The sequence below is a fragment of the Nocardiopsis ganjiahuensis DSM 45031 genome, assembly GCF_000341085.1.
GTDB lineage: Bacteria > Actinomycetota > Actinomycetes > Streptosporangiales > Streptosporangiaceae > Nocardiopsis > Nocardiopsis ganjiahuensis.
Genome location: NZ_ANBA01000001.1, coordinates 57672 through 115342 on the forward strand (window position 1 = coordinate 57672; position 57671 = coordinate 115342).

General features: G+C 71.3%; 44 protein-coding genes and 2 tRNA genes (2 of these 46 cut by a window edge). 13 read left to right on the forward strand and 33 right to left on the reverse strand.

All coding sequences use genetic code 11. The annotated features are described in order from the left end of the window. The 5 genes from clpX to D458_RS0100270 form a co-directional block, all read right to left on the reverse strand. On the reverse strand, nucleotides 1-276 hold the beginning of the coding sequence (clpX, locus tag D458_RS0100250) for an ATP-dependent Clp protease ATP-binding subunit ClpX (protein WP_017584720.1). It extends 1008 nt beyond the left edge of the window; the window shows 276 of its 1284 coding nt (coding positions 1-276); it begins with the start codon at nucleotides 274-276; its stop codon lies off the left edge, out of view. Between the two features lie 282 nt (nucleotides 277-558). After that, the gene (locus tag D458_RS0100255; RefSeq protein WP_017584721.1) at nucleotides 559-1215 is read right to left on the reverse strand and encodes an ATP-dependent Clp protease proteolytic subunit; all 657 of its coding nucleotides are present in this window, start codon (nucleotides 1213-1215) and stop codon (nucleotides 559-561) included. Nucleotides 1216-1273: 58 nt separating this feature from the next. Further along, a complete protein-coding gene (locus D458_RS0100260; RefSeq protein ID WP_083936196.1) occupies nucleotides 1274-1891 on the reverse strand; it encodes a ClpP family protease in 618 nt (205 codons plus the stop codon). A gap of 260 nt (nucleotides 1892-2151) precedes the next feature. Further along, nucleotides 2152-3612, reverse strand: coding sequence for a trigger factor (tig, locus tag D458_RS0100265; protein WP_017584723.1), 1461 nt, complete (start codon nucleotides 3610-3612; stop codon nucleotides 2152-2154). Nucleotides 3613-3839: 227 nt separating this feature from the next. Beyond that, nucleotides 3840-3914: transfer RNA gene (locus tag D458_RS0100270), tRNA-Pro, on the reverse strand. A gap of 118 nt (nucleotides 3915-4032) precedes the next feature. On the opposite strand from D458_RS0100270, the gene D458_RS0100275 reads away from it, so the two are divergent. The 3 genes from D458_RS0100275 (at nucleotide 4033) to D458_RS0100285 (ending at nucleotide 7262) form a co-directional block, all read left to right on the forward strand. Beyond that, a tRNA-Gly gene (locus D458_RS0100275) sits at nucleotides 4033-4106 on the forward strand. Between the two features lie 661 nt (nucleotides 4107-4767). Continuing rightward, nucleotides 4768-5271: an adenylyltransferase/cytidyltransferase family protein gene (locus D458_RS0100280; protein WP_017584724.1), complete on the forward strand. Its 504-nt coding sequence runs from the start codon at nucleotides 4768-4770 to the stop codon at nucleotides 5269-5271. Between the two features lie 128 nt (nucleotides 5272-5399). Next, entirely contained in the window at nucleotides 5400-7262 is a 1863-nt protein-coding gene (locus tag D458_RS0100285) for an ABC transporter ATP-binding protein (protein ID WP_026118852.1), read from the forward strand. Between the two features lie 99 nt (nucleotides 7263-7361). Here D458_RS0100285 and D458_RS0100290 read toward each other — a convergent pair whose 3' ends face one another. From D458_RS0100290 to D458_RS0100340, 11 genes are all read right to left on the reverse strand, one after another. Further along, nucleotides 7362-8171 carry an AfsR/SARP family transcriptional regulator gene (locus tag D458_RS0100290; protein ID WP_017584726.1) on the reverse strand — a complete coding sequence of 270 codons (810 nt, stop codon included), beginning with the start codon at nucleotides 8169-8171 and terminating at the stop codon, nucleotides 7362-7364. Between the two features lie 65 nt (nucleotides 8172-8236). Next, complete coding sequence (locus D458_RS0100295; RefSeq protein ID WP_152521020.1) at nucleotides 8237-8812, reverse strand: (2Fe-2S) ferredoxin domain-containing protein; 576 nt, start codon at nucleotides 8810-8812, stop codon at nucleotides 8237-8239. Nucleotides 8813-8895: 83 nt separating this feature from the next. After that, nucleotides 8896-9792, reverse strand: coding sequence for a M23 family metallopeptidase (locus tag D458_RS0100300; protein WP_017584728.1), 897 nt, complete (start codon nucleotides 9790-9792; stop codon nucleotides 8896-8898). A gap of 43 nt (nucleotides 9793-9835) precedes the next feature. Next, a complete protein-coding gene (locus D458_RS0100305) occupies nucleotides 9836-10045 on the reverse strand; it encodes an antitoxin (protein ID WP_017584729.1) in 210 nt (69 codons plus the stop codon). A gap of 78 nt (nucleotides 10046-10123) precedes the next feature. Next, nucleotides 10124-11464 carry a magnesium transporter gene (gene mgtE / locus D458_RS0100310; RefSeq protein WP_017584730.1) on the reverse strand — a complete coding sequence of 447 codons (1341 nt, stop codon included), beginning with the start codon at nucleotides 11462-11464 and terminating at the stop codon, nucleotides 10124-10126. A gap of 274 nt (nucleotides 11465-11738) precedes the next feature. After that, a complete protein-coding gene (locus tag D458_RS0100315) occupies nucleotides 11739-12842 on the reverse strand; it encodes a PP2C family protein-serine/threonine phosphatase (RefSeq protein ID WP_017584731.1) in 1104 nt (367 codons plus the stop codon). 482 nt (nucleotides 12843-13324) lie between these two features. Beyond that, complete coding sequence (locus D458_RS0100320; RefSeq protein ID WP_017584732.1) at nucleotides 13325-13792, reverse strand: ribose-5-phosphate isomerase; 468 nt, start codon at nucleotides 13790-13792, stop codon at nucleotides 13325-13327. A gap of 123 nt (nucleotides 13793-13915) precedes the next feature. Beyond that, nucleotides 13916-14062 carry a hypothetical protein gene (locus tag D458_RS36870; protein ID WP_017584733.1) on the reverse strand — a complete coding sequence of 49 codons (147 nt, stop codon included), beginning with the start codon at nucleotides 14060-14062 and terminating at the stop codon, nucleotides 13916-13918. A gap of 126 nt (nucleotides 14063-14188) precedes the next feature. Continuing rightward, nucleotides 14189-15610 (reverse strand): aldehyde dehydrogenase family protein, encoded by a 1422-nt coding sequence (locus D458_RS0100330; protein WP_017584734.1) that lies wholly within the window; start codon nucleotides 15608-15610, stop codon nucleotides 14189-14191. A 136-nt stretch (nucleotides 15611-15746) separates the two neighbouring features. Then, on the reverse strand, nucleotides 15747-15902 hold the full coding sequence (locus D458_RS36875) for a hypothetical protein (protein WP_017545179.1): 156 nt from the start codon (nucleotides 15900-15902) through the stop codon (nucleotides 15747-15749). Nucleotides 15903-15928: 26 nt separating this feature from the next. Beyond that, nucleotides 15929-16564: a mycothiol-dependent nitroreductase Rv2466c family protein gene (locus D458_RS0100340; RefSeq protein ID WP_017584735.1), complete on the reverse strand. Its 636-nt coding sequence runs from the start codon at nucleotides 16562-16564 to the stop codon at nucleotides 15929-15931. A gap of 291 nt (nucleotides 16565-16855) precedes the next feature. Between D458_RS0100340 and pepN the strand changes: the two genes are divergently transcribed. After that, complete coding sequence (gene pepN, locus D458_RS0100345) at nucleotides 16856-19399, forward strand: aminopeptidase N (RefSeq protein WP_017584736.1); 2544 nt, start codon at nucleotides 16856-16858, stop codon at nucleotides 19397-19399. A 195-nt stretch (nucleotides 19400-19594) separates the two neighbouring features. Here the strand turns inward: pepN and malQ are convergent, their stop codons facing one another. Next, a complete protein-coding gene (malQ, locus tag D458_RS0100350) occupies nucleotides 19595-21628 on the reverse strand; it encodes a 4-alpha-glucanotransferase (RefSeq protein WP_017584737.1) in 2034 nt (677 codons plus the stop codon). A 199-nt stretch (nucleotides 21629-21827) separates the two neighbouring features. Between malQ and D458_RS0100355 the strand changes: the two genes are divergently transcribed. Further along, nucleotides 21828-23177: an MFS transporter gene (locus D458_RS0100355; RefSeq protein WP_017584738.1), complete on the forward strand. Its 1350-nt coding sequence runs from the start codon at nucleotides 21828-21830 to the stop codon at nucleotides 23175-23177. Here D458_RS0100355 and D458_RS0100360 read toward each other — a convergent pair. Beyond that, nucleotides 23074-24513 (reverse strand): amidase, encoded by a 1440-nt coding sequence (locus D458_RS0100360; protein WP_026118854.1) that lies wholly within the window; start codon nucleotides 24511-24513, stop codon nucleotides 23074-23076. The genes D458_RS0100355 and D458_RS0100360 overlap by 104 nt on opposite strands. A gap of 211 nt (nucleotides 24514-24724) precedes the next feature. On the opposite strand from D458_RS0100360, the gene D458_RS0100365 reads away from it, so the two are divergent. Beyond that, nucleotides 24725-25510, forward strand: coding sequence for a nuclease-related domain-containing protein (locus D458_RS0100365; RefSeq protein WP_017584740.1), 786 nt, complete (start codon nucleotides 24725-24727; stop codon nucleotides 25508-25510). A gap of 229 nt (nucleotides 25511-25739) precedes the next feature. Continuing rightward, nucleotides 25740-27602 (forward strand): dihydroxy-acid dehydratase, encoded by a 1863-nt coding sequence (gene ilvD / locus D458_RS0100370; RefSeq protein ID WP_083936197.1) that lies wholly within the window; start codon nucleotides 25740-25742, stop codon nucleotides 27600-27602. Between the two features lie 24 nt (nucleotides 27603-27626). Here ilvD and D458_RS0100375 read toward each other — a convergent pair whose 3' ends face one another. Continuing rightward, nucleotides 27627-27833, reverse strand: coding sequence for an FmdB family zinc ribbon protein (locus D458_RS0100375; RefSeq protein WP_017584742.1), 207 nt, complete (start codon nucleotides 27831-27833; stop codon nucleotides 27627-27629). A 167-nt stretch (nucleotides 27834-28000) separates the two neighbouring features. Further along, nucleotides 28001-28501: an HNH endonuclease gene (locus tag D458_RS0100380; RefSeq protein WP_017584743.1), complete on the reverse strand. Its 501-nt coding sequence runs from the start codon at nucleotides 28499-28501 to the stop codon at nucleotides 28001-28003. Nucleotides 28502-28879: 378 nt separating this feature from the next. Here D458_RS0100380 and D458_RS0100385 point away from each other — a divergent pair, with 378 nt between their 5' ends. Together D458_RS0100385 and D458_RS0100390 are read left to right on the forward strand one after the other, a co-directional pair. Beyond that, on the forward strand, nucleotides 28880-30973 hold the full coding sequence (locus D458_RS0100385) for a prolyl oligopeptidase family serine peptidase (protein ID WP_017584744.1): 2094 nt from the start codon (nucleotides 28880-28882) through the stop codon (nucleotides 30971-30973). A gap of 210 nt (nucleotides 30974-31183) precedes the next feature. Then, nucleotides 31184-31621 (forward strand): thioesterase family protein, encoded by a 438-nt coding sequence (locus D458_RS0100390; RefSeq protein WP_017584745.1) that lies wholly within the window; start codon nucleotides 31184-31186, stop codon nucleotides 31619-31621. A 72-nt stretch (nucleotides 31622-31693) separates the two neighbouring features. Here the strand turns inward: D458_RS0100390 and D458_RS0100395 are convergent, their stop codons facing one another. The 9 genes from D458_RS0100395 to cobT form a co-directional block, all read right to left on the reverse strand. Continuing rightward, nucleotides 31694-32245: a globin gene (locus tag D458_RS0100395; protein WP_239647855.1), complete on the reverse strand. Its 552-nt coding sequence runs from the start codon at nucleotides 32243-32245 to the stop codon at nucleotides 31694-31696. Nucleotides 32246-32455: 210 nt separating this feature from the next. Next, on the reverse strand, nucleotides 32456-33220 hold the full coding sequence (locus D458_RS0100400) for an arginase family protein (protein ID WP_239647856.1): 765 nt from the start codon (nucleotides 33218-33220) through the stop codon (nucleotides 32456-32458). Between the two features lie 169 nt (nucleotides 33221-33389). Then, nucleotides 33390-35054, reverse strand: a complete 1665-nt coding sequence (ettA, locus tag D458_RS0100405) for an energy-dependent translational throttle protein EttA (protein ID WP_017584748.1) — start codon at nucleotides 35052-35054, stop codon at nucleotides 33390-33392. Between the two features lie 240 nt (nucleotides 35055-35294). Then, nucleotides 35295-36575, reverse strand: coding sequence for a DUF4192 domain-containing protein (locus tag D458_RS0100410; RefSeq protein ID WP_017584749.1), 1281 nt, complete (start codon nucleotides 36573-36575; stop codon nucleotides 35295-35297). 109 nt (nucleotides 36576-36684) lie between these two features. Beyond that, complete coding sequence (locus tag D458_RS0100415; protein ID WP_017584750.1) at nucleotides 36685-38040, reverse strand: sensor domain-containing diguanylate cyclase; 1356 nt, start codon at nucleotides 38038-38040, stop codon at nucleotides 36685-36687. Nucleotides 38041-38711: 671 nt separating this feature from the next. Next, nucleotides 38712-41588: a GTPase gene (locus tag D458_RS0100420; protein ID WP_017584751.1), complete on the reverse strand. Its 2877-nt coding sequence runs from the start codon at nucleotides 41586-41588 to the stop codon at nucleotides 38712-38714. After that, a complete protein-coding gene (locus D458_RS0100425; protein ID WP_017584752.1) occupies nucleotides 41585-43477 on the reverse strand; it encodes a dynamin family protein in 1893 nt (630 codons plus the stop codon). Before D458_RS0100425 ends, D458_RS0100420 begins: the two co-directional genes overlap by 4 nt. 72 nt (nucleotides 43478-43549) lie before the next feature. After that, the gene (cobA, locus tag D458_RS0100430; RefSeq protein WP_040702019.1) at nucleotides 43550-44830 is read right to left on the reverse strand and encodes a uroporphyrinogen-III C-methyltransferase; all 1281 of its coding nucleotides are present in this window, start codon (nucleotides 44828-44830) and stop codon (nucleotides 43550-43552) included. A gap of 415 nt (nucleotides 44831-45245) precedes the next feature. Then, nucleotides 45246-47792 (reverse strand): nicotinate-nucleotide--dimethylbenzimidazole phosphoribosyltransferase, encoded by a 2547-nt coding sequence (gene cobT / locus D458_RS0100435; protein ID WP_026118856.1) that lies wholly within the window; start codon nucleotides 47790-47792, stop codon nucleotides 45246-45248. Between the two features lie 600 nt (nucleotides 47793-48392). On the opposite strand from cobT, the gene D458_RS0100440 reads away from it, so the two are divergent. Then, nucleotides 48393-49538 (forward strand): peptidoglycan recognition protein family protein, encoded by a 1146-nt coding sequence (locus D458_RS0100440; protein WP_017584754.1) that lies wholly within the window; start codon nucleotides 48393-48395, stop codon nucleotides 49536-49538. Between the two features lie 321 nt (nucleotides 49539-49859). Then, nucleotides 49860-50435, forward strand: a complete 576-nt coding sequence (locus D458_RS0100445; protein ID WP_017584755.1) for a GNAT family N-acetyltransferase — start codon at nucleotides 49860-49862, stop codon at nucleotides 50433-50435. A gap of 32 nt (nucleotides 50436-50467) precedes the next feature. Here D458_RS0100445 and D458_RS0100450 read toward each other — a convergent pair whose 3' ends face one another. After that, nucleotides 50468-50755, reverse strand: a complete 288-nt coding sequence (locus D458_RS0100450; RefSeq protein ID WP_017584756.1) for a DUF6504 family protein — start codon at nucleotides 50753-50755, stop codon at nucleotides 50468-50470. 525 nt (nucleotides 50756-51280) lie between these two features. Here D458_RS0100450 and D458_RS0100455 point away from each other — a divergent pair. Both D458_RS0100455 and D458_RS0100460 read left to right on the forward strand, forming a co-directional pair. Then, nucleotides 51281-53554, forward strand: coding sequence for a serine/threonine-protein kinase (locus D458_RS0100455; RefSeq protein WP_017584757.1), 2274 nt, complete (start codon nucleotides 51281-51283; stop codon nucleotides 53552-53554). Nucleotides 53555-53614: 60 nt separating this feature from the next. Beyond that, nucleotides 53615-54580 (forward strand): quinone oxidoreductase family protein, encoded by a 966-nt coding sequence (locus D458_RS0100460; RefSeq protein WP_017584758.1) that lies wholly within the window; start codon nucleotides 53615-53617, stop codon nucleotides 54578-54580. Between the two features lie 249 nt (nucleotides 54581-54829). Here the strand turns inward: D458_RS0100460 and D458_RS0100465 are convergent, their stop codons facing one another. The 3 genes from D458_RS0100465 to D458_RS0100475 form a co-directional block, all read right to left on the reverse strand. After that, entirely contained in the window at nucleotides 54830-55921 is a 1092-nt protein-coding gene (locus D458_RS0100465) for an SPFH domain-containing protein (RefSeq protein WP_026118857.1), read from the reverse strand. Nucleotides 55922-56004: 83 nt separating this feature from the next. After that, a complete protein-coding gene (locus tag D458_RS0100470; RefSeq protein WP_017584760.1) occupies nucleotides 56005-56478 on the reverse strand; it encodes an NfeD family protein in 474 nt (157 codons plus the stop codon). A gap of 221 nt (nucleotides 56479-56699) precedes the next feature. Further along, nucleotides 56700-57671 carry the end of a penicillin acylase family protein gene (locus D458_RS0100475; protein WP_017584761.1) on the reverse strand. 1911 nt of this gene lie beyond the right edge of the window, so 972 of the gene's 2883 nt are visible here — the last part of the coding sequence; its start codon lies beyond the right edge, outside the window — the gene reads right to left on this strand; it ends in the stop codon at nucleotides 56700-56702.

The following is a 57671-nucleotide window of genomic DNA, read 5'->3' on the forward strand; positions in this document are numbered from 1 at the left end:
GTGGTTGTACACCGCCACCGAGAGGGCCTTCTTCGCCTGTTCCTGCCCGATCACGTAGGAGTCGAGGAAGTCGAAGATCTCCCGGGGCTTGGGGAGGGAGTCCCACGTGAGCTCAGTGGCGTCAGCGAGTTCCTCTTCGATGATCTCGTTGCACAGATCGATGCACTCATCGCAGATATACACGCCGGGGCCAGCGATGAGCTTCTTCACCTGCTTTTGGCTCTTACCGCAGAATGAGCACTTCAGCAGGTCCCCGCCGTCGCCGATGCGTGCCACCCAGCCACTCCTCAAAACTAAGGCCGCCCCGTTCACGGCGTGCGCGGCGCCGAACGGACGGAAGGTTTCCGGCTCCCGTGTTCCGTTCACGACCGGCCAGCCATGAACGGGGCGATCTGTGTGTCGCTCTCCGCCAGACTAAGCGAAAAACCGGACCGGCTTCACCACCGGGCTGTCCCAGGCGGGTCAGAAACCGGTCCGGCAGGTACTTCTGGTGACCTGGTTCCTCCGGCGCGGAACGTCTTCGCGTGGGCGAGGAACGCCCGGCCGGAGGACAGTGCCCTACTTCAGGGAAGCCTTGCGGTAGGGCAGCACGAAGTCGATGAGACCGTACTCGACGGCCTCCTCCGCGGTGAGGATCTTGTCCCGCTCGATGTCCTTCGAGACCTGCTCCCGGGACCGGCCCGTGTGCTTGGCCAGAGTGGTCTCCAGCTGCGTACGGATACGGGTGATCTCGTTGGCCTGGATCTCGATGTCACTGGCCTGACCGTGCATACCCTCGGTCGCGGGCTGGTGGATCATCATCCGGGCGTTGGGCAGGGCACCGCGCTTACCCGCGGTGCCACCCGCCAGCAGGATCGCGGCGGCCGACGCGGCCTGTCCGATGCACACCGTCTGGATGTCGGGGCGCACGAACTGCATGGTGTCGTAGATCGCCATCAGCGAGGTGAAGGACCCGCCGGGCGAGTTGATGTACATCTGGATGTCGCGCTCGGAGTCGAGCTGCTCGAGCGTGATGAGCTGGGCCATCAGGTCGTTGGCCGAAGTGTCGTCGATCTGGACGCCGACGAAGATGATCCGCTCTTCGAAGAGCTTGTTGTACGGATTCATCTCCTTGACGCCGTACGACGTACGCTCCACGTAGGACGGCAGGACGTAGCGGCTCTGAGGAGCCATCGAGGCCGCGCCGCCGATGAGACTGGGGTTGAACTCGGTCATTTCACGCCTTCCACGCACTGCGCCGATTCATGGACTGGGCCAGGTCAGCACCAAACTGTCAGCTGGTCACGTCGAGGGTGCCCTCGAGCACCTCGTCGATGAAGCCGTACTCCTTGGCAGCCTGTGCCGTGAACCAGCGGTCCCGGTCGGCGTCCTTCTCGATCTGTTCGACCGACTGCCCGGTGTGCTCGGAGATCTTCTGGATGAACATCTTCTTCACGTAGAGCAGCTGGTCAGCCAGGATCCGGATGTCGGAGGCGGTGCCTCCGATGCCACCGGAGGGCTGGTGCATCATGACGCGGGTGTGCGGCAGCGCGTAACGCTTGCCGGGAGCACCGGCGCACAGGAGCATCTGGCCCATCGAGGCGGCCATGCCGATACCCACGGTGCGAACGTCGTTGGGGATGTACTGCATGACGTCGTAGATCGCCATGCCCGCCGTTACGGAACCACCCGGCGAGTTGATGTACATGGTGATGTCCCGCTGGCGGTCCTCGGCGGACAGCAGCAGGAGTTCGCCAACCAGGCGGTTGGCGATGTCATCGTCGACCTGCTGGCCGAGGAATACGATTCGCTGGCGCAACAGGCGCTGAGGCGTCTGCTCAATAAAAGGGGAAAGCTGCGGATCCGACGTACGAGCGTCGAATCGCGTGGACTCATCAAAGGTCGGCGGCACTCTCGTCACCTGCTCCGGAATCGAAACGGTTGCGATACAGCGACACTAACGCCGACAGACGCCAGGCTCGTCCGGATACCGCCCCTGTTCGCTTTGAGCGCAGGGTGTGAGGGGTCGGGGACACGCCCGTTCTCCTACCAGCGAACACACGGCGGGCCCCGGCCGACCCGGTGGGGGTCGGCCAGGGCCCGTGTGCGAGCTGTACGGCCTCGGGAGGCTGTGCGACCTGAGGGCGCTGTGCAGCTGCTGACTACTGGGGACTACTTGGAGTCGGCCTTGTCGGCGTCCTCGTCGTCCTGCTTCTCCTCGTCGGCCTCAACGGCTTCCTCGGCCTTGTCGGCCTCGGCGACCTCGGCGGAGGCAGCGGCGGCGGCCTTGACGGCCTCGGCCAGCGCGTCCTCGTCAGAGGCCTCGACGATGTCCTGCTCGACGGCGTTGCCGTCCTCGTCGGTCACCTTGGCGCCGGCCAGGACCAGGTCCATGGCCTTGCCGCGGACGACCTCGGTGAAGGCGACGCGGATCTGGTTCGACTCGACCAGGTGCTGGGCCAGCTGGTCCGGGCTCACGCCCATGCGCTGGGCCTGCTCGAACACGTACTGGCTGAGCTCGCCCTGGTCGGCGCTCAGGTCCTCCTGGAGGGCCAGCTGGTCGAGGATGAAACCAGCCTTGACCGCCGAGTTGGCGCCGGTCTTCAGCTCCTCCTCGAACTCCTCCTCGGTCTTCTCCTGCGACTCGAGGTAGGCCTCCTTGGTCAGACCGCTCTGGGCGAGCTGCTGCTCGAGGCTCTGACGACGGCGGGTGATCTCCTCGTCGACGACCGCGTCGGGCAGCGGGATCTCGACGGACTCGATCAGCTTCTCCAGCGCCTTGTCACGGGCGGCGGACAGCTGCTGCATCCGACGGACGTCGGCCATGCGCTTGCGCACGTCCTCACGCAGCTCGTCGATGGTGTCGAACTCCGAGGCCAGCTGGGCGAACTCGTCGTCCAGCTCCGGCAGCTCCTTCACCTTCACCGAGTGCACGGTGACGGTGACGTCCGCCTCCTTGCCCTCGTGGTCACCACCGACGAGGGTGGTCTTGAAGGTGGCCTCGCCACCGGCCTCCATGCCGCGCAGGGTCTCGTCGAGGCCCTCCAGCATGGTGTTGGTGCCGACCTCGTAGGAGTAGCCGCTGACGGCGACGTCCTCGAGCTTCTCACCATCGATGGCCGCGACCAGGTCGATGGAGAGGTGGTCACCGTCCTCGACGGGGCGGTCGGCGCCAACAAGGGTGGAGAAGCGCTCGCGCAGGGTGCCGATCTGCTCGTCGATCTGCTCGTCGGTGACGGTCGCGTTGTCGACGGTCACCTCGATGCCCTTGTAGTCCTTCACCTCGAACTTGGGCCGGATGTCGACCTCGGCGGTGAAGGCGAGCTCGTCGTTGTCCTCCAGCTTGGTGACCTCGACGTCGGGCTGGCCGAGCGCGAAGATCTCCTCCTTCTGGATGGCTTCGTTGTAGAGCTCCGGGACGGCGTGGTTGACCGCTTCACTGATCACCGCGCCGCGTCCGACGTAGCGGTCGATCAGCCGCGCCGGCGCCTTGCCCGGGCGGAAGCCCTTGATCCGAACCTGCTTCGCGAGCGACTTGTAGGTCACGTCGAAAGCGTGCTCGAGCTCCTCGAAGGGCACCTCGATGGTCAGCTTGACCCGGGTCGGGCTGAGCTCCTCGACATCGGTCTTCACGGGGCGGTACTCCTAGGTTTGCCGGCTGGTGTCCGCGTCGGCCCGCAGGCGCACCACACAAACGGCGAATGCACGCGCGCACCCCGGTCAGTGAGGACCACGTTCTACTGGGGTGCCCTGCGACGGGCTGGGACTTACAGTTTCCTGCTGATCGCACCAAGTCTAGGGCAGATAGACAGGGGGCCACGGCGCACGGCCCGAAGGCCGCACCACCATGGATGGTTTCGTCGGGGTGGCGGGATTCGAACCCGCGGCCTCATGCTCCCAAAGCATGCGCGCTAACCAAGCTGCGCTACACCCCGCTTACCCGGCGCGGACACACGTTCCCGAAAACGGGTGTGCGACCAACGCCCCAGAGACTGTACTCTTGTCTCCGACGGCTCCACGAGTCTAGAGGAAACTCAAGGGCTCCGATGCCACGCGGGCGTAGTTCAATGGTAGAACCCCAGCCTTCCAAGCTGGTCATGCGAGTTCGATTCTCGTCGCCCGCTCCACTCGGAACGAGCCGTGTGTGCTCCGCACACCGGCTCGTTCCGCTGTTTCCCCCCCGGGGGACGACCCCCTGAAAACCCCCGCTCCACTCGGAACGAGCTGCGCGTACTCCACACACCGGCTCGTTCCGCTGTTTCCCCCCCGGGGGACGACCCCCTGAAAACCCCCGCTCCACTCGGAACGAGCTGCGCGTACTCCACACACCGGCTCGTTCCGCTGTTTCCCCCCCGGGGGACGACCCCCTGAAAACCCCCGCTCCACTCGGAACGAGCTGCGCGTACTCCACACACCGGCTCGTTCCGCTGTTTCCCCCCCGGGGGACGACCCCCTGAAAACCCCCGCTCCACTCGGGAAACGACCCCCGCTCCACTCGGAACGGGTCCAGGAACCCCCGACCCACTCAGAACGAGCTGTGTGCCATCCGACACCGGCTCGTTTCGTCGTTTCCGGGGCCGGGAGCCCGAGAGGCAAGAGCCGGCACCCCTCGGCCGTCCGCGGGATCCGCCTCTCGCGGTGACGTAACACACACTGTTAGAACACCATTCGGTTCAGTGCCCCCAAGAGGCGGAATACCCGACTCCAAGGGGTACGTTGACCTTTCGGGCGGACCCGTCAGCGCAACGGGGTGCGGGCGCCCCTCGGGTTCGGCGAAACGGGGGCCAGATGACGGACACGGACGGCACGGACGAGATGGCGAAACCGCTCGGTGCGCTCTGGTTCCAACGACCGGAGGCGCTGGAGCGACCGGTCGTGGTGACCGGTGTCTTCGACGTCCTGCACGTCGGACACGTGCGCTTCCTGCGTTCCATCGCCGAACGCGGTCTCCCGCTGGTGGTCGGCATCGAGTCCGACGAGCGGGTGCGCGCCTGGAAGGGTCCCGGACGTCCGGTCAACCCCGCCGAGGAACGGGCCGAGACCATCGCCGCGCTCTCCTGCGTGACCGGTTCCTTCGTCATCGAGGGACCGCCCTCGGTCGCCGACTGGGCGGCCTACGCGGACCTGCTCCGCCCGCTCGCCCCCGCGGCTCTGGCCTTCACCGCCGGGGACCGCTACACGCAGGCCAAGATCCGCGGCGCGGAGGCCCTCCGCGCCCAGGCCTGGGAGCTCCCCTTCACCCCCGGGCGGTCCACGACCGCGGCACTCGGCCGCCTCGCGCATTCCCTGTAGACCGAAGAAGCCCTCAGAGCTTTCTCACACGGCCTCCCCGCAGCCGCGCCCCGACCACCGGGAAGCTGCGCGTCCACCCCGGTGTTGATCCATGGATGGCGACGTGGTGAACGGAATCGAGGCTGCCGATGATGTCAGGGAGGCCCTCCTACAGGGCATTGGTCAACGACGGAAGCGCGCGGGGGCAGGAGCTGCCCCCGGGGATCACCGGGCGCGTCATGTCCTACGCGACACCGCACTGGCGATCCATCCTGTTCTTCCTGGCGGTGACCGCGGTGGGAGCGGCCATCGTCGTGGCCAACCCCCTGCTGCTGCGGGCCATCATCGACCGGGGCATCATCCCGGGGAACACCTCGCTGGTGGTCTGGTTGGCGGTCGCCGCCGGGGTGCTGGCCCTCCTGGAGGGCGTCATCACCCTGACCGGCCGGTGGCTGTCCTCCCGGATCGGTGAGGGTGTCATCTACCTGCTGCGCACCCAGGTGTTCACACACGTGCAGCAGATGCCGATCTCCTTCTTCACCCGCACCCAGACGGGCTCCCTGATCAGCCGTCTGAACACGGACGTGGTCGGCGCCCAGCGCGCCATCACCTCGGTGCTCCAGTCGGTGGTGTCCAACCTGATCAGCGTCGTGGCGGTGGTCATCACGATGCTCGCGCTGTCCTGGCAGGTGACCCTGCTGTCCCTGGCCCTGGTACCGCTGTTCATCGTCCCCGCGAAGCTGTTGGGCCGCAAGCTCGCGAACATCTCCCGCGAGGCCATGGACAACAACGCCTCGATGAGCTCGCTGATGACCGAGCGGTTCAACGTCGGCGGGGCCATGCTGGTCAAGCTGTACGGACGTCCCGACGAGGAGTCCCGCGGCTTCTCCGACAAGGCGGCGCGCGTGCGCGACCTGGGGGTCCGCCAGTCCGTGATCGGCGGCCTGCTGTTCACGCTGCTGGGCACCATCACCGCGCTGGCCATGGCGATGGTCTACGGCGTGGGCGGTGTGCTGGCGGCGGACGGCGCCTTCGAGGTCGGCACGCTGGTCGCCCTGACCACCCTGCTGGCCCGGCTGTACGGCCCGGTCACCACCCTGTCCAACGTGCACGTGGAGATCATGACGGCGCTGGTGTCCTTCGACCGCGTCTTCGAGGTGCTGGACCTGGAGCCGCAGATCAAGGAGAGCCCGGACGCGGAGCCGCTACCGAAGGGCCCGCTGAGCGTGGAGTTCGACCGGGTGTCCTTCCGCTACCCGGGCGCCGCGGAGACCTCGGTGGCGTCCCTGGAGCTGACTCCGCAGTCGGAGATCTCCGAGGACACCCAGGTGCTGAGCGAGGTGTCCTTCCGTGCCGGCCCCGGCCGGATGGTGGCCCTGGTGGGCCCCTCGGGCGCGGGCAAGTCCACTCTCACCCACCTGGTGTCGCGGCTCTACGACCCCACCGAGGGCGCGGTACGCATCGGCGGCCTGGACCTGCGGGAGGCCACCGGCGACTCGCTGCGCGAGGCCGTGGGCGTGGTGACCCAGGACGCACAGCTCTTCCACGACACGGTGGGCGCCAACCTGCGTTACGCCAAACCGGACGCGACCGACGCGGAGCTGGAGGAGGTGCTGCGGATGGCCCGGCTCGGCCCGCTCCTGGCGCAGCTCCCGAACGGCCTCGACACGATGGTCGGGGACCGCGGATACCGCCTGTCCGGCGGGGAGAAGCAGCGGCTGGCCATCGCCCGGCTGCTGTTGAAGGCTCCGTCGGTCGTGGTCCTGGACGAGGCCACCGCGCACCTGGACTCCGAGTCCGAGGCGGCGGTGCAGGAGGCCCTGGCCGTGGCGCTGGAGGGCCGGACCTCACTGGTGATCGCGCACCGGCTGGCCACCGTCCGGGAGGCCGATCAGATCCTGGTGCTGGAGGACGGACGCATCCTGGAGCGCGGCACCCACGAGCAGCTGCTCAACGCGGGCGGCCTGTACACCGCGCTGTACCGCACCCAGTTCGCGCCGCAGTCCCGCTGACGCGTACGGCAGCGGGCCCAGCGGGCCCGCCCGGGCGCAGGAAGGGCCGGGCCCGACGAGGGCCGCCACCACCCCCGGAGTCCGGAGGCGGGGCGGCCCTCAGCCGCGTCCGGTCCCCTCTGCTCCGGGGCCGCGGCGTTCCTCGTGCCAGGGGGGTGCCACGGGCGTTCCGTCCCCGTCCAGCAGCCGCCGGCGGAGTTCTCTCATCCGTGGTCCGGGAACGGTTCCCAGCTGCGTGGAGAGCAGTCTCCGGTACTCCTCGTGCGCGGCCAGCGCCTCGGCCTGCCGACCCTCCTCCGCCAGGGTGCGCACGAGGAGTTCACGCAGGCGTTCACGCAGCGGGTGGTCGGCGACGAGCTCCGCCAGTTCGACCAGGAGGGCCTTGGGGTCCTCCCAGCCGTCAGAGCTCAGCTCGGCGGCGAGGAGGTCCTCGCGCACCCCCAGCCGGAGCTGCTCCAGGCGGGTGACGGCGGAGACGGCGAAGGGCAGGTGGGCGGTGTCGGCGAGCGGTGCGCCCCGCCACAGGTCCAGCGCGGCCCGGAACCGTTCCGCGGCGTCCTCGGGTCGCCCGTCCCGCAGGACCCGCCGCCCCTGGACGGCGAGCCGCTCGAAGAGGGCCGCGTCCACCGCCTCGGGCGGGAGCGCGAGCCGGTAGCCCTCGGGTTCGGAACGCAGCGCGTGGGGTTCGGGGAGCGCGTGCCGCAGCCGCGTGGCCAGTGAGTGCAGAGCCGTGCCGGGGTGCGCCGGTCCGCCCTCCGGCCAGAGCGCCTCGCTCAGAGCCGCCGGCGGGACCACTCCCCCGACCGCCAGGGCCAACCGGGTGAGCAGGACCCGCAGCCGGATGCCGCCGATCCCGATCTCCTGCCCGTCCGCGACCACCCGCAACGGGCCGAGCACACCGATGCGCATCGGTCCATTGTCCCGCCTGCCGTCCCCCGGCGACAAGCCGTCCCGGTGAGCGGGCGGCCCCGGACCTAGGACTTGTCCTTCCGGGACTTCTTCGACTTCTTCCCCTCGGCCCCGCTCTTCTTGCTGCTGCCCTTCTTGCCGCCGTCCTTCTTCGCGTCGTCCTTCGCGGCCTTGTTCTTCACGGGCCCGTCCAGCGGTCCGGTCCCGGCCGGTGCCGCCTCGGCCGCCTTCTTCCGGGCCTTCTTCCGGTCCTTCTTGGCCTGCTTCGCCAGCTTCTCCTTGGCCTCCTTCCGCTCCTTCTTCGCGGACTTGGAGTGCTTCGGCTTCTTGCGCTTCTTCGGTTTCTTGGCGTCCTTGGAGGTCACGTGGTCCTCGAGCACGGCAGGGAGCGGGACGATCCCGGGACCGCCCTCGAAGATCCAGTCGTCCACGGCGTCCAGGAGCTTGTCCTCGGTCATCCGCCCCAGCCAGACGGGGCGCCCGCCGGCGGCTCGGCCCTCCTGGGAGGGTTGGACCACGACGACGTTGGCCTGGAAGCAGATGCCCAGGCACTTGCTGGTGCGGACCGGGACGCGGCGGGCGGAGTGGTCGTCGATGGCGCTGAGACGGGCGAGTTGGGCCTTGTGGTCGACTCCGGGCACCTTCTTCTTGGTCCCGCAGCAGCAGCCCCGGCAGACCGTGAGCTTGCAGGGCGCACCGTCGATCGTGTTCACCGGCCCCCTCCTTAGGTTCGCCTTACCTCACTGCCAGGGTAATCTCCCGCCGAACCGATCTGACCGGCGGGGACGTCACAGAGGTCCGCCACCTCGGCGCCGCCCGCCACCTCCACCGGCCGCCAGGTCTCGGGCAGCCCTTCGTCCTCCGGGGCCCCGGCCCGCCAGCCGCTCCCCCAGACCATGGGCAGCCCGGCGGCGAAGAGCGGATGGCCCAGGTCCATCAGCTGCATCCGGACCTGCGGTTCGGTACAGGCCCCCGAACTCCCGCAGGCGGCGATCCGCCGGCCGGCCACCACACGGTCCCCGGGCGCCACCGTGACCGATCCCCGGCGCAGGTGGCCGAGGAGCACGTGGGCGCCGCCGATGTCGATGACCACGTGGTTGCCCATCAGCCCCGAGGGGCCCTGTAGTTCGCGGAGGGTGTTCTCCACGACCGTGCCGAGCAGCCAGGGCCAGGAGTTGCGGCTGCGGTGGTCCCGCCGGCGGTCGTGCACCCGGACCACGGTGCCGTCGGCCGGGGCGTACACGGGGGCGCCGAAGGCCGGGAAGTCCTCCGGAGGGCGGCTGAGCGGGCGCCAGGCGATGTCGGGACGGGTGCCGTCCTCGGCGACCAGCCCGAGCGCGTAGGTCTGCCCGTAGGCGTGGGTGCCCTGGCTCGGCACGTTGTCCACGGGGCTGGTCAGCGCCATCCAGCGGCCGCGGACCGGCGGCGCCAGGACCCGCGGGGTACAGCGCGGGGTGCCCAGGCGCAGGTGCACCGCGAGGGCCGCCACCAACAGCCCCACCCCGACCCACCAGGACAGGCCGAGGTAGCCGGCCATGAGGGCGGCCATCGCCAGCCACATGAGGGGCATGCGGAGCCTGGCGAGCAGGAGGGGGAGACGACGCGGAGCGGATGAGGGCATCCGCCATTGTGTCCCGGCCCTCACCCGCTCCGTACTCCGGGGCCTACTCGCCCTTGCTCTTCTTGTTCTCCTGGGCGCGCTTGCGCAGGTAGTCGGTCGCGGCTCCGGCGCCCTTGTCGATCTTGTCGTCGTGGGATCCGCCGGTGGCCTTCTTCGCTGCCGCGGCGGCCTTCCCGACCACCCCCTCGGCCTTGTCGGCGTGGTCGTTGACGGCCTTCTTGAGCCGGTTGAACGTATCTCCGGTACCGGACATGAAATCCCCCTAGATGCGCCCTGCCTCCTGACCCGATACCCGCTTCGACCGGAGTTCATGCGGTGCGCCGCCGGCGGGTCACAACCCCAGCACGAGGCGGGCCACCGAGAAGTAGATGAGCAGACCGGTGGCGTCCACGAGGGTCGCGACCATCGGGGAGGAGACCACGGCCGGGTCGACTCCCACCTTGCGTGCCAACAGGGGCATCGCGGAACCGATGATCGCCGCCCAGGTACAGATGGCGATCACCGACAGGGCGACCACCGCCGCGATGTCGAACCCGACCAGCAGTGAGCCGATGGCCAGGGCTATGCCCGCGAGCATCACGCCCAGGAGCAGGCCGACCCGGCTCTCCTTCCAGATCACCGCGGGCAGGTCGCGTACCCGCACCTCACCGACGGCGAGGGCGCGCACGATCGCCGTCGCCGACTGCGCGCCGACGTTACCGCCGGTGCCGATCAGCATCGGGACGAACATCGCCAGCGCCGTGACCTCCTCCAGGGTGGCCTCGTAGACCTGCATGACGTTGACCGTCAGGGTCGCGGCGACGATGAGCAGCATCAGCCACACCGAGCGGGCGCCGACCAGGCGCAGCACCCCGACGGACACGTAGTGGTCGTCGATGGGGCTGGCACCGGACTGGCGGGCCATGTCCTCGGAGTCGGCCGCCTCGATGACCTCCAGGGCATCGTCGAAGGTGAACAGGCCGACGAACCGGTCCTCGGAGTCCACCACGGGCAGGGAGACCAGGTTGGCCTCCTGGATGAGCCGGGCGGCGTCCTCGACCGGTTCGCTGACCCCCACGCGGGGGGCGAACACGTCCACCAGGTCCTTGAGGATCCGGTCGTCGTCGCTGACCACGAGGTCGCTCAGGGTGATGGTGCCGACCAGGCGGCGGCCGTCGCTGACCACCGGCAGGGTGTAGATCGTCTCGGCGTCGGCTCCTTTGGCACGCACCACCTCCAGGGCGCGGCCGACGGTGAGGTCCCGGTGCAGGATGACGGTCTCCGGTGTCATGTACCGGCCGACCGAGTCCTCCGGGTAGCCCAGGAGCGCGGCGGTCATCTTGCGCTCGGCGGGGCTCAGTCCGGCCAGGGCCCGGGTGGCGATCTTGGCCGGGGCCTCCCCGATGAGGCGGGCCCGGTCGTCCGGGTCCATCTCCTCGAGGATGTCGTGGAAGTCGGTGCCGCGCAGTCCGAGGAGGACGGCCTGTTGCTGGCCGGGGTCGAGCTCCTCGAAGACCTCCAGCTCACGGTCCTTGTCCAGGAGCCGGAAGGGGATGATCGCGTCGCGACTGGACATACGGGCGAGTTCGTCCGCGATCTCGTGGGGCCTATGTTCGGCCAACCAGAGCCTGATCCCGGTCAGGTCGTTGTTCTCGACCAGATCTGTGAGTTCTTCAGCGCGCTCGCCGTCCATGCGAAGCACCCCCTTGCGTCTCCATCGCCCGGCGGGCACGCCCGCGGGGCCGCGAAATCTGGGAAGTCCGGTTCCTTTCAGCAGGACCGGGTCCGGCCCCTCGTCACTGGTGTGGTGGGCCGTGCGGCGTCGGCGCCCGGGGGCGGAGAGGGCGGGCACGGCGGTCCGGGGACGGGTACGAACAGCCTCGTACCGGGGTCGGGGAACATGTTGACCCTACCGTCAGGAGCGACGGGGACGGCTCATCCCCTGCCGGTGGCGGAGCCGGTCCGGGTCAGGTGCGCCAGAGCACCACGAGTGCGCAGTCGTCGTTCTTGTCCTTGCTGAGCGTGTCCACGACCTCACTCGCCCCGGTGGCGAAACCCTGGGTGACCAGCGTGTCGGCGGCACCCAGGAGGCGGTCGATCCCCGCGTCCAGGTCCTCTCCGGGGGTCTCGATGAGGCCGTCGGTGCACAGCATGATCGCGTCGCCGGGTCGGAGCTTGCCCTCGACTGAGGTGTAGGTCATCTCGGGGATGACGCCCAGGACCACGCCCTTGGCCTCCGTGGTGCTCCACACCCCGCTGCCGCTGTCGTAGTGCAGTGCGGGCGGGTGCCCGGCGGAGGCGACCTGGTACTCGCCGGTGTCGGTGTCCAGGCTCAGGTGGACGGCGGTCACGAAGCCCTCGCCGCCGCTGTTGCGCATCAGGTAGTCGTTGCAGTGGGCGAGGAAGTCGCGGGCGGGCACCGCCCCGATCAGCCCGCTGAAGGCGCCGGAGAGCATCAGGGCGCGGGTTCCGGCGTCCACGCCCTTGCCGGAGACGTCGACGACGGCGATGTCGAGCCGGTTCTCCCTGCGGATGGAGACGACGAAGTCACCGCCGAAGGAGGAGCCGCCGGCCTGGCGCAGGACCGCGGTGCGCCCCCATCCCGAGGGGACCTCGGGGAGCTTTCCCTGGTCGCGCAGGCGGTCGCGCAGATCCAACAGCATCATCTCGCCGCTCAGGCCCTGCACACCGAGGCGTTCGCGCACACCGGAGAGCAGGTAGGACAGGACCCCGGTGACCCCGATGGTGACCAGCAGTCCCGGGCCCACCTGGCCGAAGTCGAGCATGAAGGCCACGAACAGCAGGACGGCGGCGACCACCCCCAGCAGGGAGGCGAGGCTCTTGCGTTTGAGCAGCAGTCCGCCGGCCAGGACGGTGAGAATGGTGGAGCTGGGCGGGAACCAGCCGGTGGGGCCCCAGACCGCGCCCACACCGATCCCCACGGCGATGGCCACGAGGGTGATGAGGACGAGCCGATAGCGGAACAGCACCTTGCGCCGGAGCACCGCGACGATCCGCTGCACGGTGGATCGCAGCAGTCGGGTGGTCTTGGCGGTCGGTGTGGCGTTCATTGATCCTCAAGGCTGGGCACGCCCGCTCTACCCGCGGGGGTCACTCCTGGTCGTCGTGCGGCACACCGGTGCGGTCACGGTCGCGTCGGGGCCTGGTCTGGCATCGGCGGATTCGGGCGGTGTGTGGGGGCACGGCCCGGATCGTGGTGGCTGGTCCCGCCTGGGGCGGGCACCGCTGTATCGAGGACAACGCTGTGTCGCGGACGACAACCGCCCGCCGCTGTGCACGAACTGTAGCGCTTGCGATGCGGACGTGGCACGTACTACCAGCGACGTTCCACCCCATAACCCCGGGTTTGGGTTCCGCCTAAACCCGCGTGCGCGGGGGCGGACTCACGCACCCGACCAGAGTCCCACACAGCTCCCGGGCGGGGCCAGGGCCCTCGGTCCCGGTTCGGGCTCCGCACACGCGAACGCCCCCGCGCGCCGGGCGCGCGGGGGCGAGGGCTCGGTCCCGTCCCGGGACAGGGGCACGGGCGGGGTTACGGAAGCGGGGGGAGCTCGCCGGTCTGCTCGTAGTCGCTGAGCATGGCGATGCGGCGGGTGTGCCGCTCCTCGTCGCTGTACGGGGTGGCGAGGAAGAGCTCGACGAACCGGGTGGCCTCCTCCAGGGAGTGCATCCGACCGCCGATGCCGAGCACGTTGGCGTCATTGTGCTGACGCGCCAGCTTGGCGGTGTCCTCGCTCCAGGCCAGGGCGGCACGGACACCCTTGACCTTGTTGGCCGCGATCTGCTCTCCGTTGCCGGAGCCGCCGACCACGATCCCCAGGGACCCCGGGTCCTTGGCGACGCCCTCGGCGGCGCGCAGGACGAAGGGAGGGTAGTCGTCGACCGCGTCGTAGACGGCCGGACCGGCGTCGACGACCTCGTGGCCGTTGTCCTTCAGCCAGGAGACGAGGTGTTCTTTGAGCTCGAAGCCCGCATGATCTGATCCAAGGTAAACACGCACGTCACCAGTGTGACAGCTCCCGGACACGGACGACGCCGCGCCCCGCCCGGTCCGTGGACCGGGCGGGGCGCGGCGTTCGTCGTGTGGGTCAGGGCGTGTTCGCGGAAGACGCCCTCGGACCGGTCAGGCGCCGGCCGCGGCTGCTGCGACGCTCAGACCGAGGGCAGCGAAGCCGGCCATCGAGAGGATCGCGACCAGGTTGTACACGAGGATCGACTTCAGGTCCTTACTGAGGGGACCTGCCTTGGAGACCGCGGGCTTGTTGCTCAACACACACCTCGATTGGGTTCGACCAGGGGATGACCAGTCGGAATTTTTCCATACCCCACAACGCGCGCGTCACCGGGTCCGATTCCGCAGGAGCGGGTCAGGAGGTGGTGACACCGAGCACAGCGGTCACATCTGCACGGCCTTGACCTCGCAGAACTCCTCCAGGCCGGGCAGTCCCCACTCTCGTCCGTTGCCGGAGCGCTTGTAGCCGCCGAAGGGCGCGCGGGGGTTCAGGGCACCGCCGTTGAGCTCGACCTGTCCGGCCCGCAGGCGTCGGGCGACGGCCAGCCCCTCGTCGGGGTCGCCCGACCAGACGGCCGCGTTGAGCCCGTAGACGGTGTCGTTGGCGATCTCCACCGCTTCCTCGACCGAGTCGTAGGCGATGAGCGCGAGCACCGGGCCGAAGATCTCCTCCTGGGCGATGCGCATGTCGTTGCGCACGTCGGCGAAGACGGTCGGGCGGACGAAGAAGCCGCTGTCTCGCCCCTCGACCGGCTCGGACCCGCCGGTGACCAGACGGGCGCCCTCCGACACTCCCAGGTCGACGTAGGAGCGGACCTTGTCGAGCTGGGCGGCGGAGACGAGCGGGCCCATCCGGGTGCCCTCGTCCGCGGGGTCCCCCGGGACGTACTTGGCGGCGGCGGCCCCGGCCAGCTCCACGGCCTCCTCGTAGGAGTCGCGGTGCACCAGCATGCGGGTGAGCGCGTTGCAGCTCTGGCCGGTGTTGCGCATGACGTCGGCGACGCCGCGCTTGACCGCCTTGGTGAGGTCGGCGCCGGGCAGGATGACGTTCGGTGACTTGCCGCCCAGCTCCAGGGCGACCTTCTTGACCGTCTCGGCCGCGACCTGGGACACCCGGGTCCCGGCGCGGGTGGAGCCGGTGAAGGAGACCATGTCGACCTTCGGGTGGGCGGCGATCGCCTCACCCACCACCGGGCCGGTGCCGGAGACCAGGTTGAACACGCCTGCGGGCAGCCCCGCCTCGTCGAACACCTCGGCGAGCGCGTAGGCGCTCAGCGGCGCGACCTCGCTCGGTTTGAGGACCACGGTGTTGCCCGCGAGCAGGGCGGGGACGACCTTGAGGACGATCTGGTGCAGCGGGTAGTTCCACGGGGTGATCGCGCCGACCACGCCGATGGGTTCGTGCACGACGAGGGAGGTGCCGACCTTCTCCCCGGTGAAGTAGCGCTCCCCGTGCTCCTCCACCAGGTCGATGTAGGTCCGGAACATGAGTGAGGGCAGCCCGGCCTGCACCTTGGCCGCGAAGGTGGCGGGGGCGCCCATGTCGGCGGTCAGGACCGCGGCGATGTCGCCGAGCCGGGCGTTGAACAGCTCCAGGGCCTTGGTCAGGTGGGTGACGCGCTGCCCGGGGGTGAGCGCGGACCAGGCCGGGAAGGCGGCGGCCGCGGCGTCGACCGCGGCGTCGACGTCGGCGGTGGCGCCCGCCGGAACGGTGTCGATGACCTGCTCGGTCGCCGGGTTGACCACGTCAAGGGCCTCGTCGGAGGCCGAGTCGCACCAGGCGCCGTTGATGTAGAGGGATCGCATGGACCCCACTTTCGCAGAACACGATTCTGGTTGGCCAGGGCGGGGACACCCTGGGGACGCCGCAGGGGCGGGCACCCGTGGTTCCACGGATACCCGCCCCGGCCGACGTCGGCGCCGGGTCGGCTCCGGCGCGGGGTCAGCCCCAGTGCGGGGGGCGGTCGGCGATCAGGCGTGCCGTGGAGTCCTCGTCGCTGTCGCCCCATCCCTCGGAGCGTTCGTCGCTCGTGGTGTCGGGGAGCAGGTCGAGGTCGTCGAGGAAGGTGGCGCGGCGGTCGTCGTCAGGCCCTGGCATGGGTCCCTCCCGGGTACGTCGGTGGATCAGTCGAAAACGGGGCCGCGCGTGCGGGTGCGCTTGAGCTCGAAGAAGCCGTCGGTTCCGGCGACCAGGCGCACACCGTCCCACAGCCTCCCGGCGTCCTCGCCGCGCGGGACGGGCGTGATGACCGGGCCGAAGAACGAGACGCCCTCCACCTGGACGACGGGGGTGCCGACGTCCTCGCCCACCAGCTTCATCGCCTCGGCGTGGGAGGCGCGCAGGGCCTCATCGTATTCGGTGGAGTCGCCGGCGTCGGCCAGGTCGGCGGGCAGGCCCGCGTCGGCCAGCGCCGCGCGGATCGTGTCCGTGGTCCGCGGCTCGGCGTTGTTGTGGAAGTGGGTGCCCAGGGCGGTGTAGAGGCCGCCGAGGACCTCGGCGCCGAAACGCTGTTCGGCGGCGATGCACACGCGGACCGCCTGCCAGGAGCGGTCGATGGACTCCTTGTAGTCCTCGGGCAGGTCGCGGCCCTCGTTGAGCACGCCCAGGCTCATCACACGCCAGCGAACGCTCACCGCCCGGACCTTCTCCACCTCCAGCAGCCAGCGGGAGGTGATCCACGCCCACGGGCAGGACGGGTCGAACCACATGTCCGCGTGGAGGGTCTCCTGCCCGTCCGGCTGTGCGGGGGTCTGAGTCATCGTTGCTCCTCGTCTGGGGCGGTCGAAGTCTGATACGGGCCGAATCCGGGGCGGAGCACGGGCCGAGGCGCGCCGGACGGAACCGGTCGGGGCCGACGAACGGGCCACCGAACCCCGTCCCGTAGGTCGTCAACCACGGAGATCGGTTGCACATTCCGCACCCGCGCGTGGCAGGATCGATCCGTATACAACGACCTCCGGCCCGACGGCGCCCACCCCTGGCGGCGGGCCCGCCGTGGTCGACAGACGATTTCCGGCCGGCGACGACGGCGGCCGTGAAGGGAGCGTGGCGTGGCAGGGAACCTGACACGGGACGAGGCCAAGGAGCGGGCGCGGATTCTCAGCGTCGACTCCTACGCCGTGGAGCTGGACCTGACCACCGGTGACGAGACCTTCCGGTCCACCACCGCGGTGCGGTTCTCCAGCACGGAGCCGGGTGCGCGGACCTTCGTCGACCTGGCCGCCCCGAGTGTCCGGAGCGCCGTGCTCAACGGGCGCGAGCTGGACGTGGCGGAGCTGTTCGACGGGGAACGGCTCGTCCTTCCGGACCTGGCCGCCGAGAACGAGCTGACGGTGGTCGCCGACGCCGCCTACATGCGCACCGGTGAGGGCCTGCACCGGTTCGTGGACCCGGTGGACGGGTCGGTCTACCTCTACAGCCAGTTCGAGACGGCCGACGCGCACCGCATGTTCACGTGCTTCGACCAGCCCGACCTGAAGGCCGCGTTCGAGCTGACCGTGTTCGCGCCCCCGTCCTGGGAGGTCGTGTCCAACAGCGCCCCGGACACGGAGCGCGAGGCGGCGGGCGAGGATCGGGTGCGCTGGCACTTCCCCGCCACCCAGGTGATGTCCACCTACATCACCGCCCTGATCGCCGGGCCGTACCACGTGGTCCGCGACGAGCACGACGGCATCCCGCTGGGCCTGTACTGCCGCGCCTCGCTCGCCGAGCACCTGGACTCCGACGCGCTGTTCGAGGTCACCAAGCAGGGCTTCGACTTCTTCCACGGCCTGTTCGACCTGCGCTACCCGTTCGGCAAGTACGACCAGCTGTTCGTGCCCGAGTTCAACGCGGGCGCCATGGAGAACGCCGGCGCGGTGACGTTCCTGGAGGACTACGTCTTCCGCTCCCGCGTCACCGACGCCCGCTACGAGCGCCGCGCCGAGACCATCCTCCACGAGATGGCGCACATGTGGTTCGGCGACCTGGTCACCATGCGCTGGTGGGACGACCTGTGGCTGAACGAGTCGTTCGCGACCTACGCCAGCGTGTACTGCCAGGTCAACGCCACCAAGTGGTCCGACGCCTGGACGACCTTCGCCAACGTGGAGAAGGCCTGGGCGCTGCGCCAGGACCAGCTGCCCTCCACGCACCCGATCGCCGCCGACATGGTCGACATCCAGGCGGTGGAGGTCAACTTCGACGGCATCACCTACGCCAAGGGCGCCTCGGTGCTCAAGCAGCTGGCCGCGTACGTGGGTGTGGACGCGTTCTTCGCGGGCGTGCGCGCCTACTTCAAGGAGAACGCCTTCGGGAACACCGAGCTGAAGGACCTCCTCAAGCACCTGGAGGCCGCCTCCGGCCGTGACCTGTCGGGCTGGTCGCGGGAGTGGCTGGAGACCACGGGCGTCAACACCATGCGCCCGGAGTTCGAGGTGGACGCGAACGGGGACTTCACCTCCTTCGCGGTCCTCCAGGAGGCCGACCCCGAGCACCCGACGCTGCGCTCGCACCGTCTGGCCGTGGGCCTGTACGACCGCACCGAGGACGGCATCGTGCGCCGCGAGCGCGTGGAACTGGACGTCAGCGGCGCGCGCACCGAGGTCGCCGAGCTGGTGGGCAAGGCCCAGCCGGACCTGGTGCTCATCAACGACGACGACCTCACCTTCACCAAGATCCGCCTGGACGAGCGCTCCCTGCGCACCGTGGTGGAGGGAGCCGGTGAGATCCGCGAGTCGCTGCCGCGCGCGCTGGCCTTCAGCGCCGCCTGGGACATGACCCGCGACGGTGAGATGGCCGCCCGGGACTACGTCGCCCTGGTGATCTCCGGGATCAGCGGCGTCGACGACGTCACGGTCGCCCAGACCCTGCTCAGCCAGGCCTCGGGCGCGCTCTTCAACTACGCCGACCCGGCCTGGCGCCCGGTCGGCTTCGAGCTGCTGGCCGACCGCCTGAGCGAGCTGCTCTCCACCGCCGAGCCCGGCAGCGACCTCCAGCTGGCCTACGTCAACGCCCTGGCCGGCGCCGCCGTGAGCGACGCCCACCTGTCGCTGCTGCGCGGCCTGCTGGACGGCGCGATCACCGTGGACGGCCTGCAGGTCGACACCGACCTGCGCTGGACCCTGCTGCGCCGCCTGGTCGCCGCGGGCGCGGCGGGCGAGGCGGAGATCGCCGCCGAGCTGGAGGCCGACCCGACCGCGACCGGTCAGCGCAACGCCGCCGGCGCCCGGGCCGCGGTCCCCACGGCCGAGGCCAAGGAGACCGCCTGGGAGCGGATCGTCGGCGGCGACCTCGCCAACGCCGAGTTCCGTGCCACCCTGCTGGGCTTCACCGAGCCCCGTCAGGCGGAGCTGTACCGCCCCTACATGGAGCGGTACTTCGCCCAGCTCGCCCCGGCCTGGGACAAGTGGACCGGCGAGTTCGCGCAGACCTTCGCCGAGGTCGTCTACCCCAGCCAGCTGGTGGAGGAGGCGACCCTGGAGCGCACCGACGCCTACATCGCCGAGAACTCCCCGCCTCCGGCGCTGTACCGCCTGCTGATCGAGGGCCGGGCCGGGGTGGAGCGCGCCCTGCACGCCCGCGCCAAGGACATCGCCGCCGGTCAGAACGGCTGACGCGATGCGCTTGAGCTGGCAGGGAACGGACGGCTGAGCGGCTGAGGAGCCGCACACGGCCGGACCACCGGCCGTGTGCGGTCCGACGGCCCCGGGGCGGATTCGCCCGGGGCGTCGGACCGCGCCGTCCCCTGTGGACCGCGGGCCGATCCGGCTCCCGGTCGCAGGCACCGCCCGGGCGCCGGCCGACTCCGGCTACGTGTTCCGGCTCTGGGTTCCCAGCGGCCCCAGGGTGCGGCGGATCCGGGCGACCATCCTCGGGTCGGCCAACAGCTCGTCCACCAGAACCGGCTCACCCTCGCTGCTGGTGAGCGGGATCCGCCAGTTCGGGTACTCGGTGCTGGTGCCCGGCTGGTTCTGCATGCGCCGCTCCCCCACCACGTCGGTGAGGGCCACTCCCAGCATCCGGGCCGGGGTGGCCGCCAGGTAGGCGTGCATCGCGGCGACCACGGAGGCCGGGTCGCCCACCGGGTCTGCGTCCTCCTCCAGCAGCCCCAGATAGACCAGCAGCGCGCACCACTGGGCCACCCGGGCCTCGGAGTCGGCCAGCTCCTCCGCCACCGGGCGGTTGAGCAGGCCCAGCCGGTCGCGCAGTTCGACGTGCTCGGCGGACAGGTAGGAGGCGACCGGCGGCAGGTCGTGCGTGGCGACGGTGGCCAGGCAGTCCCGGCGCCACCGGTCGGGGGTGAGCGGTTCACCCTCCGAGTCGTTCTCGAACCACAGCACGGACGTGCCGAAGATCCCCCGGTCGGCGAGGTGGTCGCGCACCCACGGTTCGACGGTCCCCAGGTCCTCGCCGACGACCACGGCGTCGGCGCGGTGGGCCGCCAGGGCCAGGGTGCCCACCATGCCCTCGTGGTCGAAGCGCAGGTAGGTGCCCTGGTCCGCGGAGGCGCCCTCGGGCACGCACCACAACCGGAACATGCCCATGACGTGGTCCATCCGCAGGCCGCCCGCGTGGCGCAGGCTCTGGGAGAGGATCTGGTGGAGCGGCCCGTAGCCGAGCTGGGCCAGCCGGGTCGGGTTCCAGGGCGGCTGGCCCCAGTCCTGCCCCAGCTGGTTGAACTCGTCCGGCGGAGCGCCCACGTGCAGGCCCGGCACGAGTGCGTCGCCGTACATCCACGCGTCCGCTCCCCCGGCCTGCACGCCGATCGCGAGATCGTGCACGATGCCGACGCCCATACCGCTGTTGAGGGCGCTGTGCTGGGCCTGGGCGAGCTGTTCGTCGAGGATCCACTGGAGCCAGCGGTGGAACTCCACGCGGGGCCACAGGTTCAACGCCTCCTTGCCCACCGCGAGCGCGCCGACGTCGCGCAGGTGCGCGGGCCAGGTGCGGAAGTCGGAACCGTGTGTCTCCGCCAGCGCCGACCAGGTCGCGAACTCGACCAGGGGCTGGCCCTCGCTCTCCAGGTAGTGGCGGAGCGCCTCCTCCCGGCCCGGGGCCCGGGGCACCTGGAAGAGGATCTCCAGGGCGGTGCGCTTGGCGTCCCAGACGGCGTCCCGGTCGAGGAGGTCGGCGGTTCGGCCGCGTTCGCGCAGCGGCCGCGCCAGGCGCTGGACGCCCTCGCGCTGGGCGGGGTCGAGCCGCGCGTACTCGGGCACGTCCTCCACCCGGATGTAGAGCGGGCTCGCGTAGCGGCGGCTGACCGGCAGGTACGGCGAGGGTTCGACGGGTGTGACGGGTTCGGTGGCGTGCACCGGGTTGATCAGCGTGAAGTCGGCGCCGAGGTCGCGGGCGCTCCAGTCGGCGAGCTCGGAGAGGTCGCGCAGGTCGCCCGTGCCCCAGGAGGCCCGTGAGCGCACGCTGTAGATCTGCGCCATCAACCCCCACAGGCGGCGGTTCTCCCGCAGCGCGGTGGGTTCGATCCGATCCGGGACCACCAGGAGCGGGGCGTCGTGTTCGGTCCCGTTGTCGGTCACCCTCAGGGTGTGCACGCCCAGGGGGAGGCCGGGGTCGAACGGCAGCAGCGCGCCGTCGGCGGTCTCCACGGTGCTGCGGGTGCCTCCGGGCAGCACCAGGTCCGGCGCCTTGCCCTCTCTGACCACCACGGCGGGCGGCAAGAGGCCCTCCCCCGGTCCCCGGCCCGGGTTCTTCGGGTCCACTCCCAGAGCGGACAGGACATGGCGGATCGTGTCAGGGCTGACGGGCACCTGTCGTCCCCGCCAGTCCTCGTATGTGGTCGCGACCCCGTACTGCTCGGCCACCTGAGCCAGCTGAACGTCCCTCACAGAAACCGATCATGCCCCACGGGAACGCGCGTACACCGGAGGACGGCCCGGCGTGGGGTAAGAAGATGGCTCGGTACCCCCTCCTTGGAACCTCTCTCACCTCTTCTTTCCCACGACTTTTCCGTCTCCCCACGTGCCCCGACCGCACAGTCCGGTAATCCCTTCGCGGAGAACCTGCGCGGACTGCATAATCAGTGGCGTGCTCGCGAACTACCGTCGGCTCTTCGCCGTTCCCCACGTCCTGTCCCTGTTGACCTGGTCCCTCGCGGCCCGGTTCTACACCCCGGGGCTGATGATCGCGGTCACCTTCCTCGTCCAGGGGTGGACGGGCTCCTACACCCTGGCGGGCCTGGTCGCGGGCGCCTTCACTCTGGGCATGGCGATGGTCGGCCCGTTGCGCGGACGGATGGCCGACCGGGGCAACAGCGACCGGCTGGTACTGGTGTGCGGCGCGGTGTTCACCATCGGCCTGACGACCCTGGCTCTGCTGCCCGCCTCCCTGTGGTGGCTGTCGATCCCGCTGGCCCTGGGCACCGGGCTCTTCGGCACTCCGGCCAACCAGATCGTGCGCGCGCTGTGGCCGCGGCTGACCACGGGTGCGGAGCGGCAGGCCATCTACGCGGCGGAGGCCACCACCCAGGAACTGCTGTTCGTCTTCTCGCCGATCCTCACCGCCGGTGTCGTGGCGCTGGCGGGACCGCGCTGGGCCCTGTTGCTCCTGGGGGTTCTGGGGCTGATGGGTGCGGTGGGGTTCGCGCTGTCCCTGCGCCGCGCGGGAGTGACCGGCCCGGCCGAGACCGAATCGGCCTCCGCCCGCTCCGGGGAGGCCGGGGGCAGGAGTTCCGAACCCTCCTCCCGGCCCGGCCGCAGCCTGCTGTTCCACCCGGCGCTGTGCCTGCTCTTCGTGATGTGCATGGCGATCGTCTCCGGCGTGGTCGGCATGGACCTGGTGATCGTCGCCTGGGCCAACGAGCTGAACTCACCCCAGTACGTGATGGTGCTGGCCTCGGTCTGGGCGCTGGGCTCCCTGGTGGGGGGCGCGGTCGCCGGTGCGCTGAAGGGCGCCCCGAGGCTGTCCCTGCGGGCCTTCGGCGCCGCGGCGGGCATCGCGGTACTGATCCCGTTCCTGCCCCCGGTCAACCACCTGCCCACCCCGCTGCTGATCACCCCGCTGCTCTTCGTGTCGGGGCTGGCACTGGCGCCCACCCTCGCCGCGGTGATGGGCCGTCTGGGCGACGCCGCCCCCGCCCACCGCAGGGCGGAGGCGTTCGGTTGGATGGCCACGGCCATGAGCACGGGCGCGGCGGTGGCCGGGCCGCTGACCGGAGCACTGGTGGACACCCAAGGGATCGCCGGCGGTGCGCTGGGCGCGACCGTCCTCGTCCTGGTGGCAGCGGTGCTGAGCCTGTTCCTGCCCGGATCCGTCGCCGCCACCACCGCTCCGGTCAGTCCGCCCAGCCTTCGGGAACCCGGTGCGCCCACGGCCGGGCCTGCTCCAGCTGGGCCGACAGGGACAGCAGGGTCCCCTCGTCCCCCGGCTGACCGGTGAGCATCGAGCCGATCGGAAGGCCGCTCCGCGACCAGTACAGCGGAACGCTCACCGAGGGCTGCCCGGACACGTTGTAGAGCGAGGTGAAGGGGGTGAACTCGGTCATGAGCCGGAACTCCTCCTCCGGGCCACCCGAGTTGAAGTGCCCGATCGGGGCCGCGGGCTGGGCCAGGGTGGGGCTCAGCACGGCGTCGAAGCGGGCCGTGGCCGCCAGCATGGCGCGGGTCCCGCGCTGGAGTCGGGCACTGGCCGCGACGTAGACGGGGACCGGCGTGGCGCGGGCCCGTTCGCGCAGCCACCGGTAGATCGGCGTCAGCTCGCCCTCTCGGGCCGGGTCGACGGGCGTGGCCGAGGCGACGGCCGCCCACAGGTGCTGGAAGTCCTCGGCGAAGGTGCCGCCGAAAGCGGTGTCGACGGGGTTCTCGATCTCCTCGACCTCGTGCCCCAGGTCCAGGAGCAGCTGGGTGGCCTCCTCGTGGGCGGCGAGCACGTCGGGGTGAACGGGGATGCCGGTGGAGCCGGTGTCGGCGTAGCGGCCGATACGCAGCCTCCCGGGTTCACGGAGGACGTGGTCGGCGAAGGTCCGGCCGGACGGCAGGGGCGGGGCGGTGTAGAGGTCGCCCGGCAGGTTGACCGCCATGGCGTCCAGCATCAGGGCGGCGTCCAGGACCGAGCGGGTGATCGGGCCCGCCGTGGACAGGCCGTTGAGGTCGGCCCGGTCGGGGCCGCCGGAGATCCGGCCCCGGGTGGGTTTGAGGCCGAACAGTCCGCAGACGCCGGCGGGGATGCGGATGGATCCGCCGCCGTCGCTGGCCTGGGCCACGGGTGCGAGACCGGCGGCCACCGCGGCGGCGGCTCCCCCGCTGGAGCCGCCCGGGGAGCGCGTGGTGTCCCACGGGTTGCGGCTGGGCGGTGCGATGTCGTTCTCGGTGTAACAGGTCGCCCCGAACTCGGGGGTGTTGGTCTTGCCGAGAAAGACCGCTCCCGCGTCGCGCAGTTGGGCGACCACGGCGGAGTCCGCGGGGGCGACGAGGTCGGAGTGGACGCGTGAGCCGAAGGTGAGCCGGACCCCGGCGAGGGCGTCCAGGTCCTTGACGGGCAGGGGGACGCCGAGGAGGGGAGGGAGTTCGTCCGGCGTGTCGCTCATAACGCTTTTTTGCGCGTTTCGGGCCTGTTCTAGGGCGTTTTCTTCTGTGACCGTAATGTAGGCACCGTAACGTTCGTCGATCCTCCGAATTCGCTCGAGATAGTGCTCAGTGATCTCAACAGGTGACAGTTCACGACTGCGGACCAACGTTGCGAGGCGGTGCGCGGGGAGTTCATGGATCCGGGTCATGCCACCCGAGGTTAACCGGGTAGGTCAGCGGGCACCACGGCGGTGAGGCGGACCCTCTCTAGAGAGACGACGAAAAGTCAATCCTTCCCCGTTCCGGCACTCCGAACACGTATGGACGCCGGAGCACAAGGGAAGAAAAGTGTGAGAAGTAATGCACTAGGACTCAGATATGGATGGAACTAACCTGTCCGTCGTGGAATCGGCAACCAGAGTGAACGGTCGTAGCCCATCGTCCGACGGGTCGCAGCCCGAACGACCCGAAACCCTTTTCTTCCCCAACCAGCGCAAGGACCCCGGCGCGTCCGGCACCAAGGCCCTCTACGGGGCCCTGAAGTCCAACGAGGCCGCGCGCAGGTGGACCGTCCGCAGTGTCGCGTCGGCGCTCGCCGCGGGGGCCTTCGGCATGGTCACCGGGGACTGGAGGATCGGCGTCAGCTTCGGACTCATCGCCCTTGTCTCGGTGATGGTGTGGAGCGCCCGGCGCGAATCGGAGATCCCCCGCTGGCGCAAGCCCTCGGCCGCACAGCGCCGCACCGAGGCCCAGCTCAAGCTCATGAAGCAGCTCGGTTACCGCGTGCTTCACGCACGCGCCGTGCCCGGCGGCAACGGCCAGATCGACCACTTCATCGTGGGTCGGCGCGGCGCGTTCGCCATCGACTCCGAGTCCTGGGACAAGCGTCTCCCGCTGCGCAACAAGCTGGAGAAGCTGTACCACGGCCGGTTCAGCAAGAACGAGCGGATCGACGAGGCCCTGGAGGAGGCCAAGCGAGCGGAGGAGCTCATCAGCAAGGAGCTCGGCCGCGACATCTCGGTACGCGCCTCCCTGGCCATCTACGGTCCGGGCATGCCCTGGGACAGCCACCGGCTGCGGGGCGTGGACATCATCACCGGAACCAAGGTCCGCAAGTGGCTGCGCAGCGGGCGCGACCGCCTGAGCGAGACCGAGATCGAGGAGATCTACCGGGCCGCGAAGAAGGCCCTGCCGCCCCGCTACTGACCCCCGCCCCCTGTCGCGCCTCGGCCCGGAACCCGCCACACCGTCGTGGCCTCCGGGCCTCACGCGTGTTCGGCAGGACTCCGGGCAGGCTCCACCGGGGCCGAGGTGAGCACTCCAACCTGGGGCCATCTCAACATTTGGGACCACAGTCTTCCGGGGCGAGACCGAAGCTGCTCCTCAGGGGGACTACCATCGAGGGGAAACACCCGTAACGATGGGAGTCCACCCCATGCCCGCCCTACGCTCACGCACGGTCACCCACGGCAGGAACATGGCAGGCGCGCGCGCCCTGATGCGCGCCACCGGCGTGGAGCGCGAGGACTTCGGCAAGCCCATCGTGGCCGTGGCCAACAGCTTCACCGAGTTCGTGCCCGGACACGTGCACCTGCGCGAGGTCGCCGAGGTCGTCGCGAACGCCATCCGCCAGGCCGGCGGCGTCCCCCGCGAGTTCAACTCCATCGCCGTCGACGACGGCATCGCGATGGGCCACGGAGGCATGCTCTACTCGCTGCCCAGCCGTGAACTCATCGCGGACTCGCTCGAGTACATGGTCAACGCCCACTGCGCCGACGCCCTGGTGTGCGTTTCCAACTGCGACAAGATCACCCCGGGCATGCTGCTCGCGGCGATGCGCCTCAACATCCCCACCGTGTTCGTCTCCGGCGGCCCCATGGAGGCCGGGAAGGTCACGGTGGTCGAAGGCACCGCCGTCACGGTCCGCAAACTGGACCTGATCAACCCCATGATCGCCGCGGCCGACGAGAGCGTCTCCCAGGCCGAACTGGACGAGATGGAGGAGAACGCCTGCCCGACCTGCGGTTCCTGCTCGGGCATGTTCACCGCCAACTCGATGAACTGCCTCACCGAGGCCCTGGGGCTGGCCCTGCCCGGCAACGGCACGGTCCTGGCCACCCACACCGCCCGCAAGGCCCTCTACGAGGACGCCGGGCGCCTGGTCGTGGAGGCCGCCAAGCGCTACTACCAGGACGACGACTCCTCGGTGCTGCCGCTGTCCATCGCCACCCCGGCCGCCTTCGGCAACGCCATGGCCCTGGACGTGGCCATGGGCGGTTCCACCAACACGATCCTGCACCTGCTGGCCACCGCCACAGAGGCCGGTGTGGACTTCGGTCTGCCCGAGATCGACGCGGTCTCCCGCCGCGTCCCCTGCCTGTGCAAGGTCGCGCCGAACACCGAGAAGTACCACATCGAGGACGTGCACCGGGCGGGCGGCATCCCCGCCATCCTGGGCGAACTGGCCCGCGGCGGCCTGCTCGACACCTCACTGCCGACCGTGCACGGCAAGACCGTCGGCGAGTTCATCAGTGAGTGGGACATCGCCTCGGACACGGTCCTGCCCGAGGCCGTGGAGCTCTTCCACGCGGCCCCCGGCGGTGTGCGCACCACCAAGGCCTACTCCCAGAGCGTCCGCTGGGAGACGCTGGACGAGGACCGCGAGAACGGCTGCATCCGCTCGGTCGAGCACGCCTACACCAAGGACGGCGGCCTGGCCGTCCTGTTCGGCAACCTCGCCCCGGACGGCGCGATCGTCAAGACCGCCGGCGTGGAGGAGGAGCTGTGGACCTTCTCCGGGCCCGCCAAGGTCTTCGAGTCGCAGGACGACGCCGTGGACGGCATCCTCAACAAGCAGATCGAACCCGGTGACGTGGTCGTCATCCGCTACGAGGGCCCCAAGGGCGGCCCGGGCATGCAGGAGATGCTGTACCCGACGAGCTTCCTCAAGGGTCGCGGCCTGGGCAAGGCCTGTGCGCTGATCACCGACGGCCGTTTCTCCGGCGGCACCTCGGGACTGTCCATCGGCCACGCCTCCCCCGAGGCGGCCGCGGGCGGCGACATCGCCCTGGTCGAGGACGGCGACACCATCAGCATCGACATCCCGAACCGGGGCATCGTGCTGGAGGTCGCCGAAGAGGAGCTGAACACCCGCCGTGAGCGCCTGCTCAAGGAGCTCGGCCGGTTCCAGCCGCGTGACCGCCAGCGCCCGGTGACCGCCGCGCTGCGCGCCTACGCGGCGATGGCCACCTCGGCCTCGACCGGCGCGGCGCGCGACGTCAGCCAGATCGAGAAGTAGGGCCCGGCCCCGGGGTTCCGGGGCCTAGCCGCAGCAGCCGCCCCCGCAGCAGCCTCCGCCACCGGAGGGCGCGGGGGCGGCGGCGCGTCCGCCCACCGCCACGGTGGACAGCAGTCGGACGGTGTCGTCGTGCCCCTGCGGGCAGTCGGCGGGGGCGTCGGACTCCGCCATGGGACGGGAGAGCTCGAAGGTGTCGCCGCACTCACGGCAGCGGAAGTCGTATCTGGGCATGCCCCCACATTAGGCCAACGCGGAGGGACCGCCACGGACGGGCCGCCGTCCGGGCCCGCCCGGGCCCCGGGCACGGGGACGCCCCCGGTGAGCCGAGGAGGGGTTCGGCTCGCCCGGGGGCGTTGTCTGGGCCGGGTGGGACGCCCGGGTACCGGCCCTTGCTGCCGCTACGCGGCCAGGTGCGCCATGTACGGCTCCCACTGGGGGTCGCCGTGCAGGTCACCGTTGATCAACCGCCAGTGGGGGCCCTTGGGCACCTTGGGGGTGATGTGCAGTTCCCAGCCGATCTCGTCCAGGAATTTGTCCGCCTTCCGGTGGTTGCACGGCTTGCACGCCGCGACCACGTTCTCCCACACGTGGGCACCACCGCGGCTGCGCGGGACGACGTGGTCGATCGTCTCGGCCTTCTTCCCGCAGTAACCGCAGGTGTGCCTGTCCCGCCGCATGAGCGCCACCCGGGTGAGGGGCACCCTTCTGCTGTACGGGACACTGATGTAGCGCCTGAGCCTGATCACCGACGGCACGTCGTAGGAACGTGTCGCCGAGTGCAGCACCGCCCCTGCGCCGTCGTCGTGAACGACCTCCGCCTTTTCCCGCAGCACGAGCAGAATTGCTCTGCGCAGGGGCAGTGTCGTGAGCGGTTCAAAGCTGGCGTTGAGCAGCAGCACGTGCCGGCGGGCGGTTCCTGGACCGCCCTCCTTGCTGCGCCGGGCGCTCATCGCGTCGCCCCGGCGGCTGGGTTCGACCGCCGTGTCTCTTCCCCGGCCAGCCGTTCGGCCAGCCAGGAAACCTCCCTGTGCACCGATCCGCGGATCGGTGTCTCCGTACGCTTTGCCACACGGACCTCCCGGTGGTTCCCGCCGAGTTGCGTCCCGCATTCAGTTTGCTCGTTCGGACCGCTCCGGCGCCACCCCAATTTGCGTCGGGCTGCCCAGAAAACGCGCGTTCTCGCTTTCTGGAACCCATTCTGTGCCTGACAAACCCCGATTCACGTTCCCGCCGCGCCGAACACACACAGTGAGATATCGGTGGATAGGGTGCGAAGTATGAGCGAACTCCGCTATCCCCCGGCCGCTCGGCTGGACATCAACGAGACCCTGCACGGCCACACCGTCCGTGACCCCTACCGGTGGTTGGAAGACGCCGACTCCACGGAGACCAAGGAGTGGGCCTCCGCCCAGGACAGCCTGTACAACCAGCTCTCCACCGCCTACGAGACCCATGACTGGTTCGCCGGGCAGGTCCGCTCCCTGATGGGCGCCGGCCACGTCGGGGTACCGGTCTGGCGCGGTGAACGCCGCTTCCTCAGCCGTCGCGCGCCCGGTCAGGAGCACGCGGTGCTCCACGTCCAGGACGGTGACGGCGCCGAGCGCGCCCTGGTCGACCCCGGAGCGCTCGACCCCTCCGGACTGACCACCCTGGACGCCTGGCGGCCCTCCCCGGACGGCCGCCTGCTCGCCTACCAGCTCTCCGAGGGGGGCAACGAGGAGTCGCTCCTGCGCGTCATGGACGTGGAGTCGGGTGAGATCGTCGACGGCCCCATCGAGCGCACCCGCTACAGCCCGGTGGCCTGGCTGCCCGACGGGTCGGCCTTCTACTACGTGCGCCGTCTGCCCGCCGAGGAGGTGCCCGAGGGCGAGAGCTCCTACCACCGCAGGGTCTACCTGCACCGGCTGGGCACCCCTGACGACCAGGACGCGCTGGTCTTCGGCGAGGGCCGGGACAAGACCGAGTACTTCGGGGTCGGCGTGAGCGAGGACGGACGCTGGCTCGTCCTCACCTCCGTCAAGGGCACCTCCTCAGCGACCAACGCCTGGATCGCCGACCTCGAGGAGGGGCCGCTGGAGAGCCCCCGCCTGGTCGGCATCCAGGAGGGCGTGGACTCCGACCTGCGCCCCCACGTGGGCCGGGACGGCCGTCTGTACCTGTTCACCGACCGCGAGGCCCCGCGCGGACGCCTGTGCGTCGCCGACCCGGCCGCGCCCGGGTACGAGAACTGGACCACCCTGGTCGCCGAGGACCCCGAGGCGGTCCTGGAGGGCCACGCCCTGCTGGACGGGGACGAACTGGACTCCCCCGAACTGCTCGTGGCCTGGAGCCGGCACGCGATCAGTGAGATCAGCCGCCACGACCCGGCCACCGGAGCGCTCCGGGGCACCCTGCCGATGCCCGGTCTGGGCAGCCTCGGCGGACTGGGCACCCGCCCCGAGGGCGGCCACGAGGCGTGGTTCGGCTACACCGACAACACCCACCCCTCGTCCGTGTACCACTACGACGCGCGGACCGGGGAGGTGACCCTGTGGGCCAGCCCGCCCGGTGAGATCGACCTGCCCGAGGTCCGCACCGAGCAGGTCGCTTTCACCTCCCGGGACGGCACCACGGTGCGCATGCTGGTGGTCTCCCCCACCGCTCCCGCCGACGGGCCGCGCCCGACCGTCCTCTACGGGTACGGCGGCTTCCAGATCTCCCTCACCCCGGGTTACTCCGCCGCGATCCTGGCCTGGGTGCGGGCCGGGGGCGTGTACGCCGTCGCGAACCTGCGCGGCGGCCTCGAGGAGGGCGAGGAGTGGCACCGCGGCGGCATGCTCGCCAACAAGCAGAACGTGTTCGACGACTGCGCCGCGGCCGCCGAGCACCTGGTCTCCAGCGGGATCACCAGCCCGGAGCGGCTCGCCGTCATGGGCGGCAGCAACGGCGGACTGCTGGTGGGCGCCATGATCACCCAGCGGCCGGACCTGTTCACCGCCGCCGTGTGCTCGGCCCCCCTGCTCGACATGGTGCGCTACGAGCGGTTCGGCCTCGGCCAGCTGTGGAACGTGGAGTACGGCAGCGCCGAGGACCCCGAGCAGCTGGGCTGGCTGCTGGGCTACTCCCCGTATCACAACGTGCGTGAGGGCACCCGGTACCCGGCCACCCTGTTCACGGTGTTCGACAACGACACCCGGGTGGATCCGCTGCACGCCCGCAAGCTCTGCGCCGAGATGCAGCGGGCCACCTCGGCGCCGGTCGGGGAGCGGCCGATCCTGGTCCGCCGTGAGGCGGAGGTCGGGCACAGCTCCCGGTCGGTGAGCCGGAGCGTGGCGCTGACCGCCGAACAGCTCGCCTTCCTCGCCCACCACCTGGGGCTCTCGGTGTCCTGATCCGCCCGGCCGGCTCGGGCCCCGGAGAACAGCGGGGAGAGCAAGGACACAGGAATCGGACATCCCGCTCCGGGGTTCTCCCAAGGCGCCTTTGAGACAATCGTCAGAGGCCAGAGGCGTGTCCCGTCGGTCGCACCGCGCGTGTGACCACGGGACGCGCCCACCCCTGGGTAAGGACATCCGGGAGTACATCGGGAGAGGACGCAGGACGTGACACAGATCGAGGCCGAGAGCCCCACCACCGCCGGGCCCCAGAAGTACGTACACCTGGCCCAGGTGCGCTACGCGGACCTTGACCCCCAGCAGCACGTCAACAACGTCCGGATGCTCACCTACCTGGAGGACGCCCGCGTCGGGTTCCTGAACTTCGGGGTCGGCGGCAGCGACCCCGACACGTTCGGCGCCACCGTCGTGGCCCGCCAGGAGGCCGACTACGTCGCTCCGCTGCTGCCCCGTACCGACCCGGTACGCGTGGAACTGTGGGTGACCGGCGTGCGCAACGCCAGCTTCACCATGGAGTACGAGATCCTCGACGACGAGCGGGTCTACCTGCGCGCCAGGACGGTGCTCGTCGGCTTCGACGTGGCGACGCAGAGCGCCCGACGCCTCAACGACGCCGAGCGCGCGCTCCTGCACAAGTTCTCCTAGCGGCGCGGACCGCGGCAGCACCGGCTCCTGCGGCACCGGCCCCGGTGACGCGGGGTCCGGAGTCCCCGGGGATCAGCGCTTCAGGGAGATGGTGACGGCCTCGCCGTCGTCGTCGTCTCCCGCGTCGCCGCTGTCACGGCGCACCTTGCCGTCGCCGCCCACACGCAGTGAGGTCGGCTCGGCCACCGCGGGGGGTGTGGCCTCCTCGGCGACGTTGACCATGCTGTGCGCGGCCATCACCATGTACTCCCAGAGCTGGCGCTCGAGGACCTCGTGCAGCTCCAGGGAGTCCACGGCGGCACGCATGTGCTCGAGCCACAGGTCGCGCTCGGCCGCGCCGATGCGGAACGGGACGTGCCGCATGCGCAGGCGCGGGTGCCCGCGCTGTTCGTTGTAGGTGCGGGGGCCGCCCCAGTACTGGATGAGGAACAGGCGCAGGCGCTCCTCAGCGGGCCCCAGGTCCTCCTCTGGGTACATGGGCCGTAGCACGGGGTCGTCGGCGACGCCCTCGTAGAAACGGCGGACCAGGAGGGTGAAGGTCTCCTCACCGCCCACGGCCTCGTAGAACGTCATTCGCACGGGCTCTTCGCCCGCGCCCTGGTGGTCATCACGCGCGGAAGTCATCGCGTCCAGGGTATGCCACGTTCACGATCGCTCTCCTGGGCCGCCCGTCCGGGAACCACCACGCGGGCCCCAAAGGCGGGGAACCTCGGTCTCCCGGGTCTCGGGTCTCGGGTCCCGGGCCCCGGGCCCCAGGGCGCCGCCGGACCGCGGCCGGGGTCGGGACCCGGGCAGGTTCCGGGGCAGGCGTCGCGGGCCCCGGGACAGCCCCGGTCAGTCCGGAGCCGCCACCAGCGCGGAGACCAGGCGGGCCCGGGGCCCGTCGTCGGCGTCCAGCTCCTCGTCGGGCCGCCAGGTGCAGCCGATGCTCAGAGCGGTGACCCTTCCGGTGTCCAGGACCGTGCGGACGGCCGCGAGCACCTCCTCGGCCCCGGGGCCGCCGGGGGTGGGGAACAGCAGGCCGGGCGCCTCGGCGGCGTCGATGACGTCCAGGTCCACGTGAAGCAGGAGCGGGCCGTCCGGGAGGGTCCCGGACCCGATGTCGGCGACCTTGCTCCGCCGCACGGCGGAGGCGCGCAGGTACTCCTCCTCCGGAGGGTCGAGGTCACGTCCGTCGACGAGGAGCAGCCGCTCCTCGGGGATGTCGCGCAGTCCCAGCCGATCGGTCGCCGGGTCCGGCCGGTAGCCCGCGAGCACACGCAGCGGGATCCCGCCCTCGTACCCCGACGCGCTGGTCTCCATGGTCTGGACGTCCCCGTGCGCGTCGAACCAGACGACGGCGGGGTCCACACCGGCCCGCTGCACCCCGGCGGTGGTGCCGAGGGCCACCATGCAGTCCGCGGACAGCACGGTCGGGACCCGCCCGGCCCAGACCTGGTCGGCCACACGGTCGGCGACCTCCTCGTGGAGCGCCGCCATCCGCGCCCACCGGTTGGCGTCCGGCAGGTTGCCGCGCACTGTCACCGGCTCCACCCGCAGCGGGAACCGGAAGCCGGGCAGGTACTCGTCCAAGTGGTACGGCACACACAGAATCGTCATGACAGGACCCTAATGACGGACCCGTCCACGCAACAGGGGTTTTCCCACCCTGTGCCTGTACCGGCCTCCGGGCCGTGGGCCGTGGGCCGTGGGGGAACGCGAAGGCCCCGCCGACCGGACGGATCCGGGCGACGGGGCCTGAGCGCACTGCTCCGCTACCGGCCTGCGACTAGTCGCGGGTGAGCTTGCGGTGGGTGACCGCGTGCGGGCGCGCGGCCTCCGGGCCGAGGCGCTCGACCTTGTTCTTCTCGTAGGACTCGAAGTTGCCCTCGAACCAGAACCAGGAGGAGCCGCCCTCCCAGGCGAGGATGTGCGTGGCGACGCGGTCCAGGAACCACCGGTCGTGGGAGGTGATCACGGCGCAGCCCGGGAAGTCCAGGATGGCGTTCTCCAGCGAGCCGAGGGTCTCGACGTCCAGGTCGTTGGTGGGCTCGTCCAGGAGCAGCAGATTGCCGCCCTGCTTGAGGGTGAGCGCCAGGTTGACCCGGTTGCGCTCACCACCGGAGAGCACACCGGCGGACTTCTGCTGGTCCGAACCCTTGAAGCCGAAGGCGGCGACGTAGGCGCGGCTGGGGATCTCGACCTTGCCGACCGTGATGAAGGACTCGCCGTCGGAGATGGTCTCCCAGACGTTCTTGGAGTCGTCGATCCGACCCCGGTACTGGTCGACGTAGGAGGTCTCGACGGTGTCGCCGACGGTGATCTTGCCCTGGTCGGGGGCCTCCTCGCCGACGATCATCTTGAACAGGGTCGTCTTGCCGACACCGTTCGGACCGATGATGCCGACGATGCCGTTGGGCGGCAGCGAGAAGCTCAGGTCCTCGATGAGGATGCGGTCGTCGAAGCCCTTGGTGAGGTTCTTGACCTCGACCACGGTGTTGCCCAGACGCGGACCCGGCGGGATCTGGATCTCCTCGAAGTCCAGCTTGCGGGTCTTGTCGGCCTCGGCGGCCATCTCCTCGTAGCGGGCCAGACGGGACTTGCTCTTGGTCTGGCGGGCCTTGGCGTTGGAGCGGACCCACTCCAGCTCGTCCTTGAGGCGCTTGGCCTTCTTGACGTCCTTCTGCCCCTCGACCTTCAGGCGGGCCTGCTTGGTCTCGAGGTAGGTGCTGTAGTTGCCCTCGTAGGGGTAGAACTGGCCGCGGTCCAGCTCCAGGATCCAGGTGGCGACGTGGTCGAGGAAGTACCTGTCGTGTGTGATCGCGATGACGGTGCCCGCGTACTTGGACAGGTGCTGCTCCAACCAGTTCACGCTCTCGGCGTCCAGGTGGTTGGTGGGCTCGTCGAGCAGCAGGAGGTCGGGGGCCTCGAGCAGCAGCTTGCAGAGCGCGACGCGGCGCTTCTCACCACCGGAGAGCTGGGTGACGGAGGCGTCGCCGGGCGGGCAGCGCAGGGCGTCCATGGCCTGTGCCAGCTGGCTGTCCAGATCCCAGGCGTTGCGGTGGTCGAGCTGCTCCTGGAGCTTGCCCATCTCCTCGAGCAGGTCGTCGGAGTAGTCCGTCGCCATCTGCTCGGCGATCTCGTTGAAGCGGTTCAGCATCCCCTTGGTCTCGGCGACGCCGTCCTCGACGTTCTCCAGGACCGTCTTGCTCTCGTCGAGCCGGGGTTCCTGCGCGAGCAGGCCCACGGTGAACCCGGGCATGAGCCGTGCCTCACCGTTGGACGGCTGCTCGATGCCGGCCATGATCTTCAGCAGCGTCGACTTACCCGAACCGTTGGGGCCCACGACACCGATCTTGGCTCCGGGCAGGAACGACCCCGAAACGTTGTCAAGGACGACCTTGTCGCCGTGCGCCTTGCGCACGTTTTGCATGGTGTAGATGTACTCCGGCATGCCTCCAAGCCTAGAGCGTCGGAAACGGTGCCCCCGCCATCGCGCGAGCCCTTGTAGGGGTCTACCGCGCAGGGGGCGCCCACGCACGCCGTCGCGCCCCCCGCGCGGGGTTCCGGGTCGGCGGATTCGTCACGGGTGGGCGCGGCCGGGCCCGGCGCCCGTAAGGCGCGTGGGTCCGGCGCCCGTAGGGCGCGTGGGTCCGGCGCCCGTAGGGCGCGTGGGTCCGGCGCCCGGCCGTGCTCACATCCGCACCGGTCTGGAGGGGTCCGACTCGCCCTCCGGCTCCGCTTCCTCCTCGCCCCGCCCGTCGAGGCGCTCCGCCGCGAACCCCCGCCAGCGTTCGGCGGGCAGTCCCCACTGCAGGGCACGGGTCATGAGCACCGCCATCGCGTAGTGCGGATCGGCGGCCAGGGACACGTCCAGGGCGGCCCGGGCCAACCCCTGGTCGTCGTGCTGCCAGGCGGCCACGCCGAGCAGTGCGGCCGGGGCCGGGCGGTGGCGTTCGGGGACGTGGCGGACCACCCTCGACCACAGGCGGACGTGGAGCCGGGCGGTCTCCGGGGTGATCCGGGCCCACACCGCGTCGCGCACCCGGAGTTCGGTCAGGTGGACGCCCAGGCGGGCCAGGGTCCCTGGTTCGGTGACCCGGCGCCGCTCCTCCTCGCGCAGTACGTCCAGTACCTCGGGGATCCACCGGTCCGCCGCGGCGGTCCCGGCGTCCTCGCGGCGCTCCTCCTCGGCCGCCGCGGCCTCGGCCACCGCCTCCCGCGGCGCCCCGCGCACGGGGTCCAGGAGGAACCTGATCCGCGCGGAGTCGATCCGGCCGCCCGGGACCATCCCGCGCAGGACCGCCTCGGCCGGGATCCGGGAGGTGTCCGGGTCGAAGCGCTTCCCCTCGGCCGGGCAGCAGGCGGGATCCCGGCAGAGATAGGACCAGTAGCGGTCCCCGGTCACGCGGAGCGCCTCCAGGACCGGCAGCCCTCGGGCACGGGCTTCCCGGAGGAGCGCGTGCACGTGCGGGGTGATGCGTTCCGGTTGGCCGAAACCGGCCACGAGTACGGCGGTGCCGCCCGCGGCCAGTGCCGCGTCCACGGCCGCACCGCCGCTCCGGTCCGGGGTGAGGACGTGGTCGAGGTGGTCGAGTCCGCCGTGCAGGACCCCCTGCACGCTTCCTCCACCGAGCACCAGCGCGACCACCGCGTCGTCCAGGGGGTGGTCCACCAGGTAGGGCAGGGCGGCGAGGAGGTCCGCCGGGGTACGCAGCCGAAGCGGTACGGCAGCGGCTCCGGGTTCCGGGGGCGGGTCGGATCCGGAGAGCTGAGCGGGTGGGTCGGGCGGCTCGGACTCGGAGTGCGGAGCGGCCCCGGAGAGCTGAGCGGGTGGGTCGGGCTCGGAGGGCGAAGCGGATTCGGAGGGCGGATCGGGCTCGTGGACGGTGTCCGGAACGGAGGCCGGAAGGGGATCGGCGGACTCGAACGGGTCGGTGGGGTCAGGGGAGGATCCATGCTGATCACCGGGCATGTCTCCACATTCGGTCACCCGGGGTGAACGCGCAACCGGCTTCCGCGAACCTGTGGAAAACCCGCCCGGAACTCCCCCGCCCCTCCCTGACCTGCACTGTCGCAGCAGGTCAGGAGGGGTCACCCGAGCTGCTCGCGGAGTCGGAGATCTCACCCTCCCGCGGCCCCGGGATCTTCCCGGACACCTCGGGGCGCCCGGCGGGCAGGCACACCCGGTCCCGGCCGGTCTCCTTGGCGCGGTAGAGCGCGAGATCGGCGGCGGTGAGCAGTTCGACGAGGTCGTTGCCGTGGTCACCGACGACGGCCACCCCGATCGAGATGGTGATGGACACCTGGACGTCGTCCACGGCGATCTCCATCCGACCGACCTGGGAGCGCAGCCGTTCGGCCGCCTGCCAGGCCTCGGTGGTGTCGGCTCCGGGCAGCATGACCACGAACTCCTCGCCGCCGAACCTGCCGAGCAGGTCCGACTGGCGCAGCTGCTGGGCTATCGTCGTCGCGACCCCCAGCAGGACCTGGTCACCGAAGAGGTGTCCGTAACTGTCGTTGACCCGCTTGAAGTGGTCGATGTCGACGATGAGCACCGCCGCGCGGCCGCGTGTGGAGCGGGCCCTGGCGATCTCGGCCGCCGCCTCCTGTTCCCAGGTGGGCGCGTTGAGCAGCCCGGTCTTCGGGTCGGTCCGGGCGGCGGTCTGCAACTGCTGGTAGACCAGGCTGCGCTGGAGCAGGAGGACCGGCGGAACCGCGATGACCAGGAGGAACAGGGAAAGCTGGGCGAGAATGGCGACGGTGACCCCGACACATAACTCGACGGAGTCCACCAGGAACGCCTCCCGGTCCCACATGGTGCGCACCCCGTCCGAGCCGCCGCTGAGCCTGGTGCCCATGAATACCAGGATCGTGTTCATGACGGTGAAGCCGGCGCAGCAGAGCAGGGCCAGGATCACGCCGTCGACGCTGATCAGGACTTCCTGTGTGTCCGGGGAGCCGCTGATCCCGGCCAGTAGCCCGACCTGGCTTCCGTGCCAGGCCACCGAGGCGAGGAACCCGGAGACGCCCACCGCGGCGGCGTTGAACACCCGCCGGTGCGGGAGCGTGCGGCTGCGGCGGCGCCTGAGCAGCAGGTAGACCGGGACCGGGATGAGGAGCGAGTAGACCGGGGGCAGCAGGAGCATCGCGGGGAACCACCAGGCCCCCAAGAGGTCCCGGGTGATCCCGGCGGGCAGGTCGATGCGGCGGATCGCCACCACACACACCACGGCGGAGACCACGAGCGCGAAGAAGAGGGTGAGGTCGAAGGGGGTCAGGGCCGTCTGCGCCGCGGCCACCCCGAACAGGAACAACGCGACGAAGACCAGCAGGAGCAGGTAGACGACCAGCCCGAGCGGCTGTTGGAAGATCGGCCAGCTCCGGCGCTCCCCGAGGGGGCGGCCCTCGGCCGCAACCGGCTTCTCCGAGATGCTCACCGCTCCATCCTCCCTCCCTGTTTCACCTTCTGTCTCCGTACCCCTACCGACTCTGATGTGCCCATCGCCTCCCACGGTTCTCCCTTCGACGAACCGGATTCGCCCCGCGTTCCCCCGCGGTACCGCTCGGTGACCAGCGGGGTTTCGCGTCCTCCCTGGTAGGCGCGTGGCAAGCACACCCGAACTACTTTACATTACTTTGGGTAATAACTTAATTGCCGATTGTATGTGCCTTGCAGGCTGAGGCTACCGCAGCCGTCACCCTCTGTTCTAGGGGGGTTGGTTAGCGTCACGAATTAGGGCATCCTGCCAGAGGGCACTGACGGTTTCGGTCAGGAAGCCGACTCGGTCCGTCTGTCGTCGTCTGTCTGCCGCGCCAACCGCTCGATGCCCGTCAGCACTCAGCACTCAGTACTCGAACCGAAGGAGCACCACATGGCCAAGAAGATCGTTCACTGGCTCTAGATCCCCCTCCCTGACACGACCGGGGACGGGCGCCCGTCAGGCTGCCCGTCCCCGGTCACTCCGGGTCGACTGCGGTTCACCCTCAGCCGACCTCTGTCGTTCTTGTGTTCTGCTGTGCGCTGCCTGCGGGCGTCGCGGGCCCGGCAACCGATCCCCGCCCGGGGACCGGCCCGGTCCGCGTCACGTCCCGGAACCCGGCCCCGCGTTCAGTCCTTGGTCCGGGCCACCTCGTAGGCGGCCCGGAAGGCCCGGTAGCGCGCGAGTTCGTTCTCCATCGGGGCCACGACCCGCAGCCCGGCGATCTCTCGGACCCGGCCCTGAGCGGTGCGCTCCACCTCCTCGCGGCGCTGGACGGCGGCGACCTCCACGAGGTTCCCGCAGCCCACCCCGGTCAGCCATCCCACCAGGAGACTGGCCACGACCACGGCTCCCGAATAGGCGATGAAGACCGGGTCGTCGAACATCCGCAGGCCGGTGATGCCACCGCCGATCCAGCTCAGCAGGGACAGCAGGGCCCAGGCGAGCCCCGCCCCGGCCAGGGCGAGCAGCGAGTACTGCACCATCCGGGCCACCCGCCACCACGACGGGCTGCGGTCCGGGTCACCGACCGCCCCGGAGACCGCCTCGCCCAGTTCGCCGGGCAGTTCGGCCATGCCGCTGCGGGCCGCGGCGCGCATGCGGCGGCGCCACGGCCCGGGCAGCCCTTCGGCCACCTGGTCGGAGGCCTCCCCCAGAACCGTCTCGAGTTCGGCCTCGTGCGCGTCGACCGATCCGCCGACACCGGGCTCGTCCCTGCGCAGGAAGTCCAGCTGGACCGCGGCGAGCGGGTCCTTGCGCAGCTTGGCCGCGCGGCGGGCCACCGGCCAGCCGACCCGGCGCTTGCCCCGGCGCACGTCGTTGGTCTCCACCACGTCCGCGACGGCGGTGACGCCGGCGGCCTTGGCCAGGCCCTCCTGGACCCGGGCCCGCACCTGGGTGGACACCGTCTCGGGGAACTCTTCGCCGTAGAACTGCTCGAAGGGCTCGATGACCTGGTCCAGGTCCGCCACCAGGCGGTCGACCAGGGCGCGGCGCTCGGTGACCGTCTCGCTCAGGAACTCGCGCACGTCTCGGATGCCCTGGTCGGTCACGGTGGAGGTGGTGATCACTCTCGGGTGCACGCCCGACTCGGTCTCCAGGAGGCGGCGCAGGTCGGTGAGGAGCTCTTCCAGCTCGTCCGGAGCGACCTTGTCCACCTGGTTGAGGACGGCGACGGTGACCGCCCCGTGCCCGGCCATCTTGGCCAGGTAGCGGTGGTGCACGGCGGCGTCGGCGTACTTCTGCGGGTCGAGCACCCACACGAGCAGGTCCACGGAACCGATGAGCCGGTCGGCCTCGGCGGTGTGCATGCTGCGGACCGAGTCGTGGTCGGGCAGGTCGAGCAGGACCAGACCGGTCAGCTCGGAGTTGCCCGTGTCCAGGACGCTGGTACGCGAGTGGCGGTAGCGGGTGGGCACGCCCAGCCAGCTGAGGAGCGCGTCGGCGCCCTCGTGCCCCCATACACAGGCGTGCGCCTTGGAGGTGGTGGGGCGGGTGACGCCGGTCTGGGAGAGTTCGAGCCCGCACAAGGCGTTGAACAGAGAGGACTTACCGCTTCCGGTCCCCCCTGCCAGGGCCACGACCGTGTGTTCGCCGGACAGGCGCAGGCGCGCCCCGGCGTGGTCGAGCAGCTGACCGGCCCGGCCCAGGACCTCTTCGGGCAGGTCGTCCTTCCCGAGTTCGGTGAGGGTGCTCAGGGCGTCCAGCCGCTCGATGAGCTCGGCGCGGCTGGTGGTGTTGGTGGGCTGCCAGTGGTCGTGGCTGGTGGGACGGTACTCCTCTTCCTCTTCTTCCGGTTCGGAGCCGGAGCCGTCCTCGGCGCGCGCGTCCTCGGCCAGCGGCCCGGTGCCCCGCCCGTCGGCGGCCGCCGGGGTGTCGGCACCGATCGCCCGGAAGGCGCCCGAGACCGCGGAGGGGCCGGGGACCCGTCGGGGCAGGGGTTCGGGGCCGTCGTCGGCCGCGTTGCCGGAGGCCTCCGGGGCCGGTGTCTCCCCGGTGTTCACCGTTGCGGGCTCCGGGGCCCCCACGCCGCCGCCACCAGTTTCGGAGGGCGCTGCGGAGGACACCGCGGAGGGCGTTGAGGCTTCGGTGCGCGCGGTGGCTCCGGTGTGCGCGGCCTCGGCGGCCTCGCCCCGCACCTCCTCCGCCGTCCTCGCTCCCGAGCCGTCCCCGGCTCGCTCGTCCCGGTCGGCGGCGGCCTCGGCGGGCCGGTCGTCGAGCAGGTCACCCCGGTCGGCGGACTCGGCGGTCCGGCCCGCGGTGCGCTGGGCCGGACGTCCACCCTGGTCGGCAGGGCGCTCGGTGTCCGGGGCGACCACGGGGAAGGCGCCGGTTCCGCGCCCGGCGATACGGGTGTCGTCGGCGGCCTCGGTGAGACTGCCGACCCAGCCCGCCAGACCGTCGGGGTCGTCCTGGTCGGTACCGCTCTGGCGGCGCCGGTCCCCGCTCCCGGCCCCGCCCGTGTCACCGGCGGCGGGGGCGGTCGAGCGCGAGTGGCGGCCGAAGCGTCGCTGGCGGGCTTTGGCCGCCTCCGGCGACTCGGAACGGGACTCCGATCGCGCCGGGGCGTCTGCGGCACCCTGAGGGGCCTCCTGGGGCACGCTCTGTGCCGTTCCGGCTCCGGAGGGGTCCGGGTAGCCGGTGATCCCGTCGTAGGCGGGCGGCTCGTAGGCGGACGTCTCCTCGGCGGCCCGCTCACGCTGCTCGGCGTGCTCGGGGTGCTCCGGCACCGGCATCGTGTAGCCGCGCCAGGGACCGCTCTGGTAGGGAGCGGGATCGCGGGGCGGGGCGGAGGGCTCGGACGCCGGGGCGGGGTCGTTCCAGGGACCGCCCGCCTCTGAGCCGTGCGGGCCGGAACCCTGTGCGGGCCCCTGCGTTCCGGAACCCTGTTCCTCAGAACCCCGCGCGACGGGTCCGCTCTCGCGCTCCGCGTCCTCGGCTCGGTTCCGGCCCGGACCGGTGTCCCCCGCGTGGGCGGAGTTCCCGGGGTTCCACTGAGTTGTCATCGTGAGATCTCAAGGTTGTACGTGGCCTGATAGAGCTGGACGGCGCTGTCCTCGGACGGGATACCCGCCGTCGACAGGGCGTGGTCGAAGGGCGCGCGCTCGTGAGTGAGCAGCCCGAGGACCCGCTCGCGCAGGTTCTCCCGCGCGGACCCGCCGATGCTTCGCAACGACTGGGCGCCGAACAGCCCCTTGAGCAGGCGCTGCGGGGATGGTCCGGAGAGGTCGCGCGCGTGGGCGCCGCCCCCGGAATGGGATCGTTCGTAGCCCAGGAGGTCGATGATCAGGACCAGGGCGACGATCTCGTGGTCGAAGGTGACGAAGCGCGCCACCGACCGCTTGGTGGCGCCGTTGGCCGCTGTCATGTCCGCGATCTCGCGCTGCCACTCGGCGATCTCCTGGCGGACCTGTTTGGCGAGCAGCCCGCTACCGGGCTGGTCGAGGGCCTTGTCGGCCAGTTCGGCGCCGCCGGGGACGTCCCGCCAGCGCTGTTCGATCTGCTCCGACGCGCGCTCGTCGGCCGAGACCACCAGGGCTTCCAGGGAATCGCGGACGGCGCGTTCCAGGGCGCTGACCCGCTGGCCGCGTTCGGCCTGTTCGGCCCGGCCCTTGCGGGCCTTCTTGCCGCGCAGGCGCAGGCTCCTGGCGAGTTCGCCGCTGGCCGCGACCTCCTGCCACCGGGCGAGGAGGGAGCCGCGCAGCAGGGTGCCGTCGCCCAGGGCGGTGTCGATGCGGTCGGCCGCACCGGAGTAGGCCTCGTCGACGGCGGCGCCCAGAGCGCGCCCGGTCTCGATCTGTGCCTCGACCCTGCGGGCCAGCTCGGGGACGCGGGTGCGGAAGCTGTCGATGACGCCGATGAAGGTGCGCCGGGAGACCCGGTCGCGCTGTTCGGCCTCGCCGGCCACGTCCGCCAGGTACTCGCGGATGTGGTCGGCGACGTTGGAGGTGAAGCGTTCGCCCTCGATCTGGTCGGTCTCGGGGATCGCGAAACGGGCGGCGTTGCCCAGGCCGTTGGCCTCCAGCATCGCGCCGAAGTGGTCCAGCAGCTGGCGGCGTCCCTTGCGGGGCACCCTCGAGAGCACGACCGCCAGGGAGGTGTCGCGGTCCCGGGCCACCTGGAGGAACTCCCACACGCGCGCGTCCGCGTACCGGCCGCTGGTGGTGACGAACACCCACAGGTCGGCGGCGTCCAGGAACTTGGCGGCGAACTCGTGGTGGGCGGCGACGGCGGAGTCGACGTCGGGGGTGTCGAGCAGGGCCACCCCCGGGGGCATGGCCTCCGTGGCGGCGAGTACCAGCATGCCGTCCTTGCCGGGCATGGCCAGGCCCTGCTGGCGGACCCGAGGCAGGGTCGGGATGAAGGACGCCTCGCTGAACCACTCCACGTCGGCGGGGTTGCAGGCCAGCACCGGGCTGTTGGTGGTGGGCCTGCGCACGCCGGTGGTGGTGACCTGCTCGCCGACCAGGCTGTTCACCAGGGTGGACTTGCCCGCGCCGGTGGAGCCGGCGACGGCGATCAGCAGGGGGATGTCGGGGCGGCGCACCCGGGGAAGGACGTAGTCGGAGAGCTGGGCCAGAACGTCCGCCTGGAGCGCCTTGCCGTCATCGGCGCCGGCGATCCCCTCCGCGAACTCCAGGTCCCGGATCTGCTTGCGCAGGGACTCCAGTACCTGTTCGAAGCGGTCGTCCTCGTTGGCAGGTGCGCGGTGCTTGGCGGGTCCTGCGGGCACGGGGACGGTGGGTCCCCGGCGTTCGCTGTCGGGGACACCGGCCAGGGGCACGGCTTCGGGGCCCGGTGCGGCGGGCGGGGCGGAGGCGGCGTCCGGTCCGGTTCCGAACCGGTCCGATGCACCCTCGCCCGAGGCGTTCGGTGCGGCCGACGGCCGGGTCATGATCGGTATGCCCTCCTCATCGGTACTGGGATTCCCCGTCGGCGCGGCTCGCGTGCACCACCACCGGAGGTCTCACTGAAGATCGCGCCCGGTCGCCATTCGATCGATCTCGAACTGGGCTCCCGTGTGCAGTATGTCAAGATCCCGAGCCGTTTTGACCACTTCTCCGATGATCACCACGGCGGGCGGCCGCACTTGGGCTGAACGGGCCGAGGCGGCGATGTCCGCCAGCGTACCCGTCACTGTCCGCTGACCCGGCAGAGTGGCTTCCTGGACGACCGCCACGGGGGTGTCCGGGGACCGTCCGTGGGCGACGAGGGCGTCGACGATGGCCTCGAGCCGCTGCACGCCCATGAGGGCGACGACGGTTCCGCCGGCGCGGGCCAGCCCGGCCCAGTCCACGGTGGAGCGGCTGTCGTCGGGGGCCACGTGCGCGGAGACGATGTGCACGTCCTGCGCGACCCCGCGGTGGGTGGCGGGGATCCCCGCGCTGGCGGGGGCGGCGAGGGCGCTGGTCACTCCGGGGACGACCGTCACGGGGATCCCGGCGGCGGCGCAGGCCGCGGCCTCCTCTCCGCCTCTGCCGAAGAGGAAGGAGTCGCCGCCCTTGAGCCGGACCACGAACTTGCCCTCCCGGGCGCGCTCGACGAGGACGGAATTGATGTCGTCCTGTGTCATGGAGCGGCCGTAGGGGATCTTGGACGCGTCCACGATCTCGACGTCGGCCGGGAGGCGGTCCAGGAGCGAGGTCGGGGCGAGGCGGTCCACCACCACGACGTCGGCCTGGGAGAGCAGCTGCTGCCCCCTGACCGTGATGAGGCCGGGGTCGCCGGGACCGCCGCCGACCAGGGCGACGCCGCGCAGGCGTTCGCGGCCGCGGCGGGCGTCCAGGGTGCCGTCGGTGAGGCCGTCGACGACGGCGTCGCGCAGACCGGCGGAACGGCGGGGATCGCCCGAGGCGACCACGCCGACGGTGATGCCGTTCGCGGAACCGCTGGCCGGGGTCCAGGCGGAGGAGGCGTGCCGGTCGTCGGCGCGCACGCACCAGACCCGGGAGTCCTCGCACTCCTCGGCGACGGCCGCGTTGACCTCGGGAGAGTCCGTGGCCGCGTGCACCAGCCAGAAGGCGGGGGCGTCGGGCCCGGAGACGTCACCGGGTTCCCAGGGGCGGCGCAGCCAGGTCAGGTGTCCGGCGTCGGCCAGGTCCTCCAGGGCGGCGGAAGCCTCCGGGGACACGAGGGTGACGCGTGCACCGGCCTCCAGCAGGACGGGGACCCGGCGTTGGGCCACCCTTCCACCGCCGACTACGAGAACGTCACGGCCCTTCATGCGCAAGCCAAGGAGATAGGTCACGGATCGCACCCCTTCGGTCGTCCGTGCCGGCCCCCGGCTTCGACGGCGGGGTGCGCGCACGAGACCCGGGGCCCGGCGCGCCGCCGGCGGTGTTCGGCGATTGCTCCAAAGTACCTTGTCAAAGCGGTGTTACGCGGAGGTAAAGGGGTGGGCACAGGAGGGGGTGACGCGTACCGCATCCGCTGCCCGGCCGCCCTTCCCGGGCCACCTGGCCACGAGGGCCGCCCGGATCCCGGCTGACCTGGCCGCCGAGCCGTCCGGCCGCTGCGGCACCGTGTCCGCGGGCCCCGGTCTCCGCGTCACCCGCTCCGCGGCGCCGTGCGGCCCCGCGGGCCACGCACCACGGGACCCCGCCCCTCGTCGGTGGCGGGATCCCGTCGTCTCCTCGGCCCCTCAGGACCCGTGATGCCCGCGCCTACTGGGCGGTGGACACACCGGCCGTGTCGAAGGTGGCGACGTTGCGCAGCGCTCTCGCCGAACCCTGCAGCAGCGGAAGCGCCAGCAGCGCGCCCGAACCCTCGCCGAGGCGCATCTGCAGGTCCACCAACGGGGTCAGCCCGAGGTGCTCCAGTGCCACGCCGTGGCCCGGTTCGGTCGAACGGTGCCCCGCGAAGCAGGCGCTCAGCGACTCCGGGGAGATGGCGACGGCAGCGAGCGCGGCCGAACCGGCGATCACACCGTCCAGCAGCACCGGTACCCGCAGCGCCGCGGCGCCGAGGACGAACCCGGCCAGCGCCGCGTGCTCCAGCCCGCCGAGCGCGGCGAGGGTCCCGATCGGGTCCTCCTGGTCGACCGGGTTGGCCTTCAGCGCCCGGCGGACCACCTCCATCTTGTGCTCGTAGGTGGCGTCGTCGACCCCGGTCCCCCGACCGGTCGCGACGGACGGGTCCGCCCCGGTGAACGCACAGATCAGCGCCGCCGCCGGGGTCGTGTTGCCGATCCCCATGTCGCCGGTGACCAGGCAGCGGTTGCCCGCCGACACCAGGTCCCGGGCGACCTCGATCCCGCTCTCCAGGGCCTGGAGCGCCTGGTCACGGGTCATCGCCGGGCCCTGCGTGAAGTCGGCGGTGCCGCGTGCGACCTTGCGCGGCAGCAGCCCGGCCGCCCTCGGCAGGTCTCCGACCACACCGACGTCCACCACGGTCACCTCGGCGCCGACCTGCTCGGCGAAGGCGTTGACCACGGCCCCGCCGTCGAGGAAGTTCTGCACCATCTGGGCGGTGACCTCCTGCGGCCAGGCGGTCACCCCCTGGGCGTACACCCCGTGGTCGCCGGCGAACACCGCGACCGCGGCGGGCTCGGGCACCGGCGGCGGGCACTCCCCCGCCAGTCCGGCCAACTGCACCGAGATCTCCTCCAGGATCCCGAGGGAGCCCTGGGGCTTGGTCATCCGGTCCTGCCGGTCCCTGGCCTCCTCCACAGCTCGGGCGTTCAGCGCTCCGATGGCGGTGATGGTCTCCTCCAGCAGGGTGGTCGGCTCCTGGCCGGGCAGACCGCGGCGGCCGTAGCGGTCACGGTGCACCGCCCAGGACAGGGGACGTCCCTTGGCCCAGCCGCTGAGGCTGAGTTCGGGTTCGGTGGGGAACTCCTCGACGTAGCCGACGCACAGGTAGGCGACGACCTCGAGGTGGGAGGGGAGTTCGAGGACCCGGGCGACCTCGCGTTCGTCGGCGAAGGCGACCCAGCCGACGCCGAGACCCTCCGCGCGGGCGGCCAGCCACAGGTTCTCGACAGCGAGCGCGGCCGAGTACGAGGCGGGCCTGGAGTGCCGCCCGGGGCTGTGCGGACCCCGGCTGGGGTCGACGGTGACGGCGATGTTGAGCGGGCTCTCCAGCACCGCCTCGACCTTGAGTCCGGAGAAGGCGTGCGCGCGGGTGCCGGGCCGGGTGCGGCCCTGGGCGTCGCGCTCGCCGCGGGCGAGGTCGTGCACCTGCGAGCGGAGTTCGGGGTCGTCGATGACCAGGAAGTCCCACGGTTGCGTGTGCCCGACGCTGGGTGCCTGGTGGGCGGCCTCCAGAACCCGGGTGAGCACGTCGGCGGGGACCGGTTCGGGCCGGAAGCCCGCACGGACGTCGCGGCGTTCGCGGATGGCGCGGTAGACGGCGGCGCGCTCGGCGTCGTCGAAGGCGTGCTCCGTGGCGTTCCAGACGTCGCCGGCCGGCGGCCGGGCGGCCTCCGGCGCGTCCGAGGACTCGGGGGCCTCCTGTGCCTCCGGAGAGCTCGGGGTCTCCGCGGCGTCCTGGGGCGCCTTGGCGCTCAGGGCGTCACGGGCGGCCTGGATGGCCGGGACCAGGCTCGGTGCGGAGGCCTGGGGTTGTTCGGGTTCGGTCCGCTGGTGCGGGCCGGTGTGCTGCGGCTCCGGAAGGGGCGCCGCTGCTTCGTGTGCGTGCACGGTGTCGCTCTGCTTCGGGTCGGTGGCCACGGGGTTCTCGTCCGCTCGGCCGGGGTTCGTGGTGCTCTCGGGCTGCGCGGGCTCGGTGCTCCGGACACCCGCGCGGAAGGGGATGACGTTGGGTCGGGGCACGTGCGCGGGGGTCGTGGGGGCCGGTTCGGGCTGTGGTCGTCCCTGCGGGCCGGGCCGGGCGGGTGACCCGGGCTGTGCCGCGGGTACCGGGGGCTGCACGGAGGCCGTCGGAAAGACCGGGGGCTCCACCGCGGGTGCCGGGGGCCGGGGCGCGGTGTCGGCTTCGGCTTCGGGGCGAGGCGGCTCCGGTGGGGCGGGCGCGGCGGTCGGGGGCTCCGGCGGGGCGGGTGGCGGCTCCGGCTCCTGGAAGGGGCGCCGGAAGGGGTTGTGCGGCGCGGCGCTCCTGGGTTCTCTGGCCTCGGTTCCCTTGCCGCTCTCCGGCAGTCCGTCCAGGAGGCCCCCCAGGCCCGGACCCAGGCCGGGCGTGGGGCGGTTGGCCCGCCACCTGGTGCCCTCCTGCTCGCCGCGATGAACGTCCTCGCGGTCGTCGTTGGTCATGATCGCTCCCCGAAGAAGAGAAGAGGTCTGTGGGCTGCCCGTTTCCACCTGGTCCGATACGGATTCGGACCAGCGTAGTCCGCGGCGTCCGCGCCGCTCACACGGGTCCCCCGACCCGGGGCAGCCTGCCCCGGCCGAAGCGCCGGGGTCCTCAAGTCACCATCAACTGTGCCAGAGTCCGCGTGGGCCCGTGCTGGGTACCGGAGCCGCGGACGGCCACGCGGAACACCACCCGCGCCCCGGGTCCGGTGGACCGGGGCGCACCGCCACGGCACGGCGGGGGTCGCCCCCGGACGCCGACTGCGAGGTCCGGGGCCCGGGACCGGCCCCGGCGTCCCCGTGGGGCCGAAGGCCGTACCGCACGTTCATGGGTCTCCTGTGAGTGGAGTGGTTTTTGTGTCCCGAGTGACCAGTGGGACAGATGCGACCGCGTTGATCCCAGTGCCCCTGGTGACCAAGGGGTTTTCGGACGGGAGCGAAGGTCCGCTACGGCGACCCGGGCCCGCCCGACGAGTGCCTCATGTCACACGCCTGTGGCACTCTGTCCCGGTGCCCGCACCCCCTGTCCCGGGACCCACCCCAGAACGGAACGGATCACCCATGCGACGGCGTACCTTCCTGACCGGTGCCACCACCGTGGCCGGCCTGAGCGCGCTCGCCCCCGCGCTCCTGTCCTCCGCGACAGCCTCCGCCCGGACCATCGGGCAGACCTCCGCCCAGGCCTCCGGGGCCCGCACCGCGCCGAGAGTCCTCAGCGAGCGGGCGACCGCCACCGGTGCTCTCGTGCGCCCCGAACTCCGGTTCGACCTCGTCTCCGTCTCCCAGGCGCCCGAAGCGGTCGCCGAGGGTGCCGCCGTGCGCTTCGAGAGCGAGGAGGGAACCCTGGGCGCCTGGCAGGACCTGCACTTCCACACCGGCGGACCCGAGCACCTGCCGCCGTCGGCCTCGGCCGTGGTACGGGCTCCCCGGGGCGCGGTGGGTTACGAGGTGCGCGGCGCGGACGGCGCGGACCTGGCCGCCGTGAACCTGCACGACGGCGAGGAGCTGCGGTTCGGCGGCGAGGAGCGGGTGTCGATGTCGGCCGAGGACGAGGGGGTCACCACCCTCTCCGGCGGTTCCGTGCTGCGGCTGCGCACCCGCGCGGGCTGGGGCGCCGACGAGTCACTGCGCTTCGACGAGGACGGCAACGACCTGTGGCCCGCCGAGTTCCACGAGGTGCAGGCGCTGACCGTGCACCACACGGCGATGGCGACCTCCGGCGACCACGCCGCCGACGTCCGCGCGGTGTACCACCTGCACGCCGAGGAGCAGGCCTGGGGCGACATCGGCTACCACCTGCTGGTCGACCCCGAGGGTGTGGTCTACGAGGGCCGCCACTCGGGCGGCGGCGTCCCGGTCTTCCGCCGGCTGCCCCTGCCGGGGCGGGCCGAGTCGGTGACGGCCGGGCACGCCTTCGGGTTCAACCACGCCAACATCGGCGTGTGCCTGCTCGGTGACTTCACCGACGAACTCCCCACCCGGGCCGCGCAGGACTCGCTGGTGGACGTCCTGCGGGTGCTGTGCGCGCTGACCGGTGTGGACCCGGCCGAACGGATCGTGTACGTGAACCCGGCCACCGGTGCGCAGACCCCGCAGGAAGCGGTGGCCCGGCACCGGGACTGGCTCGACACCGAGTGCCCGGGCAACGCCTTCGCCGAGGTGTTCGACACGGCGATCCGCCAACGGGTCGTCGACGGTCTGCTCTGAGCCGGGCCCCGCCGCCCGGGGGCATCCTCCGGACGGGTGGTCCCTTTCCGGGCCGGTGGGACCTTCCGGACCGGCAGGCGTCCCCCGCTCGGGAGAGCTCGGGGAACGGCTCCGCCACCGCGGCCGACGGAGAGAAGTGCCACGGTCGGCGGGAGAACGCCTGGGCGGCGGGGCGGCGGTGACGGGGCTGCGGAGGTGTTCCGGCGCTCCCGCAGCCGACGGACGTGGGACGACCCGTTGTCGGACACGGCGGCGGGGCGCGTATCGTGATCGCACCCCGGCGCCGTACCAGCCGTTCGAAGCACAGAGGGAACACCCACGATGACCCACGTCCAGAGCGCTCCGATCATGCCCGCGGTCATTCTGGAGACCGAGCGCCTGCGTCTGCGATCCCTGCTCGAACGCGACATCGACGACGTCCACACCTCGTGTGTGGACCCCGAGATCCAGCGGTGGATCCCGCTCCCCGCCCCCGGGAAGACCTACACCCGTGCGTCGGCCGAGGACTTCTGCCTGAACGTCGCCCCGGCCATCCGCACCGGGGGCGACGGCCAGCACTGGGCCGTGGTGGAGAAGGAGAGCGGCCGGTTCGCCGGTTCGGTGGCGCTGCTGCGCACGCAGTGGCCCGCCATGGTCACCGAGATCGGTTACTGGATCTCTCCGTGGGGCCGCGGAAAGGGGTACGCCGCCGAGGCGGTCGTGGCGGTCTCCCGCTGGGCCCTCGACCAGGGGTTCCAGCGGGTGGAGCTCAAGGCGGCCGTGGGCAACACGGGGTCGCGCAAGGTGGCCGAGGCCGCCGGGTTCGTCTCCGAGGGTGTCGAGCGCAACGCGATGCCGCTGCACGCGGGCCGTTCCGACCTGGCGGTGTACGGACTCATCCCCGCCGACCTCGTCTGAGGCACGGGGCAGCGGCTCCGGTGCGTGCGGGCTCAGCCCCAGACGCGGGAGAGCAGCCACTCTCCGGTCGTGGTGTCGTGGCGGAGCTCGTACACCCCCTGTGCGTAGGCCGATCCGGCCTCCACCCGCCAGTGTCTGCGCTCCGGCACCTGGGAACCCGAGCCGGGCGTCCAGTCCCTGCGCAGGGTGACCCAGTGGTCGATGATCCTCCGTATCCCGTACACCCTGCCGTTCCAGGTGAACCGGATCGGCCTCCCCTCGGCCTCGACCACCGCGACGTCCGCCCCGTAGTACCGCCCCACGACAGTTCCCCCCAGCATCGACCGACTCCTGTTACCTGGTGTCCGGCCTCGTACGAGGGCACGCCGCCGGAGGGCCCGCCCGTGGGGAAGTACGGCCAGGCATTCGAACATGTATTCGAATACTAGCGAAATCAGCGGTTCCGTGGAACTGTTTCCGCGTCTCGGCCATCCCCACCTGTGACACCCGTCCGCCGCGGGAGCCGAACGGCCGACCGAGCCTGTGATCGTACGTCCGTTCATCCGCCCCTCGGCCCAGCGCGCCCACGGCGGCATCGGTACGCTGGCCGCCCCCGGCCGGTCCGGATCCTCTTCGAGGGCTTCCGCCCGGACGAGACCCCCAACGCCTGCCCCGGGGCGCCGCTACCGCACCCCGCCCCCGCCCCGGCCACCGACCCGCACCGGCCCACGAACCCCGACCCAGAAACCCCAGTTCGGACCCGCTCCCCGCCCGGGACGGCCGAGTACAGCCAGAACGCGTCGGCGTATCGACATCGGTACGCTGTTAGGCGCGAATCACACGATCCATACGAGGGACCCCCAACTGTGACGTCCAACGGACACGAAAGCGGCAAACCCCTGCGTGCGGGGGACCCGCGCGAACTCGACGGTTACCGCATCGTCAGTCGCCTGGGCCGCGGTGGTATGGGCACCGTCTACCTCGCCAGGGACGCCGCCGACCGCTCCGTGGCCGTCAAGCTGATCCATCCGGACCTGGCCGACGACGAGTCCTTCCGGCTGCGCTTCGCCCGTGAGGTCGCCTCCGCCCGCAGGGTCGCCCGCTTCTCCACCGCCGGGGTGATCGACGCCCGCCTGGAGGGCGAACCCCTCTTCATCGTCTCCGAGTACGTGCCCGGCCCCAATCTGGACGAGGCGGTCCGCGGCGGCGAGCCGATGCACGGTGGGACCCTGGAGGGCCTCGCGATGGGGGTGGCGGCGGCGCTCACCGCCATCCACGGTTCGGGGATCGTGCACCGCGACCTCAAACCCGCCAACGTCCTGCTCTCCCCGGTCGGCCCCAAGGTGATCGACTTCGGCATCGCCCGCGCCCTGGACGACGCGGGCGGCGCGGTCACCCGTTCCAGCCAGCTCATGGGCACCCCCTCCTACATGGCTCCCGAGCTGATCCTGGGCGAGCAGGCCACGGCCGCGGCCGACATCTTCGCCTGGGGCTGCCTGGTGGCCTTCGCCGGGACCGGCAGAGCGCCCTTCGACGCGGCCACGGTGCCCGCGGTCCTGCACAACATCTCCTCGGCCGCACCCAAGCTGGAGGGGCTCGACCCGAACCTGCTGGACCTGGTCGGCGGTGCACTGGACAAGAAGCCGGAGAACCGCCCCACCTCCAAGCAGCTGCTGGCCCGGCTGACCGGCCAGGAGGACCCGGAGGAGTCGGACATCCGGCGCACGATCACCACCTCGTGGGCTCCGCCGAGCAGTCCCCCGGTCCCCGGGCGGGCGCCCGGAGACACCGACCCGGAGCTCGGGGAGCACGCCTCGGGCGGGGCCCCGACCCCGCCCGGGGGACGGCCGTCGGCGCCCTCCGGGCCCGCGGAGGCCCCGGCCCACCCCGTGTTCCCCCGGTCGACGCTGCAGCAGGCGCCCCCCACCCAGCAGATGCGGCCCCAGTCGGCGCAACCGGTGCCCCGGACCCAGCAGATGCAGGCACCCTGGCCGGGGCAGGCGAACCCGCAGGAGCCCTACCCCCACCCGAACTCCCCGCAGTCCGGCCCGCAGCAGGGCGGCCACGGCGCACCGAGCGGCGGCTACCCGCCGGTCGCCCAGTACCAGCAGCACCTCCATCCCCAGCCCGGACAGCCCTCTTACGGACAGGCGGAGCACGGCCCGCAGGGACAGGCCCCGTACGGCCACTCGCCGTCCCACGGGCAGCCCGCCCACCCCGCTCCCGACGGCCCGGGCGGCCCCGGCACTCCCAACGGCCCGGGCGGCCCGGGGCAGTACCCCGGGGCGCCGCGCGGCAAGGGCTCGGGCGGCCGCCGCAGGCTGGTGCTCATCGGCGGGGCGGCGGTCGCGGTCCTGCTGGTCGCCGGTGTGGGCGCCACCGTTGTGCTCTCCGGCGCGGACGCCCCGCCCGAGGAGACCACCAGCATCTACGTCACGGACTTCGCCAACGACGACGGCTGGTCCAGCCTCCGTTCCTTCGACCCCGACCGCCCCGAGGACACCGACGGGTACTGGGCACAGCAGAGCGCCCTGATGCTCCAGCTCGACCCGGCCATGAGCCCGTCCCGCGGCGAGGTCTCCCCCTACGACCGGGAGACCCCGGACCGCGTCCTCATCAGCACCGACATGGCCCCGCTGCAGGGCCCGGCCGAGAGCAGCCTCGGGGTGCGCTGCTGGGACCAGGAGGGCGAGGAGGAGCGCACCATGTACGAGGGACTGGTGCGCTTCGACGGCGAGCAGGCACAGATCCGCAGGGTGACGGAGGAGAGCGGGGACGCCCCGCTCGCCGAGACCACGGACGTCAAGGGCTTCGAGACCTTCGACCTCTTCGCCGAGGACCCCGGGGTCGAGGGACTGCCCTACGACGTGAAGGTGGACGACCTGCTCACCAACAACCTCCAGTTCTCCTGCGAGTACGTGGCCGAGGACGGCGACAAGCCCTACATGGACCTGCGCATGTGGGTCAACGGCGAGCTCGTGCTCTCCGCCACGGACCCGCAGCCGCTGCCGGACGACAGCGAGCTCGACACCGAGGACCGGCGCCGGGTCGGCGTCGTCATGCGCTCCGGTGCGAGCACCGAGCCGGTCGCCTCCGTCTTCACGAACTACGCTCTGCACAGGATCGACGTCGACGGCTGATGCCGCCGTGGGACCGCCCCTCCGGCACCGGCCCGGCGCCCAGCCACAACGAGGAGAACCATGCGCGCGATCGTGATCGAGGAGTACGGCGGCCCCGAGGTCCTGGGACTGACCGAGGCCGAGGCCCCCGCCCCGGGCCCGGGTGAGGTGCTCGTGGACGTCGGGGCCCGAGGCGTCAACTTCATCGACGTCTACCAGCGCAGCGGTGTCTACCAGGTGCCCCTCCCCTACGTCCCCGGGGTGGAGGCCGCCGGCGTGGTCGCGGCCCTGGGTGAGGGCGTCACCGACCTGAGGGTGGGCCAGCGGGTCGGCTGGGCGATGGCTCCGGGCGCCTACGCCGACCAGGCCGTGGTCAAGGCGTCCCTGCTCGTGCCGGTGCCCGACGCCGTCACCACCGAGCAGGCGGCCGCGCTACTGCTCCAGGGGATGACCGCCCACTACCTCACCCACTCGGTGCACCCCGTGGCCGAGGGCGAGACCGTGCTGGTGCACGCCGCGGCCGGCGGTACCGGACTGCTCATCACCCAGCTGGCCAAGGCCCGCGGCGCACGGGTGATCGGGACCGTCTCCACCGACGCCAAGGAGCGGATCGCCCGGGCGGCCGGAGCCGACGAGATCATCCGCTACACCGAGACCGAGGTCGCACCGGCGGTGCGCGAGCTGACCGGTGGCGAGGGCGTGGCGGCGGTCTACGACGGGGTCGGCCGGGACACCTTCGACGCCAGTCTGGACTCTCTGCGCCCGCGCGGGGTGCTGGCGCTGTTCGGCCAGTCCAGCGGGGCGGTGGAGCCCGTGGACCCGCAGCGGCTCAACAGCGCCGGTTCGGTGTACCTGACCCGGCCCTCGCTCGCCTACTTCGTGGCCGACCGCGCAGAGCTCCTGGGCCGCGCCGAGGACCTGTTCGGGCTGGTGGAGCGGGGCAGCCTGGACGTGCGGATCGGCGGCCGGTACGAGCTCGGCGAGGCCGGCCGGGCGCAGAGCGACCTCGCCTCGCGGGGCACCACCGGCAAGCTGCTCCTGGTCTGAACCGCTCCGGCGCACGCTGGAGCACCCGGTGCGCGACGGAGCACTCCGACGCGCACCGCGGCGCTCCGGCACGCGCTGGAGGGGTGCGGCGCACGGGACGGCGGCGGTGGCGGTTCCCCTCCCGGGGTCCCGCCACCGCCGCCGTCGTCGTCGTTTCCCGCGGGTTCCGTCCGCTGCCGACCGGTCCCGCACGTCGCCGGGCGTTCCCGTCCACTGCCGACGGTGCCCCGGGTCAGCGGGTGCGTACGGTCACTCGGACTCGTCGCGCGGCTCCGGGGTCGTGCCCATGCGGGCGCCGGCCTTGCGGACGTCGTCCCGGGCGTCGGCGACCGCGCGTTCGGCCGCCTCGGCCGCGTCCGCCGCGGCCTGGGCCGAGGCGGAGGTCTGCGCCGGGTCGGGCCCGGTGATCTGCGCCGGCCCGTCCGTGGACTCGGCATCCGCCTGTTCCTTGGTGGTGGAGGGCGCGCTGCGGGCGGCGTCACCGGCGAAGGCGTGGCTCACGTTCTTGACCGCCTCGGTCAGCTCACCCGGGATCACCCAGAAGGTGTTGCCCTCGCCCTCGGCCAGGCTCGGCAGCGTCTCCAGGTACTTGTAGGCGAGCAGCTTGGCGTCGGCGTTGTTGGCGTGCACCGCCTGGAAGACGCGTTCGATCGCCTTGGCCTCACCGTCGGCCCGCAGGATCGCCGCCTGCTGGTCACCCTGGGCCTCCAGGATGGCCTGCTGACGGGCACCTTCGGCCTTGAGGATGCGCGACTGCCGCTCACCTTCGGCGTGCAGGATGGCCGCGCGCTTGTCGCGGTCGGCCCGCATCTGCTTCTCCATCGCCTCCTTGATGGTGGGAGGCGGGTCGATCGCCTTGATCTCGACCCGGTTGATGCGAATGCCCCACTTGCCGGTGGTCTCGTCCAGGACCCCGCGCAGCCGGGTGTTGATCTCCTCGCGCGAGGTGAGGGTCTTCTCCAGGTCCATGGAACCGATGACGTTGCGCAGCGTGGTGACGGTGAGCTGGTCTATGGCCTGGATGTAGTTGGCGACCTCGTAGGCGGCGGCCTTGGGCTGGGTCACCTGGTAGTAGAGGACGGTGTCTATGTTGACCACGAGGTTGTCCTCGGTGATCACCGGTTGCGGGCGGGAGGTGAAGACCTGCTCACGCAGGTCGAACTTGGTGTTGACCCGGTCCACGCCCGGGATGATGAAGTTCAGTCCCGGGTCGAGGGTGCGGATGTAGCGTCCGAAGCGCTCGATGTTGTATGCCCGTGCCTGCGGGACGATCCGGATCGCCGCCAACGCGACGGCGACGAGGAGCACGGCGAGAATGATGAGCGGTATGGCAGATTCCATGTTCTGCACCTGTACCTAGGTCTGGGGCTTGCGGCTGGGGATACGGCTGTGTTCCCGGCCGTGCGGCGATGCGGCCGCGCGGCTCAGTTCTGTTCCGGGTGGTTCTGTTCGGGCAGTTCGGGCAGCGCCTCACGCGGGTAGACCACGGCGGTCGCCCCGTCGATCTCCATGACGTCGACGTGCGCACCCACCGGGATCACCAGGTCCTCGTCGATACAGCGTGCCGACCACTCCTCTCCTTGGAGTTTGATTCTTCCGTTGTCGGCGTCGACCACCTGGAGGACGACACCGGAGCGGCCGACCAGGGCCGCCGTTCCGGAACGGACGTCCGGACCGCGCTTGAGCTGGCGGTCCATGATCGGTTTGACCAGGACGAGTCCGGCGGCGGACGCGGCGGCGAAGCCGATGATCTGCACGGCCACCGGAAGTCCGATGGCGCCGAGGAGCGCGGCGACCAGTGCGGCGGCCGCCAGAAGCCCCAGGACGAAGGTCAGCGTGAAGAACTCGGCGACCCCGAGGGCGGCCGCGAGAATGATCCAGATCAGCCAGACAGGCATTTTCCTGTGGCCCTCCCCGCTGTGGTTTCGGGTAGTCCTTAAGCTACCCACACAAACCCGGCCCACCACAAGATCCCCGTAACGGATGCACGATCGCGGCCCGCGGCGCTCCCGTCGCCGGGGCACCGCGGGCCGCGTCCGTCACGTCCGAGGGCGTACCCGCCGGGGCCGGGGAGAGTCCTCCCGCCCGGCCCGGGGGTTCCCTGCCTCCGGCAGAGGCGTCACCTCCCGCCGGAGAACTCGTAGACGAGCTGGTAGGTGGGCCGGTTCTGCCACGCGATCGGCCACATGCCGATGCCGCCCACCGCCTGGTGGATCACCGTGTCCGCACAGAGCTGGTCACCTGCCGAGCAGTGCTCGTCACCGGGGTAGACCTCGCCCGCCGGGGTCGCCGCCGCCTCGGCGAGGCTGTCCAGCAGGACCGTGCGGCAGGAGTCGACCTCGCCCTCACCGCAGTAGACCCGGTCGCCGAGGGTGCCCTCCACGTCCTGGCCCAGGACCGCACGCAGGTCCTTGTGCGCGTAGGACCACCAGCCGTACTGGAAGGACGAGCCGCGGTGCGGCTGGCTCTGGTTGACGCTGCCGGGTGCACCGCCGCCGATCGCCCCCGAGGGGGACTCGTCGGTCTGGACGGCCCGGGTCAGCTGCGTGTACAGGTCCTCGCCCAGGCCCGGCTCGAACTGCGCCCGGACCAGCCGCGGCCACCAGGCGTCCAGCACGCGGATGGCGTCCGCGTGGTCGTAGTACCCGGCGTCGCGTCGGGGTTCGCGGCGCAGGGAACCGGAGTCGGACCAGGCGCGCAGGGCCTCGACCGTCCCGGCGAGTTCGGGGTCCTCCACGGCCTCGGTGTCGATGACCTCCAAGAGCAGCGGGAGTACCTGTTCGGCACGCAGGTCGGCGACCCCGGCCTCCATCATCGTCGCGGTGAGCGAGGCCGGCGTGAACCGGTGCCCCTCCCCGATCAGCCCGGCGACCCTCGTGTCCAGGAGGTCGTTGCGGTGCACGGAACCGGTGGACCAGCCCGAGGTGTACCCCTGGGCGGGCTTGTTGTTCCAGTTGACGATGTAGTCGGGGTTGATCTCCTGCGGGTGGTCCGACTGCGGGTGGTAGTCGGCCTCGTTGGTGGCCGGGTCCCAACCGGACCAGCCGGAGTCGGAGTAGGCGTCGATGGGCAGGTTCGGGTTGGTGCCCTC

Bases quoted from the DNA above. Each gene is read 5' to 3' on its own strand.
- D458_RS0100255 (WP_017584721.1), bottom strand. From the start codon at position 1,215: ATGACCGAGTTCAACCCCAGTCTCATCGGCGGCGCGGCCTCGATGGCT.
- D458_RS0100280 (WP_017584724.1), top strand. From the start codon at position 4,768: ATGACGGACACGGACGGCACGGACGAGATGGCGAAACCGCTCGGTGCG.
- D458_RS0100285 (WP_026118852.1), top strand. From the start codon at position 5,400: ATGATGTCAGGGAGGCCCTCCTACAGGGCATTGGTCAACGACGGAAGC.
- D458_RS0100290 (WP_017584726.1), bottom strand. From the start codon at position 8,171: ATGCGCATCGGTGTGCTCGGCCCGTTGCGGGTGGTCGCGGACGGGCAG.
- D458_RS0100300 (WP_017584728.1), bottom strand. From the start codon at position 9,792: ATGCCCTCATCCGCTCCGCGTCGTCTCCCCCTCCTGCTCGCCAGGCTC.
- D458_RS0100305 (WP_017584729.1), bottom strand. From the start codon at position 10,045: ATGTCCGGTACCGGAGATACGTTCAACCGGCTCAAGAAGGCCGTCAAC.
- mgtE (WP_017584730.1), bottom strand. From the start codon at position 11,464: ATGGACGGCGAGCGCGCTGAAGAACTCACAGATCTGGTCGAGAACAAC.
- D458_RS0100315 (WP_017584731.1), bottom strand. From the start codon at position 12,842: ATGAACGCCACACCGACCGCCAAGACCACCCGACTGCTGCGATCCACC.
- D458_RS0100330 (WP_017584734.1), bottom strand. From the start codon at position 15,610: ATGCGATCCCTCTACATCAACGGCGCCTGGTGCGACTCGGCCTCCGAC.
- D458_RS36875 (WP_017545179.1), bottom strand. From the start codon at position 15,902: ATGCCAGGGCCTGACGACGACCGCCGCGCCACCTTCCTCGACGACCTC.
- D458_RS0100340 (WP_017584735.1), bottom strand. From the start codon at position 16,564: ATGACTCAGACCCCCGCACAGCCGGACGGGCAGGAGACCCTCCACGCG.
- D458_RS0100360 (WP_026118854.1), bottom strand. From the start codon at position 24,513: ATGACCCGGATCCATGAACTCCCCGCGCACCGCCTCGCAACGTTGGTC.
- ilvD (WP_083936197.1), top strand. From the start codon at position 25,740: ATGCCCGCCCTACGCTCACGCACGGTCACCCACGGCAGGAACATGGCA.
- D458_RS0100375 (WP_017584742.1), bottom strand. From the start codon at position 27,833: ATGCCCAGATACGACTTCCGCTGCCGTGAGTGCGGCGACACCTTCGAG.
- D458_RS0100385 (WP_017584744.1), top strand. From the start codon at position 28,880: ATGAGCGAACTCCGCTATCCCCCGGCCGCTCGGCTGGACATCAACGAG.
- D458_RS0100395 (WP_239647855.1), bottom strand. From the start codon at position 32,245: ATGACTTCCGCGCGTGATGACCACCAGGGCGCGGGCGAAGAGCCCGTG.
- D458_RS0100400 (WP_239647856.1), bottom strand. From the start codon at position 33,220: ATGACGATTCTGTGTGTGCCGTACCACTTGGACGAGTACCTGCCCGGC.
- ettA (WP_017584748.1), bottom strand. From the start codon at position 35,054: ATGCCGGAGTACATCTACACCATGCAAAACGTGCGCAAGGCGCACGGC.
- D458_RS0100410 (WP_017584749.1), bottom strand. From the start codon at position 36,575: ATGCCCGGTGATCAGCATGGATCCTCCCCTGACCCCACCGACCCGTTC.
- D458_RS0100420 (WP_017584751.1), bottom strand. From the start codon at position 41,588: ATGACAACTCAGTGGAACCCCGGGAACTCCGCCCACGCGGGGGACACC.
- D458_RS0100425 (WP_017584752.1), bottom strand. From the start codon at position 43,477: ATGACCCGGCCGTCGGCCGCACCGAACGCCTCGGGCGAGGGTGCATCG.
- cobT (WP_026118856.1), bottom strand. From the start codon at position 47,792: ATGACCAACGACGACCGCGAGGACGTTCATCGCGGCGAGCAGGAGGGC.
- D458_RS0100440 (WP_017584754.1), top strand. From the start codon at position 48,393: ATGCGACGGCGTACCTTCCTGACCGGTGCCACCACCGTGGCCGGCCTG.
- D458_RS0100445 (WP_017584755.1), top strand. From the start codon at position 49,860: ATGACCCACGTCCAGAGCGCTCCGATCATGCCCGCGGTCATTCTGGAG.
- D458_RS0100450 (WP_017584756.1), bottom strand. From the start codon at position 50,755: ATGCTGGGGGGAACTGTCGTGGGGCGGTACTACGGGGCGGACGTCGCG.
- D458_RS0100460 (WP_017584758.1), top strand. From the start codon at position 53,615: ATGCGCGCGATCGTGATCGAGGAGTACGGCGGCCCCGAGGTCCTGGGA.
- D458_RS0100465 (WP_026118857.1), bottom strand. From the start codon at position 55,921: ATGGAATCTGCCATACCGCTCATCATTCTCGCCGTGCTCCTCGTCGCC.
- D458_RS0100470 (WP_017584760.1), bottom strand. From the start codon at position 56,478: ATGCCTGTCTGGCTGATCTGGATCATTCTCGCGGCCGCCCTCGGGGTC.